Below are 57,535 nucleotides of genomic sequence, written 5' to 3' on the forward strand. Positions count from 1 at the left end.
GGGGCACCCACCCCCTTCCCGGAACCCCGAGAGAAATCCTTCCTTGTGGTTTGGGGGTGGTTGTCAAGGCATCTTTCCCGCCTTGACAACCACCCCAGAACCGTCAGCACACTCGGGCTTCGGGGTGCCCCACCGCCCCGCCCTTCTTCTCGCGGCGCAGCCGCACAAAAAACCCGGCCCCCCGCCAAAACGGAAGACCGGGCCACCCCCAAGCCACACCCCTCAAACAGCGTCCGACATCTCCCCAGCCAAAATACTGTGATGCAGCTTCCGCAACGAACTCCCCGGCTCAATCCCCAGCTGCTGCACCAAATTCTGCCGAGCCGAAGCAAACGTCTCCAACGCCTCAGCCCGCCGATTGGACCGAGCGAGCGCAGTCATCAAATACTCGGTAAACGTCTCCCGAAGCGTATGCTCCTTGGCCAGCGCCGACAGCTGACCCACCACCTCCCGGTGCCGCCCGATCAACAGCTCAGTCTCCATCAGCAGCTCGAGACACCCCAGCCGGCTCTCCTCGAGCAACGTCGCATACGCCTGCACATCAGGAGAGTCAGTAAACCCGCCGAAAGCCGCCCCACGCCACAGATTCGTAGCGTCCCGCAACACCTTGGCAGCCTGACCATAACTGCGGTCCCAATGCAGCGCCCGCCCCTGCTCGTAAAGCCGGGTGAACCGATCAGCATCCAGCTCGTCGATCCCGACATGCAGCGAATACCCCCGCGGACTGGTAACCACAGGGCTCTCTTCCGCATCCTTGTTGGTGCCCCGCAACAGTTTTCGCAGTTGTGACACATACACGTACAACGCCGCGCTAGCTCGCGCCGGCGGATGCTCGCCCCAGATCTCGCCGATCAGATGCTCAGCGGTGACTACCTGGTTGTTCTTCGCCAGCAGAACGGACAGCAGGGTCTCGATTTTGCGGGCCCGCGGGGCGCAGACGCCGGGCTGGCCGCTCACTCTGATCTGTCCGAGAATTTCGTAGTTCAGCATGACTGCCCTCCGGTGTCTCTCGCGCCGGACCCGCCCGGCGGCGCCCCCAGCGCCGCTGCCTGCCGGTCCGAGCCGGGTCCACCATGGGACCATAGCAAACCGGGAGGTCGGTTTTCAAGCAAAAACCGGGAGGTTGGTCTGTTTTGATCTTGAGTTGGCCGAGTTGGCCAGGTAATCGGCTATGAAAGCTGGTAAACCGGGCGGTCGGTATGTCATGATGAGCCGGTCGGAACGCACGCCGTGTAGTTCCCGGCGCGAGACGATGGGGAAAGACGGTGACTAAACAGGCCCGTGCGGAGCTGACCAGGCTTCTGCTGCTGGACGCCGCGGCGGTGCTGTTGAACCGGGACGGCTACGCGGCCACGAGCATGGTGGACATCGCACGCGAAGCGGGCGTGACCAAAGGCGGCCTGTACTTCCACTTCTCTTCCAAGGACGAGATCTGCGACGAAGTCCAATCCGCGGCCGTCGCGGTCCTGCACCAGCACGTCGCGCGAGCCCGCGGGCGCCGTCCGCATCTGCGCAGGCTGGCCGACCTGAGCCGGGCATTGATGGGCTGGCTCGCCGAAGACGCCAAGGTGGGCGCGAGCTTCCGGCTCGCCCGCGAAATGGGTTCGAACGACCCGCGTTTCGTGGCCTTCGTCCGCGCGTGGCTGGGCCAGGTGCGCGCGCACATCGCCGCGGCGCACGGGGCGGGCGAGCTGAGCCCGCACGTCCGCCCGGACATGGCGGCGCTGCTGGTCGTCGTGACCTGCGTAGGCCTGGAATCGGCTGCGGCGAGCGGGACGATCCCGGCTGGCACAGACCTGGTGAGCACGCTTTCCGAGCTGTGGCGGGTGATCGAGGCTTCCCAGCCCGCGGATTCGACGGCCGCCGAGGCGACCGGCACCTGAGCGGCGGACCTGCGAGGCGGAATTCCGGGACGCGGGCAGTGAATTCCTTGCGCCGCACCAGGTTCAGCCGTGCGGTCAGCGGCTGGAATCCAGCAGGTGCCGCTGCGCGGTCAGCGGCCGAAATCCAGCAGGTGCCGCTGCACGATCAGCGGCGGAAATCCAGCCAACCCCGCTTCGAAAGCTCCCGGCACGCGGTCGTCGACGCGCCGCCCCTGCCGCGGCTGTGGGCCGGGTTGTCGCAGGCGGGCGACCAGGCAGCGAGGCCCAGCGCACCGCATCCCAAACCAGTCTCCCCACAAAAACCGACCGCCCGGTTTACCCGGGCGGTCGAGGCCTCATTCGGCGTCGGGCGGGAAAGTCCCGGCCGGATCGAACTTGTGCAGCCGCCGGGGCGGGACCACCGCGTGCAGGATCGTCTGCCACATGAACGTGACCCGCTCGTGCAGGTCGGTCCGCCCGGTCAGCACCTGCGAGCTGAGCTGGCTCCCGGTGAACGACGCGACCACGTACTGCGCGAGATCGTGCGCGTTGACGTCTTTCCGCACGTCACCAGCTGCTTTCGCGGCGAGCAGGCAGCCGTGGATGGTGTCGGTCCACTGCTTGTACGCGCCCGCGGCGGGCGTGACGAACGAGCCCTGCTCGATGACCAGCCGGATGCTGGCGCGCACGCGCGCGTTCTTGCGCAGGCTGTGCCCCATGTTCTGGGTGAGGTCGATGACCGTCTGCAATCCGGGGTTCTCGATGTCGGCCAGCGGGTCCCACACGGTGAACTGCTCGTTGATCAGCGCGTCCGCGAGCTCTTCCTTGGACTTGAAGTGAAAGTACAGCGCGCCCTTGGTGACTCCGGCCTCGGCGAGGATGTCCGACAGGCTCGCACCGACGAAGCCGACCGCGTCGAACCTGGACGCGGCCGCGTCGAGGATGGCATTTCGGGTCTGCTCCGCGCGTTCCTGGCGAGCCACTGTAACTCCTTCCGGGGGCTGCGGGCCCGGCGCGGGCCACGCTGACACGCCAGTCTACCGCCGGTCCGGTCCAGGAGCCAGAGAAAAAAACCGGTAGGTAGGTATGGTTTTGTCCGCGCGTTTCCGCTAAAAATGTGGTGGGGGTACTGGGGTAGTACTTTTTTTCTGGGAGGACCGACATGGTCGGTACGGTGTTAGAGGAGTCTGTCAGAAGAACCTTCATCACGGATGGCGAAAGTTCGCCGGGCGGCCGCCCGGTCGACTTCCAGCAGACCATCCCGCGCAATCTGGTGCACCGCGCGGCCGTCTCGGAAGTGTTCGTCACTGATCTGAACATCGCGGGCGAGGACCGGTTCGAGGTCGGCGCCCAGTGGCCGCGCCGGCACGGCTTCTTCGGCCCGCGCACTCCGGGATCGCACGATCCCATGCTCTACCTGGAAACATTCCGCCAGGCGATCATGCTGGTCGCCCACCGCGCGTACGGCGTCTCGCTCGGCACCGCGTTCGTCTCCGGCCGCAAGACCAGCTCTATCACCCCCGAAGGGCTGGTCACCGCGGGCACGCCGATCGACGTGGTGCTCCGGGCGAACGTGCAGGACGTGCTCCGCCGGGGCGGCGCCATCGGCGGCATGCGGTTCGAGTTCGGCTGCTTCCGCGACGGCGAACTGGTCGGCACCGCCGCGGAGACCATTCGCTGCGTGTCCCCGGCGGTTTACCGCCGGTTGCGCGGCGACCACTTCGCGGCGACTCCGTTCCAAGCCATCGCGCTGCCCACCGTGGACCCGGTGCTCGTCGGCCGGGAGCGCAAGGAAGACGTGCTGGTGGCGGAGACCGCGTCGCCCGGAATCTGGTCGCTGCAGTTCGATCCGGACCACCCGGTCCTGTTCGATCACTCGGTGGACCACGTCCCGGGCATGGTGCTGCTGGAAGGCGCGCGCCAGGCGGCGCTGCTGACGCTCGGCGATCCGTTCGCGCTGCCGCTGCGCTCGGACTTCGAGTTCTCCGTCTACATCGAGTTCGACTCCGAATGCCTGCTGACGGCGGAGGAAATCGGCACCGACGAGGACGGATCGGCGCTGGTGCGGGTGGTGGCGGAGCAGAAGGGCCGTCCCGTGGCGTCCGGTGTCCTGGCGATGCGCAGGTCATGACTGCCGGCCTGGGGGCGGACAGTACGACCGGGGAAATCCTCCTCACCGGAGCGACCGGGTTCATCGGTTCGGCGGTGCTGCGGGCGTTGCTCGTCCGCGGCGCCGCGGTGCGGGTGCTGGCGCGCGGTGCGGTGCCGGAGTGGATCACGCGATCCGGCGCGCGGATCCACCGAGGCGACCTCACCGACGCCGCCGGACTGGCCGGGGCGTGCACGGGCGTGACGACGCTCGTGCACGCCGCGTCCCGGATCGGCGGTACCGAAGAGGAATGCGCCGAGGTCAACGATCGCGGCACGGCCCGGCTCCTCGCGGAGGCGCACCGCGCGGGCACGCGCCGCATCGTCTGTCTCAGCACCTGCGCGGTCTACCGCGATGGCGAACACCGTGGCGCGCCCGAGGACATGCTCGACCTCGGGCCCGCCTCGGCCACCAGCCGCACCAGGCTGGCCGGAGAACAGCAGGTCCGCGCCGCTGGCGGGATCGTTCTGCGGCCGCACCTGGTATACGGCGACGGAGACCGGCACGTGGTCCCGGCGCTGGTGAAGTGGTTGCGGGCGGCACCGGCTTGGGCCGAAGGCGGCAAGGCTCGTACATCAGTGGTGTCGTCGTGGGATCTCGCTGCTGTGCTCAGTGCCTTCGCGCTCGACCCGGCACTGGGCAGCCCCGGCGAGGTGTTCCACGTGGCCGACCCGGAACCGGTGCGGATGCGCGAGCTGCTCGAAGCCGTCTGCACCCTGCTCGACCTGCCGATACCCGAGGCAGACTGGCCGCTCGCCGAACATCGCGCGCGCACGCCGTGGCTCAGCGAGCACCAATGGTCGCTGCTCACCCGGGACCATTGGTACGACAGCGATAAGGTCTGGAAGGTCACCGGAGTGGCCCCGGGACCGGGTCTCGGCGTGCGATTGGCCCAAGCCCGGAACTGGTATCGGGAAACCCTGGCAATTCCCGAGGCGGGCTGAAGATCGAATTCGCGGAAAGTGATCGAACGAATTCATTCGGCGATAATTGAGAACAACGCGCGGCCGTCCGGTTCATTCCGTCCCGGACGGCCGCGCCTTGTTTCCGCGGAGTTCATTTCGGTGGCGGCGAACCCGGGCGCGGCGCGAAGATGATCGTCATGTCCCGACGCGAGCTAGTGGTGCTGGGCTCGGCGAGCCAGACGCCGACCCGGCACCGCAACCACAACGGCTACCTGCTGCGCTTCGACACCGACGGCGTCCTCTTCGATCCGGGCGAGGGCACTCAGCGGCAGATGATGTACGCCGGTGCGACGGCTAGCGAACTCACCCACCTGTGCGTGACCCACTTCCACGGCGACCACAGCCTCGGCCTCGCCGGCATCATCCAGCGGTTGTCCCTGGACGACGTCGCGCACCCGGTCCGCTGCCACTACCCGGCGTCCGGCCAGGAGTACTTCGACCGGCTGCGGCACTCGACGTCGTTCCACGAACGCGCCGAACTGGTCCCGCTGCCGATCTCCGCACCGGGCCCGCTGGGCGGTGCGCTGTCGGCGTACCCGCTGGAACACCGCATCGACTGCTTCGGCTACCGCTACGCCGAACCGGACGGAATCCGGATGCTGCCGGACGCGCTCGCCGCGGCGGGCGTGCAAGGTCCCGCTGTGCGAAAACTCCAGGCAGACGGCGTACTCGCGACCGAGAACGGCGTGGTCCGGCTGGAGGACGTGAGCGTGCCGCGCCCGGGTCAGGTGGTCGCGTTCGTGATGGACACGCGCCTGTGCGCGGGCGCGTTCGCCTGCGCGCGCGAGGCGGACCTGCTGATCGCCGAATCGACCTTCCGTGCCGAAGACGCCGACCTTGCCTACCGCTATGGCCACCTGACCAGCACTGATGCCGGTCGCCTCGCCGCGGAGTCGGGTGCCCGGGAGCTACTGCTGACGCATTTCTCGCAGCGGTATCCGTACGAGGAGGCCGATCGGTTCCGCGACGAGGCCGCGAAGGTGTTCGACGGGGAGATCCACGTAGCCCGGGACCTGGACGTCGTCCCGCTGCCTCCGCGCCGGTCAGGTGCGCGATGAGGCAACCAGTCCCCGCCGACCTGCTGGAAATCGCCGAAGCGCTCGTCCCTGACGCCCCGGTCGGCTCTGCCCGCCTTGCCACGCAAGGAAATATGCACCACGTCGTGCTGCTGCCCGGCGTCGCCGCGGTACGGATCAGCAAGCGCCCCGATTCCGCCGCCGAACTGCCCCGCCGGGTCGAGATCCTCCGCGCGGTCGCGGCAGCCGGCCTGCCGTTCGCGGTGCCGGAGCCGCTGACCCCAGTCACGACGTTCGGGGAACGCGCGGCGGTCGCGGTTTCGTGGATCGGCGGCGAGGGGCTGCCGGAAGGCGTCGGCGATCCGGCAGCGTTCGGTCCGCTGTTGGCAGCACTGCGCGAGGTTGAGATCTCACCGCAGCTGGAAGCCGTTCTCCATCGGCCGCGCAGATATGCCAACGGCCTGGGTTGGGTGGAAATCGTGCAGGACGTCATCCCCCGGTTGCCGACGAAGTGGCAGGACGGCGTCCGGCGACGGCTCGACACGCTGCTGGCGCTCGACGAAGCCCCAGCGAGGCTCCTCCACGGCGACCTCGGCGGCAGCAACGTCCACTTCGACGCGGACGGCAAACTGACTGGCGTTCTCGATTGGGACCTGGCCTGCCTCGCCGACCCCGCGATCGACGCCGCACTCGTCGCGACTTGGTACGGCTGGAACGTCCTCCGCGCCGCCGCCGACGAAGAAACCTGCCGCCGCGCCCGGGCGTGGAACGACCTGATCGGCGTCGAGCACCTGCACGCGGTCTTCGCGGGCAAGCCCCTGACCAGCATGGACGGCTTCGTCCGCGCAGTCGTCGGCTGGCTGGAGGCGGCTCCCCAGAAATTTTCTTGAAGATTTTCGGCCGCGCTGTCGGATCGGGTCGCCGGAGTTCGTAGCAGAGGTGAAGCAGCCCGCGAGGGGCAGCACCGAAGCGAAGGAACCGTGACCATGCAGGTGAAAACGATGACCCAGGTGACCATTGACGGGGTAGTGCAGGGCAACGGCGCCGCGTCCGACGAGGACCGCCGGAACGGATTCGAACGCGGCGGCTGGGCACTGGGCAAGGGCGACCGCGAGACGCTGGCGTTCATCAACGAGACCTACCAGCGCGCCGACGCTTTCCTGTTCGGCCGCCGGACGTACGACCTGTTCGCCGGCTCGTGGGGTGCCATGAGCGTCGAGGACGTCCCCGGTCGCGAGCCCATTCTGCGGGCGCTGAACGAACGGCCGAAGTACGTGGCCTCGACGACGCTCACCGACCCGGGGTGGTCCGGCACCAGCGTGCTGTCCGGCGATCTGGCCGCCGCCGTCGCGGACCTCAAGGCCACACCGGGCGGCGAACTGCAGGTGCACGGCAGCGGCACTCTCGTTCAGTGGTTGCTGGCGCAGGGATTGGTCGACGAGATGATCCTGCTCGTGATCCCGGTGGTCGTCGGACAGGGCAAGCGGCTTTTTCCGCAGAACGGCCCGGATCTGGCGCTCGATCTGGTTGAGTCGCGAGTGGACACCAACGGCGTGACGACCCAGGTCTGGCGCCCGGCCGGACGTCCGCAGTACGCGGGCCGCTGACCTGCGAGACGGGAGAGGATCCTCGCATGCAGTACCTGATTTCCGTGGTCCACGACCAGCCCACCCTCGCCACGCCGGAGGAACACGACGCGATCGACGTCTTCAACGACCGCCTCCGGACCGGCAACCACTGGGTCTTCGCCGGCGGCCTGGCAGCGCCGGAAACCGCGACCGTCATCGACAACCGAGGCGACGCGGGGATGGTCACCGACGGCCCGTTCCTGGAGTCGAAGGAGTACCTGGCCGGGTTTTGGGTCGTCGAAGCGCCGGACCTCGACGTGGCCCTCGAACTCGCCGCCGAAGGGTCGAAAGCGTGCAACCGGAAAGTCGAGGTGCGGCCGTTCCGGTGAGCGACGTCCGGGAAGCGATCACCCGTGCCCACCGCGAGGAGTGGGCCCGGGTGGTCGCCGGTCTGACCAAACGCTTCGGCGACCTGGACATCGCCGAAGAAGCCGCCGCCGAGTCGTTCGCGACCGCGGTGGAGCGATGGCCGTCCGACGGCGTGCCGCCCAACCCCGGCGCCTGGCTGACCACCACCGCCGCCCGCAAAGCCATCGACCGCCTCCGCCGCGAGAACAAACGCGACGGCAAACACCGGGAGGCCCAGCCGGTGTACGAGACCGAACCTCCCAGCCTCATCGACGACGACCGGCTCCGCCTGATTTTCACCTGCTGCCACCCGGCATTGGCCGCCGAAGCCCGGGTCGCCCTGACCCTGCGCATGGTCGGCGGCCTGACTGTGCCCGAAATCGCCCGCGCCTTCCTGGTGTCGGAAGCCACCATGGGACAACGGATCACTCGCGCGAAAGCCAAGATCAAGGCCGCCCGCATCCCCTACCGGGTGCCCTCCGCCGACGACCTCCCCGCTCGCGTCTCCGGCGTGCTCACGGTGCTGTTTCTCGCCTTCAACGAGGGCTACCTGGCCACCGGACCCGACACCGATCCCGTGCGCCAAGACCTGACCGTCGAAGCGATCCGGCTGGCACGACTGATCCGCGCCCTGCTTCCCGGCCACGGCGAGGCGACCGGCCTGCTGGCCCTGATGCTCCTCACCGAAGCCCGCCGCCCCGCCCGCGTCTCGGCGAACGGTGAGCTGGTCGCTCTGGGAGAACAAAACCGTGCCCTCTGGGACTCGACGCTGATCGCCGAAGGCCACCGGCTGGTCCGCGAACGCCTTGCCGCCGGCGCAGCTCCCGGCCGGTACCAGATCCTGGCCGCGATCAACGCCGTGCACACGTCCGCGCGGACCATGCGGGAGACGGACTGGTCGCAGATCCTCGCCCTCTACGACCAGCTCGTCCGTGTTGATCCGTCACCGATCGTCGCCCTGAACCGCGCGATCGCGGTCGCCGAACTGGACGGGCCGCAAGCAGCGCTGGCTCTGGTCGACCAGCTCGCGGACCGGCTGGCTGGCTATCACCCGTACCACGCGACCCGCGCCGACCTGCTGCGCCGGTCAGGCCGCACTCCGGAAGCCCGCGCGGCTTATGAGCGGGCGATCGCATTGGCGGGCAATACCGCGGAGACTGCTGCACTGTCTCGCCGCCGTGACGATCTGCGGTAGCAGATTTCCCGCTTGCTTCACCCAGCCCGACGCCGACGCCGTCGCCAGAAGCCCTTACCCGACAGCAGCTTCTCGCTTGTCTGCCGAAAATCTGGCACTGGATGCTGGGGGCCGTAGGGTAGTCTCACGACATGCTCATCGAGGTGGACAGAGCCTAGCCGCCGGGCTCCCTCGGCGGCGTACCAGCCGACCGGTGCCCGGGCACAACTCTGTCTCACCAAACCCCCTTCGCCGTCCCAGTGCGCTCTGCCTGCGGCGAGGACCCGATGATGCTCAGGAGCACCCATGACGCAGAATTTGCCGCGTCCGCCCTTCGACCCGGAACTCTCCGCGGCGCTGCCCACCCTCGACGGCCACGTGCCAGTCGGCATGACAGCCGACCGGTTGCCGCACTACCGAAGCCTCCCTTTCCCCAGCATCGAAGAACAAATCGGCGACCGCCCGGTCCGCTGCGCCCACCACACGATCCCCGGTTACGCCGACGCGGAGATCGAGGTCTCTGTCCTCTCCCGCACCGACCACGAAACCCCCGGCCCCGCCGTCTACCACCTCCACGGCGGCGGAATGGTCATGGGAGACCGATTCGCCTCGGCAGGCCCGCTGATCGACTGGGTGATGAAGTACGACGCGGTCGCCGTCACCGTCGAATACCGGCTGGCCCCAGAACATCCCGACGGGGTCCCCGTCGAGGACTGCTACGCCGGTTTGCTCTGGACAGCCGCCAACGCGGCCACCCTGCGCTTCGACCCCGCCCGCCTGGTGATGTTCGGCGGCAGCGGCGGTGGAGGCCTAGCCGCCGGAACGGCGTTGCTGGCCCGCGACCGCGGCGGTCCGGCGCTGCTCGGCCTGCTGCTGCAATGCCCGATGATCGACGACCGCAACGAGACGACGTCGGCACGCCAGTACGACGGCACCGGTGTCTGGGACCGGACAAGCAACCTGACTGCGTGGACCGCGGTCCTAGGCGACCGCCGAGGCACCGCTGCGGTCTCGCCCTACGCAGCCGCCGCGCGAGCAACCGACCTCAGCGGCCTCCCACCCACGTTCATCGACGTCGGCGCGGCAGAGGTGTTCCGAGACGAGGACGTCGCCTTCGCAACCGCCCTCTGGGCCTCCGGAGGCGACGCAGAACTCCACGTCTGGGGCGGCGCGTTCCACGGGTTCTATGACCTCGCCCCAGAATCCGCACTGGCACAGGCGTGCGTCGCGGCGCGCGAGTCTTGGCTCGAGCGTTTGCTCAGCCGCTCGACGCCGTAGCGAGACGGCGCGCCACCCTGACGGGGTCGTCGGGGTGGTGCGCACCTCGCAGCACGGCGGGATCGACAACGCCCTCGTCCTGCGGGTGCCACGACGTCGTCTCGAGTTGAGCGCTGCCGCCACGCCCTCGTGTGGGGTTGAGCGCTGGCTCGGTGTCATACGGACGCCGTCCAGCCACCCCGCGTCACACCGCCGCCGCGCGCCGCCCAGCCGCCCCGCGTCACACCGAGGCCGCGAGCCACCCAGCCAACGTCGCCCCGACGGTGTGCACCCCGCCGAACGACCCGACCAGCAACCTCACCAGCCCCACAGCTCACCGAGCCCTACTCAACACAGACCTCCCACACCCCTCCAAACCAGAGCCGCCCCAACCGACCAACCGCCTTCGACATCCCAAATCCCAGCACTCACCTCCCATCTCGCCCTCTCTCCACCACTCCAAGATCATCGCACCCACCACCGACAATTCCGGGCGGCGTGTCGGCCCCCGCCTCGGCAGAACCCGCCCGCACCCGTGACAGACTGCCGGGCGATGTACACGCCGTCTGATCTCGCTGACCTGCTCGAATGCGAGCACCGAAGCATCCTCAAGCAGGCGCTGGCGGCGGGGATACCCGGCGCGCCGCGGCCCACTTCCGCACCCGATCGGCTGGCGGTCAAGCACGGCCGCGCGCACGAGGTGGCCACGCTCGGCCGGTTGCGGAACGAGCGGACGCAGGTCGTCGAGATCGAGGAGCACGATCCGGTCGTCGCGGCGAAGGCCACCGAGGAAGCGTTGCGCGCGGGCGCACCGGTGATCTACCAGGCGGTGTTCCACGACGGCGAGTTCTCCGGCCGCGCCGATTTCCTCCTGCGCGACGACCAGGGCCGCTACGAGGTCTACGACACGAAACTCGCCCGGCACGCCAAACCGTCCGCGGTCGTGCAGCTCACCGCGTACGCCGACGCTCTGCGCCGGGGCGGCTGGCCGACCGGGCCGGAGATGCATCTGCTGCTGGGCGACGGCAGCACGCGCAGCCTCCGCGTCGACGACTTCCTCCCGCTCGTCGACCGGCTCCGCGACCGGTTGCAGGACCGTCCGCCGCAGCTGCCCGACCGGATCTGGGCCGACGAGCGTCCCGCGTGCACCGGATGCGCCTTCGCCGACCACTGTTCGTCCGCGCGCGAGGCCGACCGCGACCTGTCCCTGGTCGCCGGAATGCGCAGCGAGCAGCGACGCAAGCTGGTGACCGCTGGCCTCGGCACCATCGACGCGCTCGCCAGCGCCGAGCCCGCGGACCGTCCGCGCGACATGTCCGAGGGCACGTTCGCCTCGTTGCGCGCGCAGGCCGCGATTCAGGTCCGGCAGGACGAAACCGGCGAGCTGGCCTACGAAATCATCGCCCCGGACGCGCTCGCCGAACTGCCCGAACCCAGCCCCGGCGACGTCTTCTTCGACATGGAAGGCGACCCGTACGGCCTGGCCGGCACCGGCCTGGAGTACCTCTTCGGCGCGGTCACCCCGGACGGGCGCTTCACCCCGTTCTGGGCACACTCGCGCGCGCAGGAGAAACGAGCGTTCGAGGAGTTCATCGACTTCGCCACCGCACGGCTCGCGGAACACCCCGACGCGCACGTCTACCACTACGCGCCGTACGAGGTCACGGCGATCAAGCGGCTCGCAGCCATTCACGGCACGCGCGAGGAAGCCGTGGACGAGCTGCTGCGCAGCGGAGCGATGATCGACCTGTATGCCGTGGTGCGCAAGGCTTTGCGGGTAGGACAGCGGTCGTATTCGATCAAGTATTTAGAACCACTGTACATGCCGGAAGCCCGCGCGGGCGAGGTAAAAACGGCAGCGTCGAGCATCGAGGCGTACGAGGATTATCTGACGCTCTCCTCCGCCGGAGACACCGCGCAGGCCGACGAAGTGCTGCGCGGCATCGCGGACTACAATGAGTACGACTGCGTCTCCACCTTGCGCCTGCACGAATTCCTCCACCGCGTGCGCTCCGAAGCCGGAATCGCCCTGGCCGAGCTGGATCCCGAGTCCGAAGTGGACGCTCTGCTCCGCCGCACCGAAGAAGAGGAAGCCGCCCAGCGCCGAGCTGAGCGCGCCGCCGCGATGGCCGCGTTGGTCGACCCGCTCCTGGACGGCCTCCCCGAAGACCCCGCGGATTTCACCCCCGACGACCACGCCCGCGCGCTGCTGGCCGCGTCCGTCGGCTACCACCGCCGTGAGACGAACCCGGCGTGGTGGGAGTTCTTCCGCCAGCTGGCCGCGCCGCTCAGCGACCTCGAAGTCGATACGACCTGCGCGGTCCCGGTGTCGGTCACCGCGGGCGAGTGGGTGCCGCCGTCTGGCCGGTTGCGCACCGCGAAACGCTCGCTGGTCGTGCGCTGCGACCCCGACCGTCCACATCCGTTCGCACCCGGCGACGACGTGCGATTGCGTTACGGTGCCGATGCTCGCGACGCGAAAGTCGTGTCCGTGACCGCCGTCGAAGTGACTCTGGAAGAGAGCAGCGCCCCGGACCGGACGTCCAACGACCTCCCCGCGGCGGTCCTGCCGGGCAGCCCAGTGCGCCCGTCGCCGAAGGACGAGGCGGTAGCCGATCTCGCCCGGCTGGTGAGGGAAACTCTGCCTGCGCTGCCGTCGCACCCCGGCGTCGACCTGCTGCGCAGAATCCCCCGATTGCGTGGCGGATTGCCCGAACCGGGCGAAGATTTAGTCGCGACGGTGATCACCGCGGTCGATCAGCTCGACGGTTCCGTGCTCGCCGTCCAAGGCCCGCCCGGAGCCGGAAAGACTTACCTGGCCGGAAAACTCATCGCGCACCTGGTGCGTTCGGGCCGGACCGTCGGCGTCACTTCGAACAGCCACAAAGCGGTCGAGAACGTGCTCTCGGCGGCCATGGAGAACGCGCCGGAAATGGCCTGCGCCAAACGTGCGAAGCGGATGCCGGATCCGTCGTTGCCTTGGGAACAGCCAAAAAGCAACACCGCGCTGGTACGTTGGCGGGAAGAACACAACACCGGTCACTTGGTCGGCGGCACCGCCTGGACCTTCGCCAACGCCGCCGTGCGCGAGGAACCCTTCGACGTCCTCGTGATCGACGAAGCCGGTCAGTTCGCCCTCGCGGACGCGCTGGCGGTCTCGATGTGCGCGAAAAACCTGGTGCTGTTAGGCGATCCGCAGCAGCTGCCCCAGGTCGTGCAGGGTACGCATCCGGCGGGCGCGGAGGCGTCAGCGCTGGGCCACCTGATCGGCGAGGCGGACATCATTCCGCCGGAACTGGGCTATTTCCTCGACTTGACGCGCCGCATGCATCCCGCCGTGTGCGCGCCGGTCTCGAACCTCTCGTACGCGGGTCTGCTGCACTCGCATCCCACCGCGGAACGTTCCATCGACGGCTTCCCGTCGGGTCTCTATCTGGCATCGGTCGAGCATCGCGGGAACACCACGCGTTCGGTGGAGGAAGCCGAGCAAGTGGTGTCGGTGATCAAGTCGCTGCACGGCCGTTCGTGGGAGGGGCGGCCGCTCACTGATGCCGATTTCCTAGTCGTAGCACCGTATAATTTGCAGGCGCGAGTAGTGACGCGCGCCCTGTCCGATGCCGGTTTCGGCGACGTCCGAGTCGGCACAGTGGACCGGTTTCAAGGTCAAGAAGCACCCGTTGTGGTGACCACCATGACGTCCTCGTCGGCGGTAGACTTGCCGCGAGGCCTTGATTTTCTGTTGTCCCGCAACCGGTTGAACGTCGCTCTCTCCCGCGCGCAGTCCGTCGCTGTCCTGGTGTGCTCCCCGAAGCTGCTCGAAGCCGACATCAGGACGGTGGACCAGATGCGGTTGGTGTCCGGGATGCTCGGGTTGCTTCGCGACGCTCGCGAGTGGATCGGTTGAGCGGAGTGGACCGGTGGGCCGGGTCGGCTGGCGGGCTGGGTCGGTAACTCGTTTCGCGGGGCGGACTGGCCGGGTGACTCGGGTTGACCGGGCGGACTGGGCCGGTAACTCGGTTCGGCTCGGCGGGGTTGGCTGCGCCGGGATGCCCGACTGGTCGGTTCGGCAGAGTCGGTCGGCTGAGCAGGCGCGCTCGCGCGCCGGTTCGGCTGAGTGGTTCGGCAGGGTCGGTCGGTTGAGGAGGCGCGTCCGTGCGCCGGGTTCGGCTGGGTGGATCGGTTGGGTTGGATGCTCGCGCGGCCGATTTGGCCGGGTGAATCGGCTGCGCGGGGATGCCCGCGTGACCGGACCGGCTGGGTGGGCCTGTGGGGCTGAGAGCCCGCGCGGCCAGTTCGGCTTAGGTGCTCGGCCGCGCCCCTGGATACCCGCGTGGCCGGATCAGCTGTGCTGGGTGCCCGCGTGGTCGGGTCTCGGCTGGGTGGGTCGGCTGCGCCGGGAAGCCCGCGTGGCCGGTCGGCCGGATGGCTCGTCTGTGCTGGGTGCCTGCGTGGCTGGATTGGCTGCGTGAGCGAGTCAAGCTGGGGTGCCGGGGGTAGCGGGTTCGGCTGGGTGGATCCGTTGGGCTGAGCGTCCGCGCAGCCGGGTCGGGCGAACCTCTCGCCTGTGCCGGGGTGACCGCGTGGCTGGATCGGCCGGGTGGTTCGTCTGTGCCGGGTATCCGCCCTGCCGGGGCAGCCGAGTGGATCCGCTGTGCCGCGGGGTGTTCGCCCTGCGGATTGGCTGGGTGAGCCGGTTAATTCGAGGCACCCGCGTGAGCGGGACCGGCTGAGCGGCTCCGCCGAGCCAGGATGTCCGCGTTGCCGGACTGGCTAAGTGGCTTGGCCGAGCTGGGCATCCGCCCGGGCGACCCGGCTGGGCGGGCAGCTGAGCAGGCGCGCCTGCGTTGTCGGAGCGGCCAGTCGGGCAAAGGCGTCTGCTCAGCCAGTTCGGCTGGGGGTGGGCTATGCCGGGATATTTGCTCAGCCGGTTCGTCTGTGAGCGTCGGCTGAGTGGATCGTCCGTACTGGGGTGCGCCCTCTGCCGAATTGGCTGGATGGACCGGTTATGCAGGAATGCCCGCGTAGCCGGGGTCGGGCGGGCATTCGCCCTACTGGATCGGCTGGGGTGGATCGGTGGTGCCGGGGTGCCCGCTCTGCTAAGGGACTGCACCGAGAGCTGCGCGCTCTGCCGGACTGGCCACGCGAATCTGCCACGCCGGGATACCCGCCTGGCGGGGAGTCGGCTCCCCGGATCGGCTCCCCAAACCGCCCAACCGGAAATGCCCGCCCGGCCCCCGGTCGGGAGCCGGGTGGCCGGGCGGGCACATGTCCTCGCTCGCGCGTCCGTGGGGGAGGGATGGCGCGGCGAGCGAGGTGGTGTGAGCGCCCCGCGCGTCCGGTTTGCGGGAACCGGAGCGGGGGCGCGGGATCCCCGTCCGCGCGGGGCACTGGGGGAGAGTTGCCGCAGCGGACGGGGTGGCTGGAGGAGGAGTGTGTTCGGTCTGGACAGTCTCACCGGGACGGCTCGTCGACGAAGACCGGCGGCGTCTCCCGCTGGATGACTCGCCTCGTTCGGCGGGAGAACGCTACATCTGTAAAACTCGTTGCGGGCCAAGAACATTCCCGCGGCCGGGGGTGTGCTCCCGCTCGCCATCCGGACCGGCTGGGGGTTACCGGCCGGCGGGAGCAGGAGCACCGGATCCCGTTCCGCGCCTGGGGGGAGCAGTCACGCGAAGCGGGTGGTTCTGCGCCGGTACGGGGGCCGCCTCGCGGCGAGTGGCACGACCAGGCTCCGGCCGAACCGGTATTCCTGGAAGGCAGAAGGTGAGGCCCGGGGGCACCTCCGTACCGACACCCTGTACAACGCCCCAGCCTCTCGAATGTTCCGGCTCCACAAGGTGATCTGGATCGCCACCAATCGAGTGACCGCTTGGTTGGCGACGGATGATCCTCGATCAGGTTGCACCGCTTGGCGAATCGTTGCGCATTCGCCGCGGGACTCGGCACGGCGTCCGCTCGCTCCGAATCGTCCAGGCCACGCGGGGCAAACTCGAACGCGCTAACGAACTTGTTCGTAACGAACATGTTCGTTACACTCGGCCCAGTCACCTCGAAGCAAAGGAGCACCCCATGACCATCACCATCGTCGGCGCCGGGCTCGGCGGTCTCAGCCTCGCTCGCGTCCTGCACGTCCACGGCATCGAAGCCACGGTCCTCGACCTCGACGCCTCCCCGTCCGCTCGCGCCCAGGGCGGCATGCTCGACATCCACGAAGACTCCGGCCAGGTCGCCCTCCGCGCCGCCGGTCTGCACGCCGAGTTCCGGTCGCTGATCCACTCCGGCGGCGAGGAAACCCGCGTCTACGACCGTGCCGCCACCCTCTTATTTTCCGAAGCGGACGACGGCAGTGGTGGGCGGCCGGAGGTCGACCGCGGAGCCTTGCGCGACCTCCTTCTCAATTCGCTGCCGGAGGGCACCGTCCGGTGGGGCACGAAGGTCACCGCCGCGGAACCTCTGCCCGACGGTCGGCACCGCCTCGCCCTCGCCGACGGCACGTCCCTCACTACAGACGTGCTCATCGGAGCCGACGGGGCCTGGTCGAGAATCCGCCCCCTGGTTTCACCGGAAAAACCGGCCTACACCGGGATCTCTTTCATCGAGGTCGACCTTCTCGACGCAGACAGCCGGCATCCGGCCGCGGCGGCTCTTCTCGGCGGCGGCATGAGTTTCGCGCTCGGCGAGGATAAAGGCTTTCTCGCACACCGCGAACCGGACGGCAGCCTGCACGTCTACGTCGCTGTGCGCGTCCCGGAGTCCTGGATCGCGTCCATTGACTTCACCGATCACGCCGCCGCCAAGGCCGCTGTGCTGAGCCACTTCGACGGCTGGTCCGACCAGCTCCGTGCCCTGGTCGCGGACGCGGACGGCGAGCTGGTCCCGCGGCTGATCCACGCGCTCCCGGTCGGGCATTCGTGGCCGCGGGTGCCCGGTGTCACGCTGCTCGGCGACGCCGCGCACCTGATGTCACCGTTCGCTGGAGAGGGCGCGAACCTCGCCATGCTCGACGGGGCCGAGTTGGGGCTCGCGCTCGCCCGGCACCAGGGCGACGTCGAACGCGCGCTCGCCGAGTACGAGGCGGCGATGTTCCCGCGCAGCGCGGAACTGGCGGCGGGTTCGGCGGAAAGTCTCGAAAACTGCTTCCGCGCGGACGCGCCGGCGGCTTTGCTCGAACTGTTCGGGGCCTGACGTCCATAGTGGACGCGGGTACGACTTAAGCGGTACCCGGATCGAGCCGTCAAGCCGATCCGGGACAGGCCGTTCCGCTCGCACAATGGGGCTCAACCCGCTGTGAGAGAGGAATTTTCCGATGACCGCCGTCCTGGCCGACACTGTTCACCAAGGCCTGCAGTTCGCCGCCGTCGCGGGGATAGCGGTGCTGGTGGCGTTCCCGGTCCTGCTGTTCCTCGGCGCGCTGGTGAGCGTGCTCGGCAGCCCGCTCAGTCTCGGGATGAAGTTCATGTGGGTGGTCTTCGCGTTCTGCGCGCCGTTCCTCGGTCCGTTGCTGTGGTTCCTGGTCGGCAAGCGGAGCGCGGAGGCCTCGGTTCGCTGACACAGGATGTCAGTGGGGCGCGGTTAGCGTCCGGCTATGAACCATGAGATGGACGCTGGCGAGTTCGCCGACCGTTATGTCGCAGTGTGGAACGAATCCGACCCGGACGCCCGGCGCGCGGCGATCGCTTCGCTGTGGGCTGAGGGTGGAGTGCAGTTCACCGAATCCGCGGAGTATCGCGGGCATCCGGCGCTGGAGCGTCGGGTCGAGGAGGCTTTCGAGGAGTTCGTCGCCCGCGGGGGATTCGTATTCCGCTCCGCCGGAGACGCGGTGGGGCATCACGGCATGGTCCGGTTCACCACCCAGATGGTTCCCGCGGCAGGAGGGGAGGCCGCCTGGGCCGGCTTTGTCGTGGCCGAACTCGGCGAGGACGGCCTGATCCAGCGGGACTTCCAGTTCGCCGGACCACCGCTCCCGCGCCTCGCCGTGCCAGACGCCCGTGCGGTGACGGAGGAATTTCTGCGCCGGCTCGAGCAGGGCGATCCGGACCGGATCGCGGACCTCTTCGCGGAACCGGTCGACTGGCGGGTGAGCTGGCCGGAACCAGAACATCCCGTCGTGCCCTGGATCCGTCCCCGCTCGTCCCGGGCGGACGTCGCGGACCACTTCCGGACGCTCGCCAGCGCTTGTGCGCCTGAGGAAGGCGAGGTCCGGGTCGGCCGGATCCTGGTCGACGGCCCGGACGCGGTGTTCGTCGCGACGAGTGCGCAAACGGTCAAACTGACCGGCAAGCGTTTCACGACGAGTGTCGCGGTGTGCCTGACCGTCGGCGGCGGGTTGATCACGCGGTACCACGTCTACGAGGACAGCCTCGCCGTCGCCGAGGCCTTCGCCTGATCGCCAGGCAGCCGGAGCGGAGATTCCGCCCCGGCGGCCGGCGGTTTCGCGCGGTCAGGAAACGTTCAGGTCGATGCAGGCGTAGAACGCGTTGCCGGTGTCCGCGATGTTCCACACCGCGAGCACCTTCTGCTGCCCGGTGTAACCGCTCAGATCGACCTGGTGCGACACGGTTTCGGGTGGTGCCTGGCCGCCGCCGTCGAAGCTCGCGATCATCGTGTCGCCGATGAAATACTCGTAGTCGAGGGTGGCGTGCCGTGCGGTGAACACCCAGTTGAAGGTGACCTGGGTGCCGACCGGGGTGACCTTCCAGCCCTTGCTGTCGTCGTCGAGGTCGGAGAACCGGTCGTTGCCGCCGCTGCAGCTGTGCAGCCCCTTCGGACCCTCTACGCTCTGCGGTTCCCATTTGATGTCGCCGCAGGACACCGTTCCGTCGGCACACTGGGCCTGCCTGCTCGGCGGGGAGCTGACGTAGCCGTGCGCGCTGGCGATGCCGGGACCGATCAGCATCAGCACCGGAGCGAGAATCGCGCCGCCGAGAGCGGTGAGCATCGTGCGTTTGCGGGGCATGGTGGCTCCTTCGAAGCCGGGCCCGCTCCCGCGCCGGAGGGCGGCCGGCCGAGCCACGGCACGACCGACGAGCCCGCGGTGGGGTGGTACGCGGGCGGTGGGGGTGGGGAGATTTGTGGTCTAGACCATACTCGGGTGCCCGCGCTCGGTCAAGGTTTGGCTACCCTGCGTCATCTGCGCGGGTTACGGGCGAGGACGACGGCAGCGGCGGCCAATCCGAGCCGGGATATGCGCTGAGACGGTCCCGCAATGCCCTTAAGCGGATCATTGTCCAGTCCGACCCTTATGCGGAATTTGTGGCCCGTCTTTCGGCGCGAAACTCTGGATGTTCCGGTTCCGGTCGAGCTAAGAAGCGAGCAATCCGCTCAACCACCCCGAAAACACCTGCTGCACATCCCCGCGCACCCGATCCGGATCGTCCGCGTTCGCGATCATCCGCGCCGCCTCCATCACTGCGGCCAGCACCAGTTGTGCCAAGGCATCCACCGGCGTGTCCACGATCAACCCGGCGTCCCTCGCCGCCGCCAGGTTTTCCGCGACCAGTCCCAGGCCGTACTCGGCTTCCAGTTCCCGCCAGGCGTCCCAGCCCAGCACGGCTGGGGCGTCGGTCAGCGAGATCCGCCGGACGTCCGGGCGCAAACAGGCGTCCAGGAAAACCTGCAATGCGGAAGAAAGACCGGAAAGCGGGTCCAGAGCGCCGTCAAGGACCTCCGAAATCTCGACGGTCAATTCTCGTTCCAGCACTTCGACTACGGCTCGGAACAGGCCCTGTTTGTCGCCGAAGTGGTGATACAGCGCGCCTCGCGTGACGCCTGCCGTGCGCGTGATTTCTTCGGCGGGCACGTCGTGGTAGCCGCGGTCGCCGAAGAGGTCGCGGGCGGCCTTGATCAGTGCGGCTCGCGTCGCGTCGGAGCGTTCTTGCTGGGTACGTCGCACGCACCTAATCTGCCATGGCGGCGGCGAAGCGCGTGATGTGCCCGGCCAGTACGTCCGGCTGATCTTCCGAGACGAAGGTGTAGGAGTCCGGGACCTCGACGATCTCCGCGTCCGGCAGCACCTCTGCGAGGCGATGCGCGAGGCTGATCGGGAACAGCTTGTCCTCCGGCGGCCACACCAGCAGCACCGGACGCTTGAACTGGCGCAGTTTCTCCGCCGCGGCGAGAGTGAGATCTGAGTCGACGGTGCGGAGGAATTTGCGCAAATCCCTTCGCAGGCCAGGGGATTTCCGCAGCTTGCCCAGGTACTCCTCAGCAATGTCGGGCGGCAGCGGGCGCTTCGTGACCCAGCCGAACAGCAGCGGCAGCCGGTACAGCGCCTTGATCCGCAGCAGTTGACCGAGCACCGCCATCGAACCCGGGACGCGGGCGATTGTCGGCAGCGGCCGGAAGATTGGCGGGAAGAAGTACTCGAAGCTGTCCGACGGCGTCAGCACGACCCGGCCGACTCGCTCCGGATACCGCGCGAGCAGTAGTTGCGTGATGGCGCCGCCGGTGTCGTTGGCGACCAGGATGACGTCCTCCAGGTCGAGTGCGGTGAGGAAGTCGCCGAGGAGGGCGGCGAGGCCGGGGGCGCTGAGGTCGGCGTCCGAGCGCATCGGGGCCGGGTGGGCGCCTAACGGGAGATCCGGTGCCAGGCAACGAAATCCGGCGTCCGCGATGGCTGGGACGACCTTGCGCCAGAGCAGGGCGTTGGTGAGGACACCGTGCACGAACACGACCGGGCGGCCGCGTCCGCGCTCGAAGTAACGGAGGGTGCCTTGGGGGAGGTTGACGTGCCGGGCAGTGCCGAGTTGCTCATGTGCGGTCATGCTTGCGAAGATACATACATACAGTCTGTAGGTAAATTACCTCAGAGGTAATGCTGACCAGCGCGGATGGGGTTACCGCAGGTCGAGCCGCCGGGTGATCCGGGCGAAGAGGTCGTCCAGCGCTTCGCCGAGGTCTTGGCCGAACTCGGTCAGCCTGTAGGTGACCTGCGGCGGGGTGGTCGGCTCGACGTGCGGCCAGACGAGGCCGTCCTCGACCAGTGCGCGCAGGGACTGGGCGAGCATCTTTTCGCTGATGCCGCGGATGCTTTCGCGCAGTTCGCAGAACCGGAGTTCCTTGTCTCGCAACGAGATGAGGATCCAGATTCCCCATCGGCTGGTCACGTGGTCGATCACCGCGCGGGGCAGTCGGTGCGAAACACCTCATAGCGCGGCTCCGGGGCGGCCGGAGTGAACTGCGCGCTTCCTGTCACGGTCGGCGCCCATCCCGCTGACCTGATCGCGAAGGCCGTGGAGGCCGGGGTCGCCGGGTGGTCCTGCTGTCGTCGCTGGGGGTGGCGACCAGACCGTTCGGCACGACGCGGATCGCGACGCGCGAACTGGAGGAGGTGCTGCGCGAGTCCGGTGTGGACTGGGTCATCCTGCGGCCAGGCGGGTTTGACTCCAACGCGCTGTGGTGGGCGGAATCCGTTCGCACACAGGGAATTGTCGCCGCGCCGTTCGGCGACACCGGGGTGCCGATCATCGATCCGGCGGATATCGGGCGAGGTCGCGGCGTCAGCAAACCGCGGCGCTGGCCGCCGCGCTGGGAAAGCCGGTGCGGTTCCGGGAATTGACCCGCGCCGAGGCCAAGGCGGCCATGACCGGGAGCATGCCGGGCGAACTCGCCGACGACACCCTGGACATCCTCAGCTCGCCGACCCCGGCCGAACTGCGCGTGAGCCCGGACGTCGAGCGGATCCTCGGCCGTCTGCCGCGGTCGTTCGCCGACTGGGCGGCTCGCAATATCGCCACGTTCCGCTGAAAGCTACTCGGCCGGTTCGCAGCGTGAGCACAGGCCGGACACCGTTTCCTCGGCTGATTCCTGGGCGTGGGGGATCGCCTCCATCCGGCCGCAGTGACGGCACAGCAGGTGGCGGTGGTCGAAGCCGGCCAGTTCATAGCGTTGCGCGACACCGACGTGGTCGAAGCGGTGGACGAGACCGGCGGTGACGCCGGTGGTCAGCACGTCGTGAACCGCCCGCATGGACGCCATCGACAGCCGTTTCCGGACCAGCGGCAGCAGTTCCGCCACGGTCACGTGCGGGTTTTCGGCCAGTACTTCCAGCACGACCTGCCGGGCGGTCGTCACGCGCAGGCCGGCGCGCCGGAGCCGGGTTCCGGCGTCGGCGCTGGACGGGAGGGGTGCGGAGGTCGTGAGCACGCCTCCTTTGTAGTCCGCAAAGTTGATCCAGTCAAATGTAAGAACGGGTCAACTCTGCGACTGTGACCCGCTGCACGGCAGAATTGATCCGGTCAAGTCTGCGAGTACCATCCGGGCCATGGACGAGTTCGGGGCGCGCCTGCGCGACAAGGGCCTGCGCAACACGCCGCAGCGGCGTGCGGTGCTGGCCGCGGTCGCGCGGACCCCGCACGTCACGGCCGCGGAAATCGCGACGGTGCTCGACGCCGACGGGGCCGTCGGCGCGTTGTCCCGGCAGGGCCTTTACAACGTGCTGGACGACCTCGTCGGCGCCCGCCTGCTGCGCCCGCTCGAACCGGCGGGCTCGCCCGCGCGATTCGAACTCGAAACCCACGACAACCACCACCACCTGGTCTGCCGCGGCTGCGGCCGGATCCAGGACGTGCCGTGCGCGGTCGGAGCCGCGCCGTGCCTCGAACCCGGTCCGGTGCCCGGATTCCGGGTGGACCAGGCGGAGGTCACGTGGTGGGGGATGTGCGCGGAGTGCGAAGCGCGAGTCTCGTGAGTGTTCCCGCCGGTTAGAACCGGCGGGAACACTCACGAGACCCAGGCCTAGCGGAGGGCGTCCTCCAGCGCCGCGAGCCCGACCGGGCCGACGGCCAGCGCGTCGCGATGCCACTCGCGCAAGGTGAATCCGGGTTTGGCGGCGGCTTCGGCGCGCGCCCGCAGCCACGCGCGTTCGCCGATCTTGTACGAGATCGCCTGGCCCGGCCAACCGAGGTACCGCACGATTTCGGCGTGCACCCGGTGTCGCGCGGCCAGCCCGCGCTCGTGCAGGAACCGGCACGCGGTGTCGAAGTCCCAGCGGGAACCGTCCGGCAGCGGCAGATCGAGGTGCGAGCCGAGGTCGATCACGACCCGCGCGGCCCGCAGCGCGGAACCGGCGAGCATGCCGAGGCGGGTGCCGCGCTCGGAAAACCAGCCCAATTCGTCGGCGAGGCGTTCGGCGTACAGCGCCCAGCCTTCCGCATGGCCGCTCACTGAATGGACGCGCGCGTACCGGCTCACCGAATCCCCAGCCAGTCCTGCCACGCCGATTTGCAAATGGTGTCCCGGAACGCCTTCATGGAACACCGTCGTCAGCTCGGACCAGGTCGCGAAACGTTCCCGTCCACCTAGCGGCCACCAGGTGCGGCCGGGACGGGAGCCGTCTTCGGCGGGTCCGGTGTAGTACGGCGAACCCGACGCGGAGCCGTACGCCAGCACAACGTCCAAGGCACGCAACGGTTCCGGGATGTCGAAGTGCTCGCTCGCGGCTTCCAGCGCACGGTCGTGCGCGGCCCGCAGCCAGTCCAAATAGGACTCTTCACCGTCCACTGCGCACTCTTCGTCCAGCCGGGCGAGGACTTCCGCGACGCTCGCGCCGGGCTGGATTTTGGCGGCCTCGGCGGCGATTTCCGTTTCGATGCGCTGAAGTTCCGCCCAGCCCCACTCGTAAGCCTCGGCGAGATCGAGGTCCGCGCCGAGGGAAAGCCGGGCCGCGACGGCGTAGCGTTCCGCGCCGACACCGTCGGTTTCGGTGGCGTGCGGGGCGTATTCCTCGCGCAGGAACCGGGCGAGCGCCGCGTAACCCCGGTGGGCGGCGTCGGCACCGGCCCGCAGCTCATCCGCCCGCGGCCCGTCGCCGTACTCCTCGACGAGTGCATTGTGGACACCGGCGTACCGCTCGGCCTGCGCCGCCGTTTCGAGCGCCTGCCTGCGGGCCGCGCGCAGACCGCGGTCGAGACCGGCCCGCAGCGTCTTCTGCCAGCCGGTGAGCATCGGTTCGACGCCGGCCATCCGGACCGCGATGACGTGCCAGTCGTCCGCGTCGCCGCGCGGCAGCAGCCGGACCGAATCGGCGATCGAACTCAAAGTGCCGAAATGCGCCTGTACCTGGCGGAACGGCTCGTCCAGCTCATGCCAGGCCAGCTGAGCTTCGAGGCCGTCGCGCAGATGCGCGGAAGCGATCCGGTCCGCGCGGGACTCGGGGGACAGCTTCGCGAGAGCGGCGAGGGTGCGCCGGGCCAGGTCGGCGCGGGCCGCGAAACCGTCCGGGGTGAGGTCGGTGAGCGCGGTCGCGTCAGTGGTCACGCCGTCCAGGGTCGCGGCGATCGGGTCGAGCGCTGCCTCGTCCGTGACGTGGTCGGCGGACAGCTGGAAGATCGGAGTCACGCCGCCACGGTAGCCGGGAGCCGCCGCCCGAATATAGAGACGTTAGCGGGGTGCGGACGCTGGTATAGAGGGAATGCCCGCGCCGGTGGACCGGCGCGGGCATCCGCGGGAGGAAAGCCTCAGTCGGTGCCGGATTCCATCGCGGCCCGGTCGAGCAGTTCGGCGTCGTCGGACCGGCCGCGGGAGGCGATCGTCTCGGCCCCGCCCTCGGGCATCGCGCCGATCAGGCCGGTCGAGGCCGCCTGCGCGGCGCCGATCAGCTTCGGATGCGAGTTGCCGCCGACCATGCCGAGGCTCGCGTACTGCTCCAGCTTGGCGCGTGAGTCGGCGATGTCGAGGTTCCGCATGGTCAGCTGGCCGATCCGGTCGACCGGGCCGAACGCGGAGTCCTCGGTGCGCTCCATCGACAGCTTGTCCGGGTGGTAGCTGAACGCCGGGCCGGACGTGTCGAGGATCGAGTAGTCCTCGCCGCGCCGCAGCCGCAGCGTGACCTCGCCGGTGATCGCGGTGCCGACCCAGCGCTGCAGCGATTCGCGCAGCATCATCGCCTGCGGGTCCAGCCAGCGGCCCTCGTACATCAGCCTGCCGAGGCGCCGGCCCTCGTTGTGGTAGCTGGCGATGGTGTCCTCGTTGTGCACCGCGTTGACCAGCCGCTCGTACGCCGCGTGCAGCAGCGCCATGCCCGGGGCCTCGTAGATCCCGCGGCTCTTCGCCTCGATGATCCGGTTCTCGATCTGGTCGGACATGCCCAGCCCGTGCCGCCCGCCGATCGCGTTGGCCTCCAGCACCAGTTCGACCGAGGTGCCGAACTCCTTGCCGTTGATGCTCACCGGACGGCCCTGCTCGAAGCCGATCGTGACGTCCTCGGCCGCGATCTCGACTTCCGGGTCCCAGAACCGCACGCCCATGATCGGCTCGACGATCTCGATGCCGGTGTCGAGGTGCTCCAGGGATTTCGCCTCGTGCGTGGCGCCCCAGATGTTGGCGTCGGTGGAGTAGGCCTTCTCGGTGCTGTCGCGGTAGGGCAGGTCGTGCGCCTGCAGCCACTCGGACATCTCCTTGCGGCCGCCGAGCTCGCCGACGAACGCCGCGTCCAGCCACGGCTTGTAGATCCGCAGGCCCGGGTTGGCCAGCAGGCCGTAGCGGTAGAACCGCTCGATGTCGTTGCCCTTGTAGGTGGAGCCGTCGCCCCAGATCTGGACGTCGTCCTCCAGCATCGCGCGCACCAGCAGGGTGCCGGTGACCGCGCGGCCGAGCGGGGTGGTGTTGAAGTAGGCCCGGCCGCCGGTGCGGATGTGGAACGCCCCGCAGGTCAGCGCGGCGAGCCCCTCCTCGACCAGCGCTTCCTTGCAGTCGACCAGCCGCGCGAGCTCCGCCCCGTAGGCGTGCGCGCGGCCGGGGACGGACGCGATGTCGGGTTCGTCGTACTGGCCGATGTCGGCGGTGTAGGTGCACGGAACCGCACCCTTGTCGCGCATCCACGCCACCGCCACAGACGTGTCGAGGCCGCCGGAGAACGCGATGCCGACCCGCTCGCCGACGGGAAGGGAAGTGAGCACCTTGGACATAGGAATGATTATGCACGACGATGTATGAACGTGCATCCCCGGGTGGTGTGAACTCGCTCTCCCGGCGGGGAGGCGCGACTTCGAGTTCGTCGCGGGCTTCGACCGGATCGCTGCACGGACAGTCGGGCCGCGGAAGACAGGACCAGCGGCCAGGCTGGCGCAGGAAGCGCCGATACTGGTCGAGTGCTGGGAAAACGCGTCGGGTCCACGCCGTCATTCCGATCGGGACCTCAGTACGTACGGCCCTTCCAGCCGGTCCGGCGACGCGCGGAGTCGATCGTCATCAGCGTGTACAGCGCCGCGGTGAACGGCAGCAACAGCCCCGCGACCAGGGGTTGCCGGTAATACCGGGCGACCGGGACGAAGGTCGCCGCCATCACGAGCCATGCCGCGGCGGCCTGCCACGAGCCGGTCAGGGCCAGCGCGGGCGGGGCGAGGAAAACGGCGATCATGCCGACGACGGTCCCGGCCAGCAGCAGCGGCGAATGCCGGAGCTGGGTGTAGGCGCTGCGGGTCACCATCCGCCACAGGTCCGCGAGCCGCGGATACGGCCGGACGCTCCAGGCCTTCGACGCGTAGCCCAGCCAAATCCGCCCACCCGCGGACGCGACGGCGCGGGCGAGCGCGACGTCGTCGATGACCGCGCCGCGGATCGCTTCGATTCCGCCTGCGCGTTCGAGCACGGAGCGGCGGACGAGGACGCAACCGCCAGCCGCGGCGGCGGTGCGCCAGCGCGCGGAGTTCACGCGGCGGAAGGGATAGAGCATCGCGAAGAAGTAGACGAAAGCAGGGACGATCAGCCGTTCCCAGAACGTTGCGGTGCGCAGTACGGCCATCTGAGATACCAGGTCTCGGCCGCTGGTGGAAGCGGCGACGAGAGTTTCCAGCGAATCGGAGCCGTGTGAGATGTCAGCGTCGGTCAGCAGGAGGAAGTCGACGTCTCCGGCCTCGCGGACGCCGTGCGCTACGGCCCAAAGCTTCCCGGTCCAGCCGTCCGGCGGCTCGCCGGGGCTCGTGACGGTGAGCGGGAGTCCATGGGGGACAGTCAGCGAGCGGGCGACGTCCGCGGTGCCGTCGGTGCTGCCGTCGTCCACGAGGATGACTCGCGCGTCGCCTGGGTAGCTCTGGCGGAGCAGCGTGGGCAGGGTTTCCGGGAGCAGTCCGGCCTCGTCGCGAGCGGGTACCACGATGGCGACAGACGGCCAGGCGTCCGGCCGGACCAGCTCGGGCAGACGTTGATCGGTACGCCAGAACCAGCTGTGGCACACCGCGAGTCCGGCCCACACCGCCAGCGTCGCCCACGCGACGACCGTGCTCATGCGCGGAGTGTAGTGACTGGCAGCAAACTGACAGGTCGTTCCCAGCGGACTCATAGAAACGCGGCTGAGACTGGGTGTTCCCACCACCGGAGAGGACACCCGGCATGGACCCAGACATCAGGAAACGGCAAGAGGAACGGTCGCGCGCCCGGCACCGGACCGCCTTCGTCACGGCCGCCGCGGCAGTGCTCGGAGTCGCGGCCGCCGGAGGCATCGGCTACGGGCTGACGGCAGCCGGCTCGACCAGTGGCACCACGTCGACCGGGAACAGCAGCACCTCGACCGACAACGGGACTGGATCGAGCACCTCGAATCAAGACCAGCTGCAAGTGCCCGCGCAGGATCCCGGATCCGGCTCCGGGCACGCGCACACCGGATCGGGCGCGTCGTGACGGGGCCGTATTCGGCGGGGTTTCCCGCGCTCGGCACGACCGCGCGGGTGCTCGTCACCGAGGAAGCGGCGCTCGGCCCGGCGACCGCGTTGCTGCGGACGCGGCTCGCCGAACTCGATCGGGCATGCAGCCGATTCCGGGCGGATTCGGAAATTTCCGCGCTCCACCGTGCCGCGGGCCGGGAGGTGGAGGTGAGCCCGCTGCTGGCCGACGCGCTGTCGGCCGCGTTGCGCGCGGCGTGGCTGAGCGGCGGGCTGGTGGACCCGACGGTGGGCGGGTCGATGGCAGCACTCGGCTACGACCGGGATTTCGCCGAGATCACCGACGGACCCGCAATGATCCCCGTTCCCGCGCCGGGCTCGCATTGGGTGCTGTTCGAACCGGCCCGGCGGATCGTCGTGCTGCCGCGCCACGTCAAGCTGGACCTGGGGGCGACCGCGAAAGCGTTCGCCGCGGACCGGACCGCCGACGAGATCGCTCGCCACACCGGCTGCGGGGTGCTGGTGAACCTCGGCGGCGACCTCGCGGTGGCGGGCCCGGCTCCGGCAGGCGGCTGGCAAGTCGCGATCGGCGACGACCACACCGACGCGGTCGCCCGCCCGGACACGACGATTACGCTCACCAGCGGAGGCTTGGCGACGTCCGGCGTTGCCCGGCGGACCTGGCGGCGCGGCGGACGCGTGGTGCACCACATCGTCGATCCGCGCACCGGCGAGTCGGCGGATCCGTGCTGGCGGACGGTGTCGGTCGCGGCGAAGTCCTGTGTGGACGCCAACACCGCGAGCACGGCCTCGGTCGTCTTGGGTCTGGGAGCGTTGGAGTGGCTGGATTCGCGGGGATTGCCCGCCCGGCTGGTCAGCTCGCGCGGCGCGGTCCGGACCACGGCGGGTTGGCCGGCGGAGCGCCGGGAGCGTGCGTCGTGAGTTCCGCGCTCTGGTATTTCAGCCGTGCGACTGGGATTGTCTCGCTGGTGTTCTCGACGGCCGTCGTGGTGCTCGGTTTCCTGAACTCGGGCCGGTTCGCGACTCGGCGCTGGCCGCGTTTCGCCCTCGCGGACCTGCACCGGAATCTCGCGCTGGCCAGTCTCGTCTTCCTCGGTGCACACATCGTCTTCGCGGTCGTCGACGGCTATGTGGACCTCAGCTGGCTTTCCGTCGTCGTTCCGTTCATCTCGGGCTACGAGCCGTTCTGGATCGGAATCGGTGCGGTAGCGGTGGATTTGCTGCTCGCCATTGTCGTGACCAGCCTGCTTCGGACCCGCATCCCGCCGCGGTTGTGGCGCACGGTGCACTGGCTCGCCTACCTGTGCTGGCCCGTCGCTCTCGCGCACAGCGTCGGTCTCGTCGCGTCCGACAGCGCTCGCCCGCTGCTCATCGCGCTCGATATCGCGTGCCTTATCGCCGTCCTGGCCGCCGCGAGCGTGCGATTCGGCAGTACCAGCCCTGACACCGAGGCCCGCCGCCTCTCTCCACTTCGGAGGTGACACGTGCTTCCCTTGCACCGAAACAATCTCGCCGCCCACCTGTCCGTCCACGGTGGACTCCCCGCCGTGGATCGCGACGCACTGATCCACCAAATCGACGCCGCCGGTATCCGCGGTCGGGGCGGCGCGGGCTTCCCCGCCGCGGTGAAGCTGCGCTCTGTCGCACCTGGACAGTCCATTGTGGTTGCCAACGGCTGTGAAAGCGATCCTTTCAGCAGTAAGGACCGCGCTCTGCTTGAGCTAGCCCCGCATTTGGTGCTTGACGGTATCCAGGTCGCAGCTCGGGCGGTCGGCGCTACCGAGGCTTATCTTTGTCTGCACGGAGAAAATCGAAGCGTACTGGCCGCTTTAACCGAGCGTCGCGATGCTGTGCCGGTTAAGCTGGTCGCGATCCCTCCTCGATACGTCGCCAGCGAAGAAACCGCACTAGTGCATTTCCTGGGCACCGGCGACGCCCGCCCAACCGGCAAATTCCCGCGCCCAGCCGAACGCGGCCTGCACGGGCGACCGACGCTAGTTCAGAATGTCGAAACTCTAGCGAGGTTCGCGCTTGTCGCCCGAATCGGTGCTGATCGCTATCGTGCTGTCCACACTGACCTGGTCACCGTCACCGGTGCCGTGTCCCGCTCCGGCGTGCTGGAAGTCCCCGCGGACGCTCCGGTTTCCGCGATCCTCGCCAAGGCTGGCGGATCCATTACCGCACAAGCGGTTCTGATCGGCGGTTTCGGCGGGACCTGGATGCCGCGCTCTCTGGCCGACCCCGTGCCGCTCGGCCGGGAACCCGGCCTGTCCGCACTGCATCTTCTCCCGGAACCGAACTGCGGCCTCGAATTGACCAGGAATATTCTCGCAAGGCTGGCCGCGGAATCGGCCCGCCAATGTGGACCGTGCATGTTCGGCCTTCCCGCCATCGCCGCGGATTTCACCGATCTGCTGGCCGGTCGCGACGCCACCGGCCGCCTGGCCCGCCGCCTGCCGATCCTCAGTGGACGGGGCGCGTGCGCCCATCCCGACGGCGCCGTTCGCCTCGCCGCGAGCGCCTTGCGCGTCTTCGCCGCAGATGTCCAGGCCCACTTGGCGGCTGGCTCGTGCCGGGTCACGGCAGGTGCGGCATGAACCGCCTGACGGTCGACCCGATCGCCTGCCGGGCCCACGGTTTGTGCGCGGAGATCCTGCCGGAACTGATCACTGTGGACGAATGGGGTTACCCGGTGGTACGCGGGGAAACGGTGCCGGAATCGCTCCTGGCCGAGGCGCGACGGGCGGCTGCGGCTTGTCCGGCGTTGGCGTTGCGGTTACGGAAATCGTAGATTGTGCAACGCCAACGCCGGATTCAGCGGCTAATCAGCAGCGCCACCAATCCTTGATGGCGTGCAGTGCCGCAATCGCGGCTGGCGATACGCTAATAAGCACTGCCGCTAGGTCGATCAAGTCGTGCTCCTCGGTCGTACATGAAATTATTTCACGCAAGATGGATGTTGTTTCTCCCAGGCCGCCGTGGTTGCTCTGCGAATAAACCTCAGGGGGTACCCACAGTTGTCTGCAATTGATAACGACCTCGGAAGGATGATCCTGCCGTACCGAGGAGTGAACCCTTTCGGCGCCCCCGCTTTATCGGCGAGGGTGGATTACGGATCGGCGCGGCGCAGGCATGGCCACGGTGCTTTCCTCGTCGCGCTCGCCGTCTCTGGCCAGCGGAATCGGGTGCACCTCCCGGGCCGCCGCCAGCCGCTCCTCCACGCGGTCGGCCTTGGCGTCCCTGCCCCGGCCTCGGTAGAAGGCTGCGGCGCGAGTCCAGGCGTCGACCGCGTCCCCGCGATTCCCGCGCGCGTAGAGAATCTCGGCGAACGCCTCCAGCGCCCGCGCCTGACCCGTGGCGTTGTGCGCCCGCTCGGCCAGTTCGACTGCTTCCTGTGACAGGCGCAGTGCGGCCCGGTCGTCCCGTTCGGCCGCGGCGAGCCGGGCCTGCACGGTGCGCAGCCGCATCCCGGCGGTGAGGTCGCCGGAGATCTGGGCTTGCGCCAGCCGGCAATGCCGGTGGGCGACCGCGAACTCCTCCTGGCCGAGGTGCAGTTCGGCCAGCGTGATGTAGGTGGCTGCCTGGCCGGACACGTCGCCGGTGAGCGTTCGCAGATGCAGCGCGCGGTGATAGTGCGGCAGCGCTTGCTCGTACTGGTCGAGGTCGGCGAGCGTTTCGCCGAGATACTGCTCCGCTTTGGCCTCGCGGACCGGGTCACCGTTGCGCTGCGCGTGTGTGATGCAGCGGCGGAAGAGCGCGATCGCTTCCGCGTGCTGGCCGGTTTGCCGGTGGAGGCGGGCGAGGTTGATGCTGATGGTCAGCTTCGCGATAGGCGATTCGTCGTCGATGGCCAGTTCCAGTGCCCGGGCGAGCGCGTCCTCAGCGGCTTTATGGTTGCTGAGCGTGAGGTGCAGCTCCCCCAAATCGTTGAGGGTCGACCCTTCCGCATGAGAGTCCTTGTTCGCTCGCGCGGCGCGGGCCGCGATGGCCAGCCCGGTGGTCATCTCGTCGTAGAAGCCGTAGACGACGAAGGTGTCGTGCATGAGGTGCGGAAGCGTGCAGGCGTAGTCAAAGAGGCGGTGTTTCTCGGCGGCCGCGGAAAGCGCGGTGAGATTGGTGCGTTCGCGGAGGAACCAGCGGTGGGCCGCGGTCGGCGACTCGAATCGAGTCGGACGGATGCCGGGTTCCGGGTCGAGGTGCGGCGGGCGGTCGCGGTGCGGGTGCGCCATCCGATGCGCGTAGTACGCCGTGCTGTAGTAGTGCGACAGCAAGCGGCGCAACGGCTGTGCGTCGTGGTCTTGGTCGCTGAGCGTCTGGGCGTACCGATGAAAGATCGAGACGATCCGGTAGCGGTCCGTGTCGCCGGGCTGGTCGATCAAGTGCAGGGCGACCAGGGTTTCCAGCGCCCGCCGGGTTTCCGCGGCGGGGCGTGCGGCCGCGGACAGCAGGGTGTCGACGTGGATTTCCGCGCCGGGGTGGTGGCCGAAGAGGCGGAAAACGGCCTGGCTGGGCGGTTCGAGCATGTGGTAGGACGAGGAGAACGCGGCGCGCAGGCTTTGGTCGTCTCCGTCGTCGCCGATGCTCAGGAGCATTTCCGGGTCTCGCAGCTGGTCGAGCATGGTGCCGAGGCTCAGCCCGGGCCGGCGGGCGGCGTTCTCGGCGATGAGGGTGAGGGCGAGTGGCAAGCCGTCGCAGAGGTGGGCGATCCGGCGGGCCGCGTCGGGTTCCCGGTCTCCGCGGCCGCGCAAGCGGCGGACGAACAGTTCCAGCGAGTCGCGGTCGTCGAGGCGGTCGAGGCTGAGTTCGGCGAGTTCGTGCCTTCGTACCAGCGCGCTGAGGCGGCGGCGCGAGGTGACGATCACCGAGCATTCGGACAGCACGTTGAGCAACTGGTCCACGTGGCTGGAGTTCTCGGCGTCGTCGAGGATCACCAGCACCGAGCGGTCGGTCAACTGCTGGCGCAGTACCGCGGCTCGGGCCGCGGTGTCCACCACGTGGTCCACCGGGTAGCTGAGGTCCTGGAGCAAACGGTCCACGACGTCGGACGGTTCGAGCCGCGGTGCCGGGCCGAAGCCGTGCAGGTCGAGGTAGATCATTCCGCCGGGGAACCAGTCCGCCGCCCGGTGTGCCCAGTGGACCGCGAGGCTCGTCTTGCCGATCCCGGGCGGGCCGCTGAGCACGACGGCGGGCGAGCGGGTCGGCGAGCCGGGCCGGAGCCACTGGTCCAGTGTTTCCAGAGCGCCGGTGCGGCTGATGAACCCGCGGAGGTCCTGGGGAAGCGGGTGGGTCGGCGGCGCGGCCCGGCGCGCCGGGGCGACGGCGGCCGGGGCGGGCGGGTTTTCGTAGCGGTCCCGGATCTCGTCGTGGAAGGCGCGCAGGACGGCCGCGGCGGTGTCGTCGGCGGCTTCGTGGAATCGCCGGTGCGCGTCGAGGTAGTGGGTCTGGGCCTGTTCGGACTGCCCGAGCGCGTAGTCGATCTGGATCTGGAGCTTGACGAAGGCCAGCCGGCAGGCGTGCTCGGGGGCCAGGTCCTGCATCCATCCCGCGGCCTCGTCGGGACGGCCGAGCGCCAGCAGCTGGCTCGTCAGGAATTCTCGCGCGGGAAGCAACATGGATTTGACTTTGTCCTCGCGCCAATTCTCCGCGCGTTCGGAGCGGAGTTCCGCCAGCGGCTCATCGCGCCATAAGGAAAGCGCGGACGCGGCTGATTCATACGCCGTGAGAGGATCGCGGTCCCGGGCCGCGTCGTGTGCTTTACGCATTGTTTTGCGAAATGCGGAGAAATCCACGAGGCTCTCGTCGAGATCGGCCAGATATCCGTCGCCGGACCGGGGGACTGAGACGGGTACGTCCGCTGCGGAGAGGGCGTCGCGCAGCCGGTGGACCGCCTTGTACAGGGCTTCTTGCGGGTTTCCTGGCAGGTCGTCGTCCCAGAGCCAGGAGATGAGGGCGTCCTGGGAAAACCGCTGTCCCGGACGGGTGAGCAGTATTCCGAGAATATTCCGGGTTTGCCGCTGACCCCACTGCTCGTTCATCTTCCCGTGCATCCGCACCGCAGTCTGCCCGAGAATTCCGTAGGCGAAGTCCATTCGACGTTCCCTCCCTCGTCGAGTGCCCAGTTTCGCATCGATCCGGCGAATCGGCGACCGCTTCGGGATAACGATCATCGGAAAGAATTGTCTTGTCCGGTTTCGGTCCGCTTTGTGTCCAGCGGCGGGAAGTCCCCGGTCAGAACCGCGCCGCAGCCTCGGCTTGTCGGTTTCGAAGCGGAGGGGATGAAGATGGCGCACGACGTGTGGGTACGCGGTCCGATCGGTCTCGACGCCGCGTCGCGGGTGACGCGGCCGGGCTGCCGCACCGTGCTGGCGGTCGTGCCGACCGTGACGGCGGGGACGCGGCTGATCGAGCTGATCTCGCTGCTGGAGCGGGATTTGCGGGTGCAGGTGATGTTCACCGTGCCGCACAGCACCGACCGGTGGGCCGGGGTCGAGGAGTACGTGCGGGCGCAGCACGGGCTGTTGCTGCCTTGGGAACAGGCGGTGGCGCACCGGTTCGATCTGGTCTTGGCGGCCAGTCACCGGTATATCGAGCAGGTGCACGGACCGCTTCTGCTGATCGGCCACGGCATCGGGGGCGCCCGGCCGCGCCGGTTCAGCCGCAAGGCGGGCGGGGCGACGGCCGAGACGACCGGACTGGACCGGGAACTCATCACTTTCCGGGGCCGGGTGCTTCCGGCGGTGCTGGGCCTCGCCACCGAACCGGAGGTCGACGAGTTGCGGCAGCGGTGCCCGGAGGCGCTGCCCGCGGCGGTCGTGGCCGGTGACCTGTGCCTCGACGTGCTGCGGGCGGCGAACGGCAGGCGGGAGCGATACCGGAGGGCGCTGGGCGTCGGCTCGCGGCGGCTGGTGGTGCTCAGCTCGACCTGGTTCACTGACTCGGCGTTCGGCCGTGTCCCGAAGATGTACGAAGTGCTCGTGAACGCGCTGCCGAAAGACTGTTACGCGGTGGCGGCCGTGCTGCATCCGAACATCTGGGCGGTGCACGGACGGCGTCAGGTCACCGCCTGGCTAGGCGGGTGCCGGGGGCTGCGCGTGATCCCGCCCGAACAGGGATGGCAGGCGACCATGATTGCGGCTGATTGGGTGATCGGCGACCACGGCTCGACCACGGGCTACGCGGCGGCGATGGGAAAGCCGGTGACGCTCGCCTCGCTGCCGGACGGACAAGCGCGAACCGGAAGCGTCGCGGACATCGTGCGGGCGCGTACGGAGCCGTTGGACGCGGACCGGCCGTTCGAGGAGCAGGAGGAAGCCGCGATCGTTGCGGCTCCCCGGCTCGCCGCGGAGGTGCTGCCGGTCGTCAGCTCCAGGATCGACTGCTCGGCGGGGATCTTGCGGTCGTCGATGTACCAGCTGCTGGAGTTGTCCGAGCCGGCTGCCCCGGCGTATCCGCCGTCGCCGGCCGTGCCCCGGCCGCTGCCGGGGTGGGACGCGTGAGCGCCGGAACCGCCCGGGTCGGGCTCGCGCTGCCCGGAGGTCGTGCGGTGCAAGTGCTGGTCGCCGACGTGGACCGGGCCGGATCGAGATGCTCGGCCAGCGCGGACGTCGTGGTCCGGCGCAGCGCGCGGGCCGTGGCGAGATGCGAGGCCGACGAGCTGAGAGCGGAGTGGCCCGGGGCGGTCGCCGCGGCGGTGTGCTGGCCGGGCGGGGCTGTGTGGTCAGTGCGGCGGCTCGCCGGAATCCCCGCTGAGGCGGCGAGCCGCGTCGAGATGGCGCTGGGCGCTTGCCTCATCGCCGTGGCCGCGTTCGAGGTCGGCGAGCGCGGTGAGAACCTCGGCCTGGAGATGCGGTGACTGGAGGCGTTCGACGCCTTCGAGCGCCCCCAGGAGTTCGGTGCGCGCCCGGTCGTAATCGCCCCGCCGGGCATGGATCGCGGCGAGCGGGACGACCGCCCGCGCGTGCTGGCCGGCGTCGCCCGCCTCAGCCATGATGGCGGCGGCTTCGGTGAGCTCCCGTATCGCTTCGTCCTCCCGGCCCAGTGTGATCAGCAGTTCGCCGCGACGGCGCCGAGCCATGCCGACCCCGCGCGGAAGCCCGATTTCGGCGTGTTTCTCCGCGCTGCGCTCATACAGTGCCAGTGCGCCTTCGAGGTCGCCGCGGCCTCGGGCGTCTCTCGCCATCCGAGACAGTGCGGTGGCCTGCGTCGGACCATGGTGCTCCCGGTCGCCGATCTCCAGTGCCGCGGCGTGGTGGGCGGCCGCTTTCTCGAACTGCCGCAGCCGGTCCCAGACAAAGCCAGCCTGACTGTGCAACCGCGCTTCGACCAACGGCTGCCCGCACCGCCGGGCCGCCTCGATTCCCGCCGTGCAGAGCTCCAGGAACGGTTCGTAATCCCGATGGTGCAGGAAAAATCCCCACGACGCTTCGGCCAGTTGCCACAGTTCCTCGTCCCAGCCGTGCGCCGAGGCGGCTTTCGCGACGGCGTTGATGACTGGGCGGTCCCGGCGCCACCAGGTCACCGCGTGGTCGCGGTCGGCGAAAGATCCTGTCGCCGCGACGGTTTCCGACGCGAAGGTCGGGCGGAAGGGGTGGATGAGCGCGCTCGCGGTGACGGTCTGGTCGCGATACCAGCGGGTGTACCGGTGAACGAGATAGTGCCGGTCGGCTTCGGCGTCCTGGCGTTCCGCGCGCACCCGGGCGTCGTGGCGGACGACATCGTGCTGTGCCACGGTTTCGTCCTCCAGTTCGTGCAGGAGGTTGGCTTCGATCAGTTCGTCCACGGCGTCGTCGAGATGAGCGGGCGAGCTCTGCAGGGTGTCCGCGAGCGCGTCGACGGCGTGATGCGGGCCGGGCAGGATGCCGCAGGTTCGGTAGAGCCGGGCCGCGGCGTCGTCGAGGGTGGCGTAGGAGGCGTCGAAAACTGTTGCGAGATCGGTGAAATCGCCGAAGCGCCGGGTGCGGCCGCGGCGGGCTTCGCGGTGCGGGTCGCGTCTTGGCCGGACGCGCAGTCTCGCGCCGGTGATGGTGAGTGCCAGCGGGAGACCGGCGCACGCGGTCAGCAGGTTTTCCGCGTCCTCTTGGCTGATCCGCCGCTGCCCGGAGCGGAGGGCGAGCACTTCGCGGGCCGGTTGGTCCGGAAGCGGTTCCAGCGGAAGGATTTCCGCGCCGTCCAGTGCGAGGCTGGTCAGCTGGGACCGGCTGGTGATGAGCACGAACGCGTTCGCGCTGGACGGCAGCACGGCGCGGGCGTCGGCGCTGTGCACGACGTCGTCGAGCAGCACGGCGAACCGGCGATCCGCCGTCACCGCGCGGAATTCGGCCGCCCGCTGGGCGAAGGAAGCGGGGATCTCGTCGGCCGGGATTCCCAATGCGGCAAGGAAACCGTGCAGGACGCCGCTCGCGGATTCCGCGGTTTCGGTGCCCTCGGCGGAAAACCTCGCGCAGAGGACGCCGTCCGGGAACTCGGCGCGGTGGGTGTGCAGCCAGTGCAGGGCGAGTGCCGTTTTGCCGATCCCGCCGACGCCGGTGAGCACCACGACGGACGGGGCGGGGTCGGGGCGGACCCGGATTTCGTCCAGCCGGGCCAGTTCCCCGGCGCGGCCCAGCAGCACGGACGGGGCGGGCGGAAGCTGGACCGGTGCGCGCACTGGTCTGCCGGACGTCACCGATCCTGGCCGCGCTTCACTCATTCCACACCCCCGATTATTCCTCCTTACCTTCTTCGGGCGGTAAAAGAAACCGGATCGAGTCGTGAATCACCACCCCATATGGGGGTCAGTGCCGCGGGGCGTCGCCGGGCTTGCGCCGATCGAGCGCGTTCTGGCCGCCATGCGGGCGGATCCGCACTTTTTCCCGCAGCAGCAAACGGCGGATGGTTCCGTAGGACGCCTGATGCGCGTCCGCGATGCTCTGGATAGTCGAACCGGATTCGTACTCCCGCACTATTCGCGGCACGTCGAGTTCCCGCCGTACGCCTTGCCGGATTTCCGGCAGCACCGCGCCTTCCTGCCGCAGCAGCCGTCCGGTCCAGCTCAGCGACAGGCCGTGTTCGCGGGCGATCTCGGTGATCGACGCACCGGCCCGCCAGGATTCGAGCATGCGGCGATTTCGCTCGGCCCGATTCGTGCGCGCCTCGTCCGGCGTGTCCATGCAAGCGCCCCCGCTGCTCGGACTTAAGGAGCTTGACCTTTCATTATTGGCCTCGGGGAGGGGGACTGTGAACCGACGAACGTGGTGCATGCGCGGAGATTGTTTGTCCGCAAATGCCGACACAAGGAGGCGCTGTGAAGTGAATATTCACAATATTCAGGGGATTGTTCCGAAAAACGTGCCGGTTAAGCCAACCGGGGGAAGAATTCGGTGCCTGACGGTCAGTGCGGCACCCACAGTGTCACCCGGGTCCCGTGCCCCGGCGTCGATTCCACCGTTCCGGTGCCCCCGACCTCCGCCAGCCGGGCTTCGATGGACTGCTGGATGCCGAACCCCGGCCCCCGTTCGCGCAGGTCGAAACCCCGGCCCTGGTCTCGCGCGACTACCGCCGTCCCGCCGTCGCGTTCCTCCACCCGGAGTACGACGCGGCTCGTCCCGGCGTGTTTCACCGTGTTGCGCAGTGCTTCCCGCACCGCTTCGCACATCGCCGTGCGCCGGTCAGCGGAAAGGCGGTCGTCGTCGGCGAAGTCGGCGGCCACGAGCTGGGTGCGCAGGCCTTCGCGGGCCATCTCGGCGGCGACATCGGCCAGTTCGACCACGAAGCTGCGTCCTTGGCGCGGTTCGATCGGCTCGGTGATGCTCCGGCGGAGTTCGGCGGCCTCGGCATGCGCGACCGAGCGCAGCTGGGCGAGTCGTTCGGCGGCGTGGTCGGCGTCGTCGGACGGAGCGATCGCGAGCGCTTCCAGCGTCTGCAGCACGCTGTCGTGCAACAGCCGCTGGGTACGCCTGCGTTCCGCCTCCTGACCGCGCCGCAGGCCGATGTCGAGGGCGAACCGCGTGCCGACGCCCAGCAGCACCAGTATTCCGCACGCCACCACGATCGAGACGGCCAGCGCGACCAGGCAGCCGATCGACCGGTTGATCGCGAGCGGATTGTCCAGCCGCAGGCCGCCGGCGACGGTCAGCAGGACGCGCACCGGGACGGCCGCGGCGAGCAGCAGCAGCGCCGCGGGCAGCCCGGACGTCCCGGCCCACATCGCGACCGAGCCGACGAGCCACGTCCAGGTGACGTCGACCGCGAACGGCTGCACGGCGTCCGGCGCGAGCATCGCGGTCAGCAGGTTCAGCACGAGCCCCGCGCCGAGATCCGCGGTGAGCACCCGCCGCGTGCGCCGCGCGGGCAGGCCGCCCGAGCGCAGCAGCCACCACAGGAACCCGGCGTTCGCCGCGACGCCCACCGCGGCCGCGGGCAGCACCGGGAACAGCCCGGTCCCGCCGTTGGCCGCGGCGAACCCGATGAACACCTTCACGAACGCGGCGATCCGGTAGGCGACCGGCACGACGACCCAGTACCGCGCGGCGCGCGCCAGCGTCGCGTCGCCGACCGCGGCGAGGTCGCCCTCGGAGTCCGGCCGCTCCGGCGGGCTGCCGCGGTGCAGCAGCGTCCGCACGAATTCCCCGCGTGGTACGGCAAAACCCGGTCCGGGCATCGTCCCTCCCCGTGTCTTCGGCGAGGATATTCGATTGGTGTAGTCCAGTGTGGAAACGCCGGGTCACGCTCTGGACATGGTCAGCCGCCACAGGGTCGTCCGCTCGCGGGAACGGGCTGCGTGCAAGGGATCGGCACTGTCCGTGGCGCGTCGGTGCCGTGGCGTGGTTTCGCGCCGTCCCGCGACCTTGAGCCCAGCGGCGGAAATCCGTGCGAGCAGGTCCTCACGGCTGCGCAGGCCGAGGTGTTCGGCCAGGTCCGACAGGATGAGCCAGCCTTCGCCGTCCGGTGTCAGATGGCTGGGCAGGCCGTCGAGAAACCGGTTCAGCATGCCGGACGAGGCGTCGTAGATCCCGAGTTCCAGTGCCGAAGCCGGTTTTCCGGGCAGCCAGGGCGGATTGCAGACGACCAGGTCAGCACGCCGAGAGGAGGGCCAGAGATCGGTTTCGAGGACCTGGACCCGATCGGAAAGGCCGAGTCGCCACAGGTTGTCCCGGGCACAGCGCACGGCACGCGGATTCAGGTCGGTCGCCACTACTTCGGCGGCGCCGCGCCGGGCGAGGATGGCGGCGAGCAAGCCGGTGCCGGTTCCGAGATCGAAGACGACCGGAGACCTCTTGCCCGGCAATGGTTCCTGCGCGACGAGATCGACGTATTCGCTCCGTGTCGGCGCGAACACGCTGTACGCCGGATACACCCGCGCGCCCAAAGCGTTGATATGGACGCCTTTCTGATGCCATTGATAAGCGCTCAGGGCGCCGAGCAGCTCACGCAACGAGATCAGCGTGCCAGGCAAACCGCCGAACGCGTGCTCGCAGGCGGCTTGGATATCAGGGGCTCGGCGGAGTCGAAGCGAATGGTCGGCTTCCACGGAGACCAGGACTTTTCCCAGCAATGCCGCGCGTTCCGAACGCGCCGCACGTACCGCGGCGAAAGATCCCGACGGCTTCGGAAGCCGGCGGTCCATGGCACGCACGAGCTGTCGTGCGTTGGGAAAATCGCCGCGCCACAGCATTCCGGTGCCGGCGCGGGCGAAACGCAACGCGGCGGCAGCGGTCAGCCGGTCATCGACGACGGCGATGCGGCCCGGCGGCGGGGTTCCGTTGCCGGAATGCCAGCGGGCGGTGTGCGTGATTCCGTTTTCGGTCCACTGGACGGTGGACATAAAAGCTCCCGGGAAGGGTCGAAGGGCCAGTCAGCCGTCGACGCTTCGCAGGGAGCAGGCGAGAATTCCCGCCGGTCAAGACAGCGGCGAATCCGCGTGCTCCCGCGAAACGCGGGAGCGGCGGTCGCCGAGAACCATGCCCATCAGCACGGCACTTCACATCCTTTGAGGAAACTCAGTGGTGGGTAACGGAATGGTGCGTCGTTCCGGTGCTGTGGCCCTTCATCGCGACGAAGTAGACGATCGCCGCGAGCACGATCAGCGCGAGCACCACCGCGACGGCGATCTTGACCTTGCTCCACGGACGCTGCCCGTGGATCTCGCCGGTGCGGCCGTTGACGAGGATCTGCCAGTTCTTCCCGGCGTAGACGTAGGTCGCGACCCACACCGGCAGCAGCATCAGCTTGAAGGTCACGTTGTTGTGCTGGGTGTCGACCGAATTCAGCTGCTGGGTGTCGCCGCCGATGTCGTCCTTGCAGTCGCCGGCGATGATCGGGGCCATCCGGTTTTTCGCCTCTTCGAAGCCGTTCTCCGGTTCGATGTCGTACCGCAGCGCGAAATGCCCGGAGAGGAACTGCGGCTGGTACGGCTGGGAATCGAGCAGCGGCCACGGCGCGAGTTTGTCCAGCTCCGGCAACGGCAGCTGGGTGCTCGCCGGCACGAGGACGTCGTCGAAGTTCCGCGCGACCTGCCCGCGCGCCGGGTACCAGCGCGTGTGGCGCACTTCGCGCGTCTTGCGTTCGCCGTTCTCGTAATAGCTTTCGGTGACGTAGTAGTACTCGCCGCGCGCGCCGGTGTACACCGACACGGTCTGCGAGTCGTACGTCCAGTGCGGGATGTACGTGCTCTTCGTGGACTCCGCCGTGGTGACCTTCTTCAACGCGGTCGGCGCGAACCAGCGCGAAGACGTCCACTTTTTCAGATGCGTGCTCACCGCGGGGCGGTCGAACGCGAACGGCAGCACGCCTTCTGGCACCAGCTGCCCCGACGCGGCCGGGTCGATCACCAGCGGCGCGCCGCAGAACTGGCACATGCTGGCGGTCTCGTTGGTTTCCGTCCTCGCCGCGCAGCGCTGGCACACGAAGACGTACTTGCCGATCGAGCCCACCGGCTTGCGCGCGAGGTTCGCCAGCTCGGCGAACGGGATCTCGCGGATCTGCCGGTCGCCCGCGGCGATTTCCTGCCGGAACCCGCAGTACGGGCACTGCATGGCCGTCGTGCCCGGCGCGAACTCGAGCCGCGCGCCGCAGCCGCCGCACGGATAGGTCGTATTGGCCACGCCGCTCTGCTGGGAACGTGGGTCGGTCATGGGTCCCCCAGAAGGTCGGCGCGGCTCAGGACGGCGGCAGCGGCGGCGGGGTCGAGCCGAACAGCGCCGACACCTCCGGCACCTGCGCGGCCGGGGTCCACTGCGCCATGCCCGCCTTCCACACCAGGGTGTCCTGGCCGAGCGTGCCCGACGAGATCTGCTGGCCGAGGCCCGCCCGGTCGAACGGGCCGAGCTGCTGGCCGTTCGCGCCGATGAACCACTGCTCGCCCTGCGGCAGCGGCGGCGGCATCTGCGGCGGAGCCTGCTGCTGGTACTGCTGCTGTGATTGCGGCTGCTGGTATTGCTGCGGGGCCTGCTGGTATTGCTGCTGCGGTCCGGCCGCGCGCTGGCCGAGCGCCATGCCGAGGCCGATGCCCAGCCCCTCGCCCGCGCCGCCCTGGTTGTTCGCCGCCGCCTCGATCGCGTTCGCGGACTGGAACTTCGTGTACTGGTCGAGGTCGCCGACCACGCCCATCTGGGTCCGCTTGTCCATCGCGGCCTCGACCTCGGGCGGCACCGAGATGTTCTCGATCATGAACTTCGAGATCTCGATGCCGACCTCGCGCAGTTCGAGGTTCAGCGCGTTCGCGATCTTGCCGGAGATCTGCTCCTGCTGGGTGACCAGGTCGAGCATCGGCACCTGGGCGGCCGCGATCGCGGGCCCGAGCTTGCTGATCACCATGCTGCGCAGGTAGTCCGACACCTCTTCGGTGCGGAACTGCGGGTCGGTGCCGGCCAGTTCCTTCAGCAGCGCCACCGGCTCGACCACGCGGACCGCGTAGCCGCCGAACGCGCGCAGCCGGACCATGCCGAATTCGGCGTCGCGCAGGATGACCGGGTTCTGCGTGCCCCATTTGAGGTCGGTGAACTGCCGGGTGTTGACGAAGTACACCTCGGCCTTGAACGGCGAGTTGAAGCCGTACTTCCAGCCCTTGAGGGTGGACATGATCGGCATGTTCTGCGTCTGCAGCGTGTACATGCCCGGCGGGTAGGCGTCGGCGACCTGGCCCTCGTTGACGAACACCGCGGCCTGCGATTCGCGGACGGTGAGCTTCGCGCCCATCTTGATCTCGTTGTCGTAGCGCGGGAAGCGCCACACGATGGTGTCCCGGCTGTCGTCGGTCCACTCGATGATGTCGATGAACTCGCCGCGGATCTTGTCGAAGATGCCCACGTCTGACCCCTCGTCGTTGCCTCGTGCCCGCGGGCCACAGTACAGGCCGCGGCCCCCTCCGGATCACTCCGCCGCGGCCGCCGCGCGCCAAAAGTCCTGCATGGACGGGATGCCGCCGGGGCCGTCCACCCCGCGCTGAGTGAGAAGAATCGCCACCGAATCGGTCGAAGGCGTCAAGTAGGCGCTGGTTCCGGTGCCGCCGACCCAGCCGTAGCGTCCCGGGACCTGCCACGGCTGCCTCGGGTCGACGTCTACCGCGCCGCCGAAGCCCCAGCCCTGTCCTTCGAGGAAGACCGGGTTGGCCGCGATCTGTTCCGCGGTCAGGTGGTTGGCCGTCATCTGCCGGACCGATTCCTTCGCCAGCAGTCCTTTCCCGTCGGACAGGAGCATCCGGGCGAAACGGAACCAATCGTCGGCGGTCCCGGCCAGCCCGCCGGATCCGGCGGGGAACGGCGGCACCTCGCGCCACTGTCCGTCCGGCGCGTCGGCCAGCTCCAGGCCGTTCTCGCCGCCGCGGTAGTAGCTGGCGAACCGGTGCCGTTTGGCGGCCGGGACCTCGAACGCGGTGTCGGCCATGCCGAGCGGCTCGAACACCCGCTCGGCGAGGAAGTCCGGCAGCGACTGGCCGGACGCGCGGGCGATCAGGATGCCCTGCAGGTCGGAGCAGGTGTCGTACAGCCAGGCCTCGCCGGGCTGGTGCAGCAGCGGGATGCGCGCCAGCCGGGCGAGCCACTCGCCGGGTTCCGGGCGCAGCCGGACCTCGCGGCCGTCGGTCTGCACCGTGAACAGTTCCTGGACCTGCGGGAGGGTGAAGTCCGATGGGAAGCCGTAACCGGCGCGGGAGGTCAGCAGGTCGCGGACGGTGATCGGCCGTTCGGCGGGCACGACGTCGTCGACCGGGCTGTGCGGCGTGCGCACGACCACCGGACTGGCCAGTTCGGGCAGCCATTCGGCGATGGGGGTGTCCAGGCCGAACCGGCCCTCCTCGACCAGCAGCAGCACGGCCGCCGCGATGATCGGCTTGGTGATGGAGGCGAGCCGGAAAATGGTGTCGCGGGCCATCGGCGCGGTGCCTTCGACGTCGAGATGGCCCACCGCGGTCACCTGGACGTCGTCGCCGCGGGCGACGAGCGCTACCGCACCGGGGATGAACCCGGAATCGACGTGGCGGTTCAGGACTTCGTGCATCATCGGTCGTTCCCTTCGGGGCGGATGTTCTGCGGGGTGGTCGGCGCCGGGGCCGTCCGCTGGACATCCGCCCAGCGCGGTTCACTCTAACGGCGTAACGCGATGGTCGGGGCCGATCCGGAGGACTCGCCCGGTCCAGTTTTCGCGCAGCCGCCGGTCGTGCGTGGCGGCGGCGATCGCGCCCGGGCTGGCGCCGAGGGCGTCCTCCAGTTCGTCGCACAGCGTGGGGGAGAGGTGGTTGGCCGGTTCGTCGAGCAGCAGCAGATGCGGCGGGTCGGCGATGAGCAGCGCGAGCGCGAGGCGGCGGCGTTGCCCGACGGACAGTTCGCCGACCGGCCGGGAAGCTTCGCGATGGCTCAGCAGCCCGAGCGAGTTCAGCGGGACGGCCTCGACGCGTTCGGGACCCAGCGCGGCGAGATAGGTGGCCCGGGCGGTGCGTTGCGGACGCGCGAAGGCGGTGTCCTGGCTGAGGATTCCGGTGGTGATTCCAGGTTGCCGGGTTACGCCTTCCGCGGCGAGTTCTCCGGCGAGGACAAGAAGCAGCGTCGACTTTCCCGCCCCGTTCGGGCCGGTGACCAGAAGCCGGGTGTCGCGCTGGATTTCGAGGCGGGGCACGGAAAGCCGGTCCGGCAGGTGCACATTGTCCAGCGTGACAAGGGTTTCCCGCGGGTTCTCCACGGCCAGCGCTTTCGGGCGGAACCGGAGCGGCGGCGGTGGGGCGGGAAGCTGGGCGCGTTCACGCTCGTCCAGCCGCCGCGTGGTGGCCCGGACCCGGCGCGAGATCTGGTTCTGCACCCGGCCGGACCTGCGGCCGAGGCCCATTTTCTCGTTGTCCGGCGCGAGGCGGCCCGGCGCGACGCGATGCGTGGTGACGCCGAGCGCGTCGCGCAGTTCCTCCAGTTCTTCCTGTTCCTCCAGGTATTGCCGTTCCCAGCGCTCGCGTTCGGCGCGTTTCCAGCCGAGGTATTCGGTATAGGTGCCGCCGAAGCGCACCGGACCGTCCGGCGACGGGTCGAGGTCGAGGATGTCGGTGCACACCGCGTCGAGGAACGCCCGGTCGTGGCTGGCGAACACCACGGTGCCGGGCAGTTCGCGCAGCTGGGCTTCGAGGAACTCGGCGGCTTCGGCGTCGAGGTGGTTGGTGGGTTCGTCGAGCAGCACCGCCGACGGACGGCGGACCAGCAGCCCGGCCAGCGCGAGCCGTCCGCGCTGGCCGCCGGAAAGCGAGCCGAGCGTGCGTCCGTGATCGATCCCTTCGAGCCCGAGCCCGGCGAGCATCATCTCCGCTCGCCGGTCCGCGTCCCACGCCTCGTGCCGCTGCGCCCGGTCGAGCAATTCGGCGTACTCGGCCAGCAGCGCGGCATCTTCGGGCGCTTCGGCGAGCAGCGTGGCGACCCGGTCGAGTTCGGTCAGCACTTCCCGGGCGGCGGCGAGTGCCCGATCGAGGACGCCAGCGATCGTCCAGGCGGGATCGAACGGCATCTCCTGGTGCAGGAAACCCAGGTCCGGCGGCCGTTCGACCTCGCCGCGGTCCGGCACGTCCACGCCCGCGAGCACTCGCAGCAGCGTGGATTTCCCGGTGCCGTTCTCGCCGATCACCCCGATCCGGCGGCCGGGGGCGGCGGTGACCGACACTCCGTCGAGCACGCGCCGTCCCCCGAGCACCCGCACGATCTCGTGCGCGCGCAGGGCGGTCATTCCGTGATCCCGGCCGTTTCCCGCAGCTGCCCGTTTTCCAGCCGCAGCCAGCGGTTGACGCCGATCTCTGCCAGGAACCGCTCGTCGTGGCTGACCACCACGAACGCGCCCTGGTAGGCGTTCAGCGCGCTTTCCAGCTGGCCGGCGCTGACCAGGTCGAGGTTGTTCGTCGGCTCGTCGAGCAGCAGCAGTTGCGGGGCGGGCTCGGCGAACAGGACGCACGCGAGCGTCGCGCGCAGCCGTTCCCCGCCGGACAGCACGCCGACCGGCAGATGCGCCCTCGCGCCGCGGAACAGGAAGCGCGCCAGCAGATTCATCCGGTCCGCAGGCAGCATTTCCGGTGCCGCGTCGGCGAGATTCTCCGCGACCGTGCGCTCGGAATCTAGCAGATCGAGCCGCTGCGACAGATACGCGATCCGCCCGTCCGCCCGGCTGATTTCGCCCGCGTCCGGCGTGAGGTCCCCTTGCATCAGCCGCAGCAATGTCGATTTGCCCGCGCCGTTCGGCCCGGTGAGCGCGATCCTTTCCGGACCCCGGATCGACAGATCCGCCCCTTCGCCCGAGAACAGCTCGCGCACCCGAAGCTGCTTGCCGGCAAACAAGGTCCGCCCGGCCGGTACTGCCGTTTTCGGCAGTTCCAGACTGATCTTCTGGTCCTCGCGCAACGACCGTTCCGCCTGGTCCAGCTTGGCTTTCGCCGCACTGACCCGCGCCGCGTGCGTGCCGTCCGCCTTCGCCGCGGATTCCTGCGCGTTGCGCTTCATCGTGCCCGCGAAAATCTTCGGCAGCCCGGCGTTGGACAGGTTGCGCTTCGCGTTGCTCGCCCGCTTGTCCGCGCGTTCCCTGGCTTGCTGCATTTCGCGTTTCTCGCGTTTGACCTCTTGTTCGGCATTGCGGATGTTCTTCTCCGCGACCTCCCGTTCGGCCCGCACCGCTTGTTCGTACTCGGTGAAATTGCCGCCGTAGAACCGGATTTCGTCCGCGCCGAGCTCGGCGATGCGGTCCATCCGGTCGAGCAGCGCGCGGTCGTGGCTGACCACCAGCAGGCAGCCGGACCACTCGGAAAGCACCGAGTAGAGCTGCTGGCGGGCGGTGTGGTCGAGGTTGTTGGTGGGCTCGTCGAGCAGCAGGACGTCCGGGGCGCGCAGCAGTTGCGCGGCGAGGCCGAGGGAGACGACCTGGCCGCCGCTGAGCGTGCCGAGCAGCCGGTCGAGCGCGAGCTCGCCGAGCCCGAGCCGGTCCAGCTGCGCCCGGGTGCGGTCCTCGATGTCCCAGTCCGCGCCGATGGTGGTGAAGTGCTCCTCGGCCGCGTCGCCTCCCTCGACGGCCGTGATGGCCTTGAGGATCGCGTCGATGCCGAGCACCTCGGCGACCGTGAGCTCGGCGGTGAGCGGCAGGTCCTGCGGGAGATACCCGAGGACCCCGTCGACGGTGACGCTGCCGGCAGCGGGTTTGAGCTGCCCGGCGATGAGCTTGAGCAGGGTGGACTTCCCGGCCCCGTTGGGCGCGACGAGCCCGGTGCGGCCTGCCGGGAAGGTGGCGGAGAGCTGATCGAAGACGAGGGTGTCGTCGGGCCAGGAGAAGGAGATCCCGGACAGGACGATACGAAGATCGGACATGGTGCGGCCTCGCGGTGAATCGGCAGGGGTGTCCCTGCTGAGGTGATGTGGACGACTGGTGGGTGGGGCCGTCCGCGACCTTCGCTCCCGGTGTTTCCGGGAACGACTCGACCTGGTCCGGCGACGCGCTCGCGCCTGCCTGGGGTCGGTATGCCTCGCAGCCCGTGGGTCTCTTGGCGGATATACCGCCTGACCTGCACGGGAACCTCCGCGCGCGGCCGTGGTGCCGCGCAGGGATCAGCGAGGGGCCGGTGCCGTGACGGCCCGCGCCCCGGGCTCACCCGGAGATGTCGTCTTCACCTGCCACGATCGAAATCCTCTTGTTCAAGGGTGCTGTCCGGTGATCAGGATACCAGGAAGCGGAGGAAGCGCATCCGAGTTCCACTGTGGACGGGTGGCGGTTAGAAGCACTCAAGCTTCACTCCGGGGCCGAGTTGGTCGAGGCCGATCAGGTTGTCGGTTTCGTCGATCCAGAGTTGCAGTTTGCAGTCTTTCAGGGGAGTCAGGTCGATCGGTTCTTCGCCCGCGTAGACCGTTAGTTCGGTCAGGGTGGGGTGTGTAGCCAGCGCCTGGAGGTCGCAGTGGGTGTACAAGGCCAGTTCTCGCAGTGGCAACGCGAGCAGTGGCTCAAGATCGCCCACGCGAGCGCAGGACACGCTCAGATCGGTGAGGCCGGGAAACTTGTCGGCGAATATGGCGAGGTCGGGAACTGATTCCCCTCGGTACTCCAGTGCCCGCAGCGAAATGATCGGCGGCATGGCTGCGATGGTACGCCACTGGCAATCACTGAGCGATAGCTCACCGAGGGTTTCCATGCTTGCCAAGACGTCAAAGGTTTCGACAGCGTATAGTTGGTCCAGTGCCAGTCTTGTGAGGAAAGGAAGGTTTTCGAGCATTCGGATGCTCCGCCACCCGGTAGTGCGGGAGAGCGTGAGAGACCGCAGCTTTGGAAGCCGTGCAAGGATCTGCAGGTTGGTGTAACTGTGAGCGCGGTGCAATCGCACTTCTTCTAACCCGTGGTGTTCGGCAAGTGGTCTCAGGTCGACTGTCCGCCGATGGGAGAAGGATATTGCCAGCCTGCGCAGAGCCGGTACTTCCGAGACGATAGTCAGATCTGCTGCGTATAAGCTGATTGACAGTGCTTCCAAATTCTTCAATCGCCGCGTGTGGGGAATTAGCCGGCGGTTTGTCACTTGGATGGAGCCGTGGAGGAGTGGCGAATCTGCGAGCACTTCTTCGGCGTAGCGAGCCGGATCGAAGTACTTCCATGCACTCGCGATCGCTCGCTGCACAATCAGTCTCGCGTCCTGCGCATAATTTCGCAGGAGCGGCAACACGTCGTCCCCGGTGCACATCGTTGCCGAGGCAGTCGTCGCATGGGCGACAGCGTCGCTCAGCCCGTCCAGTGTCTCCGGCAGGTAGTACCGCAGCTGGTTCCCGACCGACGCTAGCGATTCAGCTTCCCGGATGCTACGCGGAGGAACCAAATGATCCCGGATGGCCTGCCGAACCCGCTCGATCACGTCCGGGGCCACGTCCCCGACTGTCTCCAGGCAAGCCGCAGCCAGAATCCGCAGCCGGCGGGCGTGCCTGGGCTCGCTGTCCGCTCGGTCCAGGATCTCTTTTAGCAGCTTTGTCGCCTGGTGATGCTTCGCGTGCCCGCAGGCCATCACAACCGTCTCGCGCCAGGTGTCTCGGTGGGCGTTGGCGATCAGCGTATCGATATACCCGGCTTCGGTCGCCTCGCTGGCGGCAAGGTACTCCTGGAAAGTCCGGTGTACGAAGTCGATCCGGTCGACCGCCGGGGCCCTTAGCACGCCGCTGCGTTCCACCAGATGTTTCAGCATTTCGTCCGCGTTGCGGTCGACGTGCGGCAGCGATCTCAACCGGTATTCCAGGTGCTCCCGGACCTCGGCGGTTGGAAGCTCGACTTTGTTTCCCGATGTCAGTCTCCAGGCCAAGTGTCCCAGCAGGACGTGTTTCTGCTGCTCGGTGAGCAGCACAGGGATATCACGCTCGTCGTCGCGCATGTGCACGAGCATGGACAAAGCATTGCGGTACAAGGTCATCCGGTCGCGGGGCAACTCTGACCGATGCGCGAGGTTCAACGCGCACAACATCGCGCACAACAATGGATTCGCCGCGAGTGCGCGCAGATGCGGGCGGCTGTCGAGCTGGTTGAGCAACCTCCGCTGGGCACCGGACAGATCCTCATTCGGGCGAGCGTGTGCAGCGGCTTGGTGCCAGCGTTCCACCAGCGCATGGATGTCAGTAGCGGTCATGGGCTCCAGGACGACCGAGTCGAAGTGCTCCGATGTCAGCCAGTGCTGGTCGGCAGCTGCGGTACGGGAAGTAACTACGAATCGAGCGTTGGGGTAGCTCGCTCCGAGTTCGCGCAGCCATGCCTTGACCTTCCGACGCTGGGCGGGCTCCACCTCGTCCACGCCGTCGACGAGGACGATTGCCTTGCCAGTGCGCAGCACCTCGTCGGCCCAGCCTGGTGGGACCCGGTCACGTAGCGTCGGCACAGCAAGCGCGACGAAGGAATCCGAAGTCGGCAGCGGGCCGTCGGGAAGGCTGCGCAGACGGATCGGGAACGGGACGAAACCGTTCCACTCGGCCAGAGGTCCGGCGAACGCGCCGCGCGCGGCTGTGACTGCCAGCCACTCCAGCAAGGTCGTTTTTCCTGAACCAGCCTCGCCTCGTACCAAGGTGCGGCCTGAGCGGTGGATCGCGCTTTCCGCACGGACGGCACCACCGGGTTGTTGGTCGAACCAGTTTGGTTTTCGGGCTTGTCGCCGATGCTGGGTTTCGCCGGACACGCTCAAACTCAGGTACGCGACTGTCAACGGCAACGTCGGCTGATCTTCCATCGTCAGCCCGAGCAACTCCAAGTGATCGAGCTTGTCCGCCAGCACTCGCAGGTACTCGTTCCGGAACTGGGCATGGTCCGTTTCCGCCTCGGTCAAGCTCGTCTTCGGGAGCCGAGCTAGCAACTCCTCGAGCTGGTAGGACTGCTGATTCAGCCGCTTCAATACCTCGACCAGCGCAGTCGGCTGGAAGGGTGGGAGTTGCCGCACGATCAGCACCAAGTGACGGCAAGCCTGGTCTAAGGCCACGTCGTACAAGCCCGACTCGGCAGTCGAGAAGAACTCGTTCACCGGGCATCGGGCCCGCACTCGTCGAGCCAACTGCTCCTCGTCGGCATCAGCGGCCAGAAGAGCGTCGTCGGAAAGATCGACCTGACCTAACGCATCCTCGACTGCCGCGAACACCGCGGCAGCTTCAGCCTCCGGCAAAGCGGCATATTCATTCCGCAGGACCGGTTCCAGCTCAGTCGCCACCTGCGTCCCGATGGTCTGCAGCAATCGGTCCAAGTTCGCCTGCCCGAGCGGCCCGGCACCAGCGGCCAGCTCCACCAAGCTCAGCCCGCGAGTCTTCCGATCCTTCCACCGCTGCAGCCACGACTTAGCCGCGTGTGTCGCGATTTTCCCGCCGATCTTGACCGCACCGGCCTCAAGCCCGCTCATGACCCACCACCGTAGCGAGTCAGGGGAGCACAGTGGAACGGTTCAGAACGTCTGCCCGAGCCGCTCCAGCAACGGTGCCGCCTCCCGCAACACCGCCAGTTCCTCCGGCGAAAACCCCGAGCTGAGCGAAGCCGCGAACTGCCGCATTCGCGCGTCGCGGCGGGCGCGCAGTACCTCGCTGCCCTCGGCGGTCAGCGAGACGATCATCTGCCGTCCGTCGGCGGGATCGGCGTCGCGGGTGACGAAGCCGCGCGCGGACAGGCCGCTGATCGTCGAGCTCATGGCCTGCGGGGTGATGTGCTCGGCGCGGGCCAGCGCGGCGGTGGTGGCCGGGCCGTCGCGGTCCAGGCGGGACAGCGCGGAGCGTTCCGGCAGGGACAGTTCGGCCGTGACTTGGCTTTGGCGGAGCCTGCGGGCGATCAGGCTGACCGCGCCGTACAGCGTCGCGGCCAGGTCGTCGGGGGCGGACATGGGACGAGGCTAGAGCAGGTACTCCTTGACCGCGGAAAAGTCGCCAGCGTCGGAGATCAGGCCGACGTAGCCGTCGGGGCGGAGCAGGACCAGGGTGCGGTCGGTCGGCGAGTACGCGCGGGCGAGGTGGCCGGATGAGTCGGCGATCTCGTCGTCGGCGGCAGGCTCGGCGACGACGTGGAGGGTGCGGACGTCGGAATCGAATCGCGGGCCGAAGTTCAGCAGGGTGAACTGGCCGCCGCGGGTGAGATCGAACAGGCGGCATTCGCCGTTCGCCGTGGCGAGGCCGGGGGCGTCGGGGGCGCGGTCGCCTGCGCGGAGCTGGGCGGACTCGGCACGGTCGTCGCGGGCCAGGACGGAGCCGCGGTAGTTGACGTTGAGCTGGGTCGTGTCTCGGTCGCTGCGGATCGGGATGCTTTTCTGCTTGGCGGCTTCGGCCAGCCGGGCGGTCGACAACCGCAGGACGCCTGCGGCGACCGGGCGGCGTTCCGCTTCGTAGGTGTCCAGCAGTTCCGGGGTTTCGGCGGCGAGTTTCCAGCCGAGGTTGTGTGCGTCCTGGATGCCGGTGTTCATGCCCTGGCCGCCTGCGGGGGAGTGCACGTGCGCGGCGTCGCCCGCGAGGAAGACGCGGCCGTTGCGGTAGCGCTCGGCCAGGCGGGTGTTGGAGCGCCAGACGGACGTCCATTCCGGGCTGTGCAGCCGGACGTCGGTGCGGCCGCTTCGCCGGTCGAAGATCGTTTGCAGGGTGGCGAGGTCGAGGCCGGTGTCGCTGCCGATAGGCGCTTGGTACTGGAACAGGTCGGTGGACGGCAGCGGGCAGAGGCTGACGAAACCCTCGTCGCACCGCCACATGTGCCAGGCGTCGCGGTCGATGCCGTCGACGGCGAGGTCGGCGACGATCATCCGCACCCGCTCGTCCGTTTCGCCTTCGAAGGCGATTCCGGCCTGTTTGCGCACGACGCCGCGGCCGCCGTCGCAGCCGACCAGCCATCGCGCGCGGACGGTTTCGGTCTGGTCGCCGGTGCGCAGCACTGTCGTCACGGCGTCGGCGGATTGGTCGAAACTCTCCAGCGCGGTGCCGAATTCGACCGTGCCGCCGAGTTCGGCCAGCCGCAGGCCGAGTGCTTCTTCGACGCGCCATTGCGGGGTGATGACCGTTGCGGGGTAAGGAACGTCGGGACGTTCCTCGTAGGTCGGGCCGCCGCTCGTCCGGCCGTCGGGATCGATCAGCCGGATCGGCATCGCGGGCCGGCCGTTGGCGAGGATGCGGTCGATGACGCCGAGGTCGTCGAACACTTCGAGACTGCGCGGCTGCAAACCCTTGCCGCGTGAGCCCGGGCGCGGGCCGGGAGACGCTTCGACCAGCCGGAACGCGACCCCGCGGCGCGCGAGTTCGCAGGCCAGCGTGAGCCCGGTCGGACCCGCTCCGGCGATCAGGACCGGCAATGCGGAGGTGTGCGGCATTTTTGTCTCCCCCTGGCTCCGAAGAACTGCTGACTGTCAGCGTAGGGAAATTTGCTAAGAAAGACAAACCTTTCTAGAGTGAGGTGGTGTCTTCGGGAACCGTCCGCCGTCGCCGCGGCGAGCAGCTGGAGTCCGCGTTGCTGGCCGCGGCGTGGGACGAACTGGTCGAGGCCGGCTACGCGCGGCTGACCATGGAATCGGTCGCGGTGCGCGCCCGCACGAGCGAGGCCGTGCTCTATCGGCGGTGGGCCAACAAAGACGAGCTGGTCATGGCCTCGATGCGGTGGCACCGGGACGTTCACCCGATCGCCGTTCCCGACACCGGGAGCCTGCGCGGCGACCTCCTCGCATACCTGACTTCGGTGAGCGAAGCGCTGGCCGGGTTCTTCGCCATCGCGGCCGCCGCCGCGGCCTCCGGGCTGTCGATGGGCGCCGCCGCCACGCCTGGCCAGGTTCGCGACCAGATCATCGGCGAACGGCCTCTCCCGCAAGGGATGATCTACCAGCGCGCGCACGACCGGGGCGAGATCGACCTGGCGAACCTTCCCGGCGCGGTGCTCGACCTGCCGTTGCAGCTGGTGCGGCACGACCTGCTGATGGACCTCGCTCCGCTCCGTCCCGCACGAATCCGGTCGATCGTCGACGAGCTTTTCCTGCCGCTGGTCTCCGCACAAGTTAAGGACTTAACTGCTCGTCCGACGCGGCCCGAACCGGTGCCTGCCGACCTTTTCCGGTCCATTCGCTGGGCGCAGCGCAAACGGATCGAGGAATGGAGCCGCACGCGTGAGCTGACCTTCGAGCAGGCCATGGTGCTCGGGTATCTGGTGCGGCGGCCCGGCATGATCCAGCGGGACCTCGCGGAGATGAGCCACACGACCCCGGCGAACGTCTCCCTGCTGCTCAAAGGCTTGGAGCGCCGGGGTCTGGTCGAGCGCCGGACCGACGGCGGGCGCAAGCGGGTCTACGCCACCGACGCCGGGACCGACCTGATCCGGGGGCTTGACGCGGTGCTGGCGGAGGCTGACGAACTGGTCCTCGCCCCGCTCGACCGGGAGGAGCGGGCGGGGCTGGAAGCGTTGGTGGCCAAGATCAACGCGCATCTGCCCGGGGCCTCGTGAGCGGCGGTGCCGGTGGGGGCTGAGATTGCCGCTCGCGAGACCGGGGTGGCTTTGCTCGAGCACGGACAGGACGCCCCGGCGCGTTGGGCGGGAGTGCGGCAGCTGGCCGCGGGTTCTTTCCCGGAGAACCCGCCAGGCCCCGATTCGAGGCAAAGCGCCAGCCCTCCGGAGCGGTGGGGCTCAGGTCAGGCCGTCGCGGCTTCCGTTTCCGGGCGTCGCGGGTGATGGTTTGGGTGCCGGGTGGCGGCTCTGGTCGGGCGGTGCCTACTCGCTGTCGCGGCAGTCGCAGCTTTCCGTGCCCGGGCGTTGCGGGGTGCTGGTTGGGTGCGGGGTGACGGCTCTGGTCGGGTGGTGCCTGCTCGCTGTCTCGGCCGTCGCGGCTTCCGTTTCCGGGGATCGCGGGTGCTGGTTGGGTGCGGGTGTCGGCTCTGGTCGGGCGGGTCCTGCGCGTGGCCGTCACGGCTTCCGTTTCCGGAGATCGCGGGCACCGGTTTGTGAGCGACGACTCCGCCCAGCCCGCCCCCGCTCATCGCCGCAGCCGTCGCAACCTCTGTTTCCCCATCACCGCCAGTACCGGCTTCACCGCCAGCAACTCCCCGAACCGGTAATCCTCCGCGGGCACCAGCCGCTCCGCCAGGTCGGGCCGGTGCCGTCGCAGGTAGTGGCGGGCTTTCTCCGCGTGCAAGGAATTCGAGACGATCTTGATCCGGTCCGCGTCCTCGATCAGCGGCACCGCGCCGAGCACGTTCTCCCACGTCGACCGGCTTTCCGTCTCGAGCACGAGCGAACCCCGGTAACCACGCGACCGCGCGTACCGTGCCATCAGCACGGCCTCCGGCTCCACACCGCCGACCGCGCCGCCGCACAGCACCAGCCGCGACGGGCCGGGCGCCTGGGAACGTACTGCCGCTCGCACTCGCCAGCGGTTCACGAAATTGGCCCGTGACCCGCTGTTGCGGTAGCCGAGCACGACGACCGCCTCGCCGGTGCTCGCTGAACCCGGACGGCGGCCCATTCCGCGGCGCGAGGATCGCCAGTGTTCCCATTCCGCCCAGCCGAACACCACGACGGAGAGCATCAGTAAACGGCGCAGCACTCACCCGATCCTACCAATGTCCACAAAGGACGCCCGAAGGCCGCAAAGACGCACGTCTGGAACTTGTCGACCCGCAAAGGTACTGTCACACGAACCGCTACGTCGCCGTCCGGTAGTCGGGAGGAGCAGTGTCGCTCGGAGGGATACCGTCTCAGGGCTCCGCGGTCCTGCGGCCGCCGATCGCCGATTCGTGGCGCCGGTCGCGGCTGTTCGGCGTGGAGCCGGACCTGGACCGGGCCGCGATTTCGATCGGCGAGGTCGATCCGCGCAGCAGGCTGATGACCGCCGCCCGCCCGGTGCTGGAGCAGCTCGTCGAGCAGCTGACCGGCACCCGGTTCTCCGTTCTGCTCGCCGACCGCGACTGCCGCCTCGTCTTCCGCTGGTTCGGCGACCGCGGCCTGCGGCGCCAGCTGGAGGAGGTCGGCGTGCTGCACGGTTCGCAGCTCAGCGAGGGCCGCGTCGGCACGAACGCGCTCGGCACGCCGCACGAATCGCGCCAGGCGGTGGAGATCCACGGCCAGGAGCATTACGCCGAGGCGTTGAAGCGGTTCAGCTGTTACGGCCATCCGATCCGGCATCCGCTCACCGGGCGGATCGAAGGCGTCCTCGACATCACCGGCGAAAGCGACAGCGGCAACCCGCTGTTCGGGCCGCTGGTGAAACGCGTGGTCGGCGACATCGAACAGCTTGTGCTGGAGAGCGCCCGCGCCTGCGAACGGCGGCTGTTCCTGGCGTTCCAGCAGGCCACGCACCACCGCAGCGTGCCGGTCGCGGTGCTCGGCGGCGACCTGGTGTTCGCCAACGAAACCTGCATCGAACACCTTCGCCCGGCCGATCCGACCCTGCTGCGCACCTTGCTGCCGCAGGTGCCGGAACGCGGAGTATTCGACACTCGCCTGGAGGTGGGTGACGGAATCAGCCTTTCGGTCGTAGCCGAACGCGTCGAGGGTTCGACGGACGGTGCCGTCTTCCGCATCGCGAGGAACCCGGGCCACAGCCGGAAACCGGCCCCTGCCGCGGTAGAACCCGCGCGCTCGGTCCTCGTCACGGGCGAACCGGGCACCGGCCGGACCACCGAAGCCCGCGTGCGAGCCGGGGTCGGCGATCCGGTCGTCCTGCACGCGGCCGCCGCGCTGCGCGAGGAACCGCGAGCGTGGGCAACAAGATTCACTGAGCTCACCGCACAATCGCGCACCGTCGTGGTCCTGGACGACGTGCATCTGCTCCCGGAGAGCTTGCTCCCGCTGGTCGGCGAAGCGCTCGACAACCCCGGCCCGGCCCGGCTGCTGCTCACCTCCGTTCCCTCGGACGCGATGTCCCCAGCGGTCGCGGCGATAGCGGCCAGGTGCGCGGAAACCGTCGCCCTCGCCCCGTTGCGCGAACGCCTCGACGAGCTGCCCGCGCTCGCCGCGGCGATGCTCCGCGACGAATATCCGGACCGGAAACCCCATTTCACCGGTACCGCGCTGGCCGCGCTGCGGACGCATCCGTGGCCAGGCAATCTGCACGAACTGCGCGCGGTGCTGCGCGAGGTGTCCCGGCTGCCGTACACGGGGGTGATCGACCTCGCCCAGCTGCCGCCCGCCTACCGCGGCAGCTCGCGCACGAGGCAGCTCGGCGGGCGCGAACTCGCCGAACGGAACGCGATCGTCACGGCGTTGCGCGCCAGCGAGGGCAACAAACTGCGCGCGGCCCGCGAACTCGGCATCAGCCGCACGACGCTCTATCGCCGCATGCAGGCGCTCGGCGTCACCGACGACTGTCCACTTCTGTAACACTCCGCCCCCGGCCCGCCGGGCGACGATGACCTCCGTCACGACGAAGTGAGGAGGCGCCAGGTGACCGCAACGGTGGAATTCCCCCTGCACACCCAGGTCCGGGAGTTTGTTTCCGGCCCGCTGGAGCTGTTGATCGGCGGGCGCTGGGTCCCGGCCGCGTCGGGCCGCACGTTCCCGACCTACGACCCGGCCACCGGGGAGAAGATCGCCGAGGTCGCGCACGCCGAGGCCGAGGACGTCAACCGCGCCGTCGCCGCCGCGCGCAAGGCCT

Annotated in this window: 49 protein-coding genes (1 of these 49 only partly in view); 25 read left to right on the top strand and 24 right to left on the bottom strand. The window is 68.9% G+C overall.

Going from position 1 to position 57,535, the window contains the following annotated elements; translation table 11 throughout:
• Positions 1–222: 222 nt before the first annotated feature.
• Positions 223–990, bottom strand: coding sequence for an AfsR/SARP family transcriptional regulator (locus ACZ63D_RS12755; protein ID WP_465354428.1), 768 nt, complete (start codon positions 988–990; stop codon positions 223–225).
• 275 nt (positions 991–1,265) lie between these two features.
• On the opposite strand from ACZ63D_RS12755, the gene ACZ63D_RS12760 reads away from it, so the two are divergent.
• Positions 1,266–1,883 carry a ScbR family autoregulator-binding transcription factor gene (locus ACZ63D_RS12760; protein WP_465354429.1) on the top strand — a complete coding sequence of 206 codons (618 nt, stop codon included), beginning with the start codon at positions 1,266–1,268 and terminating at the stop codon, positions 1,881–1,883.
• A 335-nt stretch (positions 1,884–2,218) separates the two neighbouring features.
• On the opposite strand, the gene ACZ63D_RS12765 is transcribed toward ACZ63D_RS12760, so the two are convergent.
• Positions 2,219–2,845: a ScbR family autoregulator-binding transcription factor gene (locus tag ACZ63D_RS12765; RefSeq protein WP_465354430.1), complete on the bottom strand. Its 627-nt coding sequence runs from the start codon at positions 2,843–2,845 to the stop codon at positions 2,219–2,221.
• A 191-nt stretch (positions 2,846–3,036) separates the two neighbouring features.
• Between ACZ63D_RS12765 and ACZ63D_RS12770 the strand changes: the two genes are divergently transcribed.
• The 12 genes from ACZ63D_RS12770 to ACZ63D_RS12825 all read left to right on the top strand — a co-directional run bounded on the left by ACZ63D_RS12770 (position 3,037) and on the right by ACZ63D_RS12825 (position 18,785).
• Positions 3,037–3,993, top strand: coding sequence for a ScbA/BarX family gamma-butyrolactone biosynthesis protein (locus ACZ63D_RS12770; protein WP_465354431.1), 957 nt, complete (start codon positions 3,037–3,039; stop codon positions 3,991–3,993).
• Positions 3,990–4,955: an NAD-dependent epimerase/dehydratase family protein gene (locus tag ACZ63D_RS12775; RefSeq protein WP_465354432.1), complete on the top strand. Its 966-nt coding sequence runs from the start codon at positions 3,990–3,992 to the stop codon at positions 4,953–4,955. The genes ACZ63D_RS12770 and ACZ63D_RS12775 overlap by 4 nt, the downstream gene beginning before the upstream one ends.
• 158 nt (positions 4,956–5,113) lie before the next feature.
• On the top strand, positions 5,114–6,034 hold the full coding sequence (locus ACZ63D_RS12780; protein WP_465354433.1) for a ribonuclease Z: 921 nt from the start codon (positions 5,114–5,116) through the stop codon (positions 6,032–6,034).
• Positions 6,031–6,882 (top strand): aminoglycoside phosphotransferase family protein, encoded by an 852-nt coding sequence (locus ACZ63D_RS12785; protein WP_465354434.1) that lies wholly within the window; start codon positions 6,031–6,033, stop codon positions 6,880–6,882. Before ACZ63D_RS12780 ends, ACZ63D_RS12785 begins: the two co-directional genes overlap by 4 nt.
• 96 nt (positions 6,883–6,978) lie before the next feature.
• On the top strand, positions 6,979–7,599 hold the full coding sequence (locus tag ACZ63D_RS12790; protein WP_465354759.1) for a dihydrofolate reductase family protein: 621 nt from the start codon (positions 6,979–6,981) through the stop codon (positions 7,597–7,599).
• A 26-nt stretch (positions 7,600–7,625) separates the two neighbouring features.
• Positions 7,626–7,949: a YciI family protein gene (locus tag ACZ63D_RS12795; RefSeq protein WP_465354435.1), complete on the top strand. Its 324-nt coding sequence runs from the start codon at positions 7,626–7,628 to the stop codon at positions 7,947–7,949.
• Entirely contained in the window at positions 7,946–9,163 is a 1,218-nt protein-coding gene (locus ACZ63D_RS12800; protein ID WP_465354436.1) for an RNA polymerase sigma factor, read from the top strand. The genes ACZ63D_RS12795 and ACZ63D_RS12800 overlap by 4 nt, the downstream gene beginning before the upstream one ends.
• Before the next feature lie 285 nt (positions 9,164–9,448).
• On the top strand, positions 9,449–10,420 hold the full coding sequence (locus ACZ63D_RS12805) for an alpha/beta hydrolase (RefSeq protein WP_465354437.1): 972 nt from the start codon (positions 9,449–9,451) through the stop codon (positions 10,418–10,420).
• Positions 10,421–10,952: 532 nt separating this feature from the next.
• Positions 10,953–14,303: a TM0106 family RecB-like putative nuclease gene (locus tag ACZ63D_RS12810; RefSeq protein WP_465354438.1), complete on the top strand. Its 3,351-nt coding sequence runs from the start codon at positions 10,953–10,955 to the stop codon at positions 14,301–14,303.
• A 2,165-nt stretch (positions 14,304–16,468) separates the two neighbouring features.
• Entirely contained in the window at positions 16,469–17,584 is a 1,116-nt protein-coding gene (locus ACZ63D_RS12815) for an FAD-dependent oxidoreductase (protein WP_465354439.1), read from the top strand.
• Between the two features lie 121 nt (positions 17,585–17,705).
• Positions 17,706–17,948, top strand: a complete 243-nt coding sequence (locus tag ACZ63D_RS12820) for a PLD nuclease N-terminal domain-containing protein (protein ID WP_465354440.1) — start codon at positions 17,706–17,708, stop codon at positions 17,946–17,948.
• A gap of 36 nt (positions 17,949–17,984) precedes the next feature.
• The gene (locus tag ACZ63D_RS12825) at positions 17,985–18,785 is read left to right on the top strand and encodes a nuclear transport factor 2 family protein (RefSeq protein ID WP_465354441.1); all 801 of its coding nucleotides are present in this window, start codon (positions 17,985–17,987) and stop codon (positions 18,783–18,785) included.
• A gap of 54 nt (positions 18,786–18,839) precedes the next feature.
• Here ACZ63D_RS12825 and ACZ63D_RS12830 read toward each other — a convergent pair whose 3' ends face one another.
• The 4 genes from ACZ63D_RS12830 to ACZ63D_RS12845 all read right to left on the bottom strand — a co-directional run bounded on the left by ACZ63D_RS12830 (position 18,840) and on the right by ACZ63D_RS12845 (position 21,504).
• Positions 18,840–19,355 carry a lytic polysaccharide monooxygenase auxiliary activity family 9 protein gene (locus tag ACZ63D_RS12830; protein WP_465354442.1) on the bottom strand — a complete coding sequence of 172 codons (516 nt, stop codon included), beginning with the start codon at positions 19,353–19,355 and terminating at the stop codon, positions 18,840–18,842.
• A 345-nt stretch (positions 19,356–19,700) separates the two neighbouring features.
• A complete protein-coding gene (locus tag ACZ63D_RS12835; RefSeq protein ID WP_465354443.1) occupies positions 19,701–20,291 on the bottom strand; it encodes a TetR/AcrR family transcriptional regulator in 591 nt (196 codons plus the stop codon).
• A gap of 4 nt (positions 20,292–20,295) precedes the next feature.
• Entirely contained in the window at positions 20,296–21,162 is an 867-nt protein-coding gene (locus ACZ63D_RS12840; protein WP_465354444.1) for an alpha/beta fold hydrolase, read from the bottom strand.
• 72 nt (positions 21,163–21,234) lie between these two features.
• Positions 21,235–21,504, bottom strand: a complete 270-nt coding sequence (locus ACZ63D_RS12845; RefSeq protein ID WP_465354445.1) for a winged helix-turn-helix transcriptional regulator — start codon at positions 21,502–21,504, stop codon at positions 21,235–21,237.
• 146 nt (positions 21,505–21,650) lie between these two features.
• Here ACZ63D_RS12845 and ACZ63D_RS12850 point away from each other — a divergent pair, with 146 nt between their 5' ends.
• Together ACZ63D_RS12850 and ACZ63D_RS12855 are read left to right on the top strand one after the other, a co-directional pair.
• Entirely contained in the window at positions 21,651–21,956 is a 306-nt protein-coding gene (locus tag ACZ63D_RS12850) for an SDR family oxidoreductase (protein ID WP_465354446.1), read from the top strand.
• Positions 21,938–22,144 carry a hypothetical protein gene (locus ACZ63D_RS12855; protein ID WP_465354447.1) on the top strand — a complete coding sequence of 69 codons (207 nt, stop codon included), beginning with the start codon at positions 21,938–21,940 and terminating at the stop codon, positions 22,142–22,144. The genes ACZ63D_RS12850 and ACZ63D_RS12855 overlap by 19 nt, the downstream gene beginning before the upstream one ends.
• Positions 22,145–22,147: 3 nt before the next feature.
• On the opposite strand, the gene ACZ63D_RS12860 is transcribed toward ACZ63D_RS12855, so the two are convergent.
• On the bottom strand, positions 22,148–22,543 hold the full coding sequence (locus tag ACZ63D_RS12860) for a Fur family transcriptional regulator (protein ID WP_465354448.1): 396 nt from the start codon (positions 22,541–22,543) through the stop codon (positions 22,148–22,150).
• Positions 22,544–22,661: 118 nt separating this feature from the next.
• Between ACZ63D_RS12860 and ACZ63D_RS12865 the strand changes: the two genes are divergently transcribed.
• Positions 22,662–23,087 carry a Fur family transcriptional regulator gene (locus ACZ63D_RS12865; RefSeq protein ID WP_465354449.1) on the top strand — a complete coding sequence of 142 codons (426 nt, stop codon included), beginning with the start codon at positions 22,662–22,664 and terminating at the stop codon, positions 23,085–23,087.
• Between the two features lie 47 nt (positions 23,088–23,134).
• On the opposite strand, the gene ACZ63D_RS12870 is transcribed toward ACZ63D_RS12865, so the two are convergent.
• From ACZ63D_RS12870 to ACZ63D_RS12880, 3 genes are all read right to left on the bottom strand, one after another.
• Positions 23,135–24,736, bottom strand: coding sequence for a DUF885 domain-containing protein (locus ACZ63D_RS12870; protein WP_465354450.1), 1,602 nt, complete (start codon positions 24,734–24,736; stop codon positions 23,135–23,137).
• A 119-nt stretch (positions 24,737–24,855) separates the two neighbouring features.
• A complete protein-coding gene (gene argG, locus ACZ63D_RS12875; protein WP_465354451.1) occupies positions 24,856–26,304 on the bottom strand; it encodes an argininosuccinate synthase in 1,449 nt (482 codons plus the stop codon).
• A 230-nt stretch (positions 26,305–26,534) separates the two neighbouring features.
• The gene (locus ACZ63D_RS12880; RefSeq protein WP_465354452.1) at positions 26,535–27,623 is read right to left on the bottom strand and encodes a glycosyltransferase; all 1,089 of its coding nucleotides are present in this window, start codon (positions 27,621–27,623) and stop codon (positions 26,535–26,537) included.
• Between the two features lie 104 nt (positions 27,624–27,727).
• Here ACZ63D_RS12880 and ACZ63D_RS12885 point away from each other — a divergent pair, with 104 nt between their 5' ends.
• From ACZ63D_RS12885 to ACZ63D_RS12905, 5 genes are all read left to right on the top strand, one after another.
• Positions 27,728–28,015, top strand: coding sequence for a hypothetical protein (locus tag ACZ63D_RS12885; protein WP_465354453.1), 288 nt, complete (start codon positions 27,728–27,730; stop codon positions 28,013–28,015).
• A complete protein-coding gene (locus ACZ63D_RS12890; RefSeq protein ID WP_465354454.1) occupies positions 28,012–28,938 on the top strand; it encodes an FAD:protein FMN transferase in 927 nt (308 codons plus the stop codon). The genes ACZ63D_RS12885 and ACZ63D_RS12890 overlap by 4 nt, the downstream gene beginning before the upstream one ends.
• Positions 28,935–29,498, top strand: coding sequence for a ferric reductase-like transmembrane domain-containing protein (locus tag ACZ63D_RS12895; protein ID WP_465354455.1), 564 nt, complete (start codon positions 28,935–28,937; stop codon positions 29,496–29,498). The genes ACZ63D_RS12890 and ACZ63D_RS12895 overlap by 4 nt, the downstream gene beginning before the upstream one ends.
• A gap of 66 nt (positions 29,499–29,564) precedes the next feature.
• Positions 29,565–30,614: an NADH-ubiquinone oxidoreductase-F iron-sulfur binding region domain-containing protein gene (locus ACZ63D_RS12900; RefSeq protein WP_465354456.1), complete on the top strand. Its 1,050-nt coding sequence runs from the start codon at positions 29,565–29,567 to the stop codon at positions 30,612–30,614.
• Positions 30,611–30,808 carry a ferredoxin gene (locus ACZ63D_RS12905; RefSeq protein ID WP_465354457.1) on the top strand — a complete coding sequence of 66 codons (198 nt, stop codon included), beginning with the start codon at positions 30,611–30,613 and terminating at the stop codon, positions 30,806–30,808. Before ACZ63D_RS12900 ends, ACZ63D_RS12905 begins: the two co-directional genes overlap by 4 nt.
• Before the next feature lie 301 nt (positions 30,809–31,109).
• Here ACZ63D_RS12905 and ACZ63D_RS12910 read toward each other — a convergent pair whose 3' ends face one another.
• Positions 31,110–34,106: an AfsR/SARP family transcriptional regulator gene (locus tag ACZ63D_RS12910; RefSeq protein ID WP_465354458.1), complete on the bottom strand. Its 2,997-nt coding sequence runs from the start codon at positions 34,104–34,106 to the stop codon at positions 31,110–31,112.
• A gap of 192 nt (positions 34,107–34,298) precedes the next feature.
• Here ACZ63D_RS12910 and ACZ63D_RS12915 point away from each other — a divergent pair, with 192 nt between their 5' ends.
• Entirely contained in the window at positions 34,299–35,513 is a 1,215-nt protein-coding gene (locus ACZ63D_RS12915; protein ID WP_465354459.1) for a hypothetical protein, read from the top strand.
• Between the two features lie 221 nt (positions 35,514–35,734).
• Here ACZ63D_RS12915 and ACZ63D_RS12920 read toward each other — a convergent pair whose 3' ends face one another.
• The 12 genes from ACZ63D_RS12920 to ACZ63D_RS12975 all read right to left on the bottom strand — a co-directional run bounded on the left by ACZ63D_RS12920 (position 35,735) and on the right by ACZ63D_RS12975 (position 53,272).
• Positions 35,735–37,705 carry an NB-ARC domain-containing protein gene (locus ACZ63D_RS12920; protein WP_465354460.1) on the bottom strand — a complete coding sequence of 657 codons (1,971 nt, stop codon included), beginning with the start codon at positions 37,703–37,705 and terminating at the stop codon, positions 35,735–35,737.
• Between the two features lie 85 nt (positions 37,706–37,790).
• Positions 37,791–38,165 carry a helix-turn-helix domain-containing protein gene (locus tag ACZ63D_RS12925; protein ID WP_465354461.1) on the bottom strand — a complete coding sequence of 125 codons (375 nt, stop codon included), beginning with the start codon at positions 38,163–38,165 and terminating at the stop codon, positions 37,791–37,793.
• Positions 38,166–38,386: 221 nt separating this feature from the next.
• Positions 38,387–39,655, bottom strand: a complete 1,269-nt coding sequence (locus ACZ63D_RS12930; protein ID WP_465354462.1) for a sensor histidine kinase — start codon at positions 39,653–39,655, stop codon at positions 38,387–38,389.
• Between the two features lie 63 nt (positions 39,656–39,718).
• On the bottom strand, positions 39,719–40,819 hold the full coding sequence (locus ACZ63D_RS12935) for a methyltransferase (protein ID WP_465354463.1): 1,101 nt from the start codon (positions 40,817–40,819) through the stop codon (positions 39,719–39,721).
• Positions 40,820–40,994: 175 nt separating this feature from the next.
• Positions 40,995–42,128, bottom strand: a complete 1,134-nt coding sequence (locus ACZ63D_RS12940; protein ID WP_465354464.1) for a TFIIB-type zinc ribbon-containing protein — start codon at positions 42,126–42,128, stop codon at positions 40,995–40,997.
• A gap of 25 nt (positions 42,129–42,153) precedes the next feature.
• Positions 42,154–43,302: an SPFH domain-containing protein gene (locus ACZ63D_RS12945; RefSeq protein ID WP_465354465.1), complete on the bottom strand. Its 1,149-nt coding sequence runs from the start codon at positions 43,300–43,302 to the stop codon at positions 42,154–42,156.
• A 63-nt stretch (positions 43,303–43,365) separates the two neighbouring features.
• Positions 43,366–44,493 (bottom strand): serine hydrolase domain-containing protein, encoded by a 1,128-nt coding sequence (locus ACZ63D_RS12950; protein ID WP_465354466.1) that lies wholly within the window; start codon positions 44,491–44,493, stop codon positions 43,366–43,368.
• 78 nt (positions 44,494–44,571) lie between these two features.
• On the bottom strand, positions 44,572–46,188 hold the full coding sequence (locus ACZ63D_RS12955) for an ABC-F family ATP-binding cassette domain-containing protein (RefSeq protein ID WP_465354467.1): 1,617 nt from the start codon (positions 46,186–46,188) through the stop codon (positions 44,572–44,574).
• The gene (abc-f, locus tag ACZ63D_RS12960; RefSeq protein ID WP_465354468.1) at positions 46,185–47,807 is read right to left on the bottom strand and encodes a ribosomal protection-like ABC-F family protein; all 1,623 of its coding nucleotides are present in this window, start codon (positions 47,805–47,807) and stop codon (positions 46,185–46,187) included. Before abc-f ends, ACZ63D_RS12955 begins: the two co-directional genes overlap by 4 nt.
• Positions 47,808–48,208: 401 nt before the next feature.
• Positions 48,209–51,337, bottom strand: coding sequence for an NACHT domain-containing protein (locus tag ACZ63D_RS12965; protein WP_465354469.1), 3,129 nt, complete (start codon positions 51,335–51,337; stop codon positions 48,209–48,211).
• 42 nt (positions 51,338–51,379) lie between these two features.
• On the bottom strand, positions 51,380–51,808 hold the full coding sequence (locus ACZ63D_RS12970; RefSeq protein ID WP_465354470.1) for a MarR family winged helix-turn-helix transcriptional regulator: 429 nt from the start codon (positions 51,806–51,808) through the stop codon (positions 51,380–51,382).
• A 9-nt stretch (positions 51,809–51,817) separates the two neighbouring features.
• The gene (locus tag ACZ63D_RS12975; protein ID WP_465354471.1) at positions 51,818–53,272 is read right to left on the bottom strand and encodes an FAD-dependent oxidoreductase; all 1,455 of its coding nucleotides are present in this window, start codon (positions 53,270–53,272) and stop codon (positions 51,818–51,820) included.
• Positions 53,273–53,358: 86 nt separating this feature from the next.
• On the opposite strand from ACZ63D_RS12975, the gene ACZ63D_RS12980 reads away from it, so the two are divergent.
• Entirely contained in the window at positions 53,359–54,390 is a 1,032-nt protein-coding gene (locus ACZ63D_RS12980; RefSeq protein WP_465354472.1) for a TetR/AcrR family transcriptional regulator C-terminal ligand-binding domain-containing protein, read from the top strand.
• A gap of 526 nt (positions 54,391–54,916) precedes the next feature.
• Here the strand turns inward: ACZ63D_RS12980 and ACZ63D_RS12985 are convergent.
• On the bottom strand, positions 54,917–55,486 hold the full coding sequence (locus ACZ63D_RS12985; protein WP_465354473.1) for a YdcF family protein: 570 nt from the start codon (positions 55,484–55,486) through the stop codon (positions 54,917–54,919).
• A gap of 128 nt (positions 55,487–55,614) precedes the next feature.
• On the opposite strand from ACZ63D_RS12985, the gene ACZ63D_RS12990 reads away from it, so the two are divergent.
• Together ACZ63D_RS12990 and ACZ63D_RS12995 are read left to right on the top strand one after the other, a co-directional pair.
• The gene (locus ACZ63D_RS12990) at positions 55,615–57,261 is read left to right on the top strand and encodes a sigma-54-dependent Fis family transcriptional regulator (RefSeq protein ID WP_465354474.1); all 1,647 of its coding nucleotides are present in this window, start codon (positions 55,615–55,617) and stop codon (positions 57,259–57,261) included.
• A gap of 63 nt (positions 57,262–57,324) precedes the next feature.
• On the top strand, positions 57,325–57,535 hold the start of the coding sequence (locus tag ACZ63D_RS12995; RefSeq protein ID WP_465354475.1) for an aldehyde dehydrogenase family protein. 1,289 nt of this gene lie beyond the right edge of the window; the window shows 211 of its 1,500 coding nt (coding positions 1–211); it begins with the start codon at positions 57,325–57,327; the stop codon falls past the right edge of the window.

This window comes from Amycolatopsis sp. NPDC104775, assembly GCF_055583325.1.

Excerpts from the sequence above, each read along its gene's own strand:
- ACZ63D_RS12755 (WP_465354428.1), bottom strand. The coding sequence starts at position 990 with ATGCTGAACTACGAAATTCTCGGACAGATCAGAGTGAGCGGCCAGCCC.
- ACZ63D_RS12775 (WP_465354432.1), top strand. The coding sequence starts at position 3,990 with ATGACTGCCGGCCTGGGGGCGGACAGTACGACCGGGGAAATCCTCCTC.
- ACZ63D_RS12780 (WP_465354433.1), top strand. The coding sequence starts at position 5,114 with ATGTCCCGACGCGAGCTAGTGGTGCTGGGCTCGGCGAGCCAGACGCCG.
- ACZ63D_RS12785 (WP_465354434.1), top strand. The coding sequence starts at position 6,031 with ATGAGGCAACCAGTCCCCGCCGACCTGCTGGAAATCGCCGAAGCGCTC.
- ACZ63D_RS12790 (WP_465354759.1), top strand. The coding sequence starts at position 6,979 with ATGCAGGTGAAAACGATGACCCAGGTGACCATTGACGGGGTAGTGCAG.
- ACZ63D_RS12795 (WP_465354435.1), top strand. The coding sequence starts at position 7,626 with ATGCAGTACCTGATTTCCGTGGTCCACGACCAGCCCACCCTCGCCACG.
- ACZ63D_RS12805 (WP_465354437.1), top strand. The coding sequence starts at position 9,449 with ATGACGCAGAATTTGCCGCGTCCGCCCTTCGACCCGGAACTCTCCGCG.
- ACZ63D_RS12810 (WP_465354438.1), top strand. The coding sequence starts at position 10,953 with ATGTACACGCCGTCTGATCTCGCTGACCTGCTCGAATGCGAGCACCGA.
- ACZ63D_RS12815 (WP_465354439.1), top strand. The coding sequence starts at position 16,469 with ATGACCATCACCATCGTCGGCGCCGGGCTCGGCGGTCTCAGCCTCGCT.
- ACZ63D_RS12820 (WP_465354440.1), top strand. The coding sequence starts at position 17,706 with ATGACCGCCGTCCTGGCCGACACTGTTCACCAAGGCCTGCAGTTCGCC.
- ACZ63D_RS12825 (WP_465354441.1), top strand. The coding sequence starts at position 17,985 with ATGAACCATGAGATGGACGCTGGCGAGTTCGCCGACCGTTATGTCGCA.
- ACZ63D_RS12830 (WP_465354442.1), bottom strand. The coding sequence starts at position 19,355 with ATGCCCCGCAAACGCACGATGCTCACCGCTCTCGGCGGCGCGATTCTC.
- ACZ63D_RS12840 (WP_465354444.1), bottom strand. The coding sequence starts at position 21,162 with ATGACCGCACATGAGCAACTCGGCACTGCCCGGCACGTCAACCTCCCC.
- ACZ63D_RS12865 (WP_465354449.1), top strand. The coding sequence starts at position 22,662 with ATGGACGAGTTCGGGGCGCGCCTGCGCGACAAGGGCCTGCGCAACACG.
- argG (WP_465354451.1), bottom strand. The coding sequence starts at position 26,304 with ATGTCCAAGGTGCTCACTTCCCTTCCCGTCGGCGAGCGGGTCGGCATC.
- ACZ63D_RS12880 (WP_465354452.1), bottom strand. The coding sequence starts at position 27,623 with ATGAGCACGGTCGTCGCGTGGGCGACGCTGGCGGTGTGGGCCGGACTC.
- ACZ63D_RS12885 (WP_465354453.1), top strand. The coding sequence starts at position 27,728 with ATGGACCCAGACATCAGGAAACGGCAAGAGGAACGGTCGCGCGCCCGG.
- ACZ63D_RS12905 (WP_465354457.1), top strand. The coding sequence starts at position 30,611 with ATGAACCGCCTGACGGTCGACCCGATCGCCTGCCGGGCCCACGGTTTG.
- ACZ63D_RS12910 (WP_465354458.1), bottom strand. The coding sequence starts at position 34,106 with ATGGACTTCGCCTACGGAATTCTCGGGCAGACTGCGGTGCGGATGCAC.
- ACZ63D_RS12915 (WP_465354459.1), top strand. The coding sequence starts at position 34,299 with ATGGCGCACGACGTGTGGGTACGCGGTCCGATCGGTCTCGACGCCGCG.
- ACZ63D_RS12920 (WP_465354460.1), bottom strand. The coding sequence starts at position 37,705 with ATGAGTGAAGCGCGGCCAGGATCGGTGACGTCCGGCAGACCAGTGCGC.
- ACZ63D_RS12925 (WP_465354461.1), bottom strand. The coding sequence starts at position 38,165 with ATGGACACGCCGGACGAGGCGCGCACGAATCGGGCCGAGCGAAATCGC.
- ACZ63D_RS12930 (WP_465354462.1), bottom strand. The coding sequence starts at position 39,655 with ATGCCCGGACCGGGTTTTGCCGTACCACGCGGGGAATTCGTGCGGACG.
- ACZ63D_RS12935 (WP_465354463.1), bottom strand. The coding sequence starts at position 40,819 with ATGTCCACCGTCCAGTGGACCGAAAACGGAATCACGCACACCGCCCGC.
- ACZ63D_RS12940 (WP_465354464.1), bottom strand. The coding sequence starts at position 42,128 with ATGACCGACCCACGTTCCCAGCAGAGCGGCGTGGCCAATACGACCTAT.
- ACZ63D_RS12950 (WP_465354466.1), bottom strand. The coding sequence starts at position 44,493 with ATGATGCACGAAGTCCTGAACCGCCACGTCGATTCCGGGTTCATCCCC.
- ACZ63D_RS12955 (WP_465354467.1), bottom strand. The coding sequence starts at position 46,188 with ATGACCGCCCTGCGCGCGCACGAGATCGTGCGGGTGCTCGGGGGACGG.
- abc-f (WP_465354468.1), bottom strand. The coding sequence starts at position 47,807 with ATGTCCGATCTTCGTATCGTCCTGTCCGGGATCTCCTTCTCCTGGCCC.
- ACZ63D_RS12965 (WP_465354469.1), bottom strand. The coding sequence starts at position 51,337 with ATGAGCGGGCTTGAGGCCGGTGCGGTCAAGATCGGCGGGAAAATCGCG.
- ACZ63D_RS12970 (WP_465354470.1), bottom strand. The coding sequence starts at position 51,808 with ATGTCCGCCCCCGACGACCTGGCCGCGACGCTGTACGGCGCGGTCAGC.
- ACZ63D_RS12975 (WP_465354471.1), bottom strand. The coding sequence starts at position 53,272 with ATGCCGCACACCTCCGCATTGCCGGTCCTGATCGCCGGAGCGGGTCCG.